Source organism: Thalassotalea marina, assembly GCF_014656435.1.
GTDB lineage: Bacteria > Pseudomonadota > Gammaproteobacteria > Enterobacterales > Alteromonadaceae > Thalassotalea_C > Thalassotalea_C marina.
Genome location: NZ_BNCK01000015.1, coordinates 1 through 48,606 on the forward strand (window position 1 = coordinate 1; position 48,606 = coordinate 48,606).

The following is a 48,606-nucleotide window of genomic DNA, read 5'->3' on the forward strand; positions in this document are numbered from 1 at the left end:
TTTACTAATGGGCGTATAAATGCTTGGCTAAAATTAGCGACGAAGGAGCACAAGCCAAGCGTTTTGCGTCCTTTTGAGTAACTTGTTATGTGCCGTAAATACTTGATAAAAACGCGATAGATTTTTTACTTTTTTCTAACTTGGCAACTTCTAAAGCATTTAAACCATTAGCCCACCCAAGTTTACATGTAATATTCGGATTCGCACCAGCGTCTAGGAGTATTTTTAAAGACTCAATATCATTGTATCTAGCCGCCAATATAAATGCAGTTTGATCCGTATCATTTGGCCCATCAATATCTGCACCGTTGTCAATTAAAGCTTTAATTACTTCAGAGCTACAAGATCCAACAGCGAATTTTAATGCCGTCATTTCATCGCTTTTACGAATGTAATTTACGTCAGCTCCTTTTTCTATTAGCTTCAAAGCGATTTTTGAACCTTTAACTTTACCGCCACAACAAGCTGTCATGAGTGGAGTAAGGCCGAGCCCACAAGGCTTATTAAGATCTGCATTTATTGACAATAGATAATCTACACATTTGGTTAAGCCCAAATATGCTGCATAACTTAAAGGGGTGTTATTGAAATTTGGTTCTGAGAAATTAATGTCTACATTGCGATTCTTAAATAAATCTTTGGCTGTTTTTAAATCATTATTTGAAATTGCATTGAAAAATTCCTGACTCTCTGACATTTACACAAACTTCCTATGTTGAACTGAACTCAATTGGCACATAACGCCCCATTCAGGGGCTTTTAACTGTTGGCTAAAATAACGAACGCAGTGAGGAAAGCCAACTGTTAAAAGTCCCACACTGCAATGGCTTGTTATATGTTTATTTCTCTATAATTTCAGGCCAAATATTAAATATTACGAAGAAAATAGCTACGAAAATACCTATTATAATCCCACTGACTTTCCATATTCTTTCGTTTAGCAAAAAGGCACGAGCTAAAACATATCTTAATTTTAAAAACTCATCAGAAATTTGAGGATTAAATACGGTATTTTTACCAAAGTATGCCTTACTAAACCTAAAAATCAGTGGGTTATTATATCTATGAGGCCCAACAACTTCCTTTTTAAAAATTGCCCAATCTTTGGGGTAAAGAAACTTTAAGCCAAAAGTCGTGAAAAAGGACATGATAATTGACAACAAAGAAGTTGTCGTAACAACTATTGCAACTAACAAAAAAACAAATGCAAACAGATCAAAAGGCTTCAAGTTTAAATCTAATCTCCAAAAACATATAACAGCGTAATTAACAGGCTCAAGTCTCTCTATCAACAGACTTAAACCTTAAAACATTTTTATCGATAGTATCTTTGAACTTTAAGACTTTCAACGACTTATTTTTATTGAGTCTCGCTTTCTACGGGGAAAGGGAGATTTAGTCTCTATTTCTAGAAGAAAACGAGATCAAATAGTTAGTAATATACACATGCAGCTTGATGTGGTGGGTTAATTGAATATTTTGGCAAAAGACGTAGGCTTGTTATCGCTTTTTTGTCAGAAAAAAACAGGTATAAAAGCTAGTTTAAAATCTGGGAAACGTATGTATTTGAAGGTATTAAATAGCAGCCAATGAGCTATACATTAGCTGCTATTTTGGCATTAGCGTGTTGCTTGTACCGCTTTAGATAAAATTTCTAAGATTTCTTCACTAGTATCAAGGTTAACACATGCATCGGTGATGCTTTGTCCATAGGTAAGAGGTTCACCGGCAACAACTTTTTGGTTACCTTCAACCAAGAAGCTTTCAACCATAATACCTGAAATACCTTTTTGACCAGCAACTAACTGGTTAGCAATAGACTGTGCTACTTCAATTTGACGATTATGGTCTTTATAACTGTTGCCATGGCTACAGTCGATCATAATGCCCATATCAATGTTGTTATCCGCAAGTTTTGTCAGTGTTTGTTTAATATCATCTTGATGATAATTTGGCTCTTTACCGCCGCGCAAAATAACATGTGCGTGTGGGTTACCATGTGTTTGATAAATACACATTTGTCCACTTTTATCTGGCGAGTAAAGTACATGTGGCACACTTGACGCTTTAATTGCATCAACAGCGATTTGAATATTGCCGTCGGTACCGTTTTTAAAACCCACAGGGCAGGAAAGTGCTGATGCTAATTCACGATGCACTTGGCTTTCTGTAGTACGTGCGCCAATGGCACCCCATGAGATAAGATCAGAAATATATTGACCCGTCACCATATCTAAAAACTCAGTTCCAGCAGGTAGGCCTAATTCGTTAATATCCATTAACAAAGTTCGAGCTAGGTTTAAACCTTTTGCCACTTTGAACGATTTGTCTAAATCAGGATCGCTGATCAAGCCTTTCCAGCCTACCGTTGTTCTAGGCTTTTCAAAGTAAACTCGCATGACAATAAACAAATCATCTTTGTATTTATCATGTAATACTTTTAGTTTACGGCCGTATTCTTTGGCGGCTTCTGTGTCATGAATTGAACAAGGACCAATCACAACCAGTAGCCTGTCATCTTCGCCATTAATAATGGCTTCAATTTGCTTGCGGCTTTCGATAATAAAGTTTGCAGTGTTATCTGCTAATGGAATTTGCTCTGCTAATTCGGCGGGCGACACTAAATTCTCGATCAGCGTCGTTCTAAATTCGTCAGTTTTGATAGTCATATCAGATATTTTTTGGCCGGCTAACACATCCAATGCATCAGCCAAGAAAATTATCGCGCTAACATACCTAAATTTGGGCCATATGTGAATATTAAAGAACGAATAAAATAGTAGAATCAGTTCTTTGATGGCATTAGTAGTAGCAAAACTGGCAACTATTGTGTCCAGCAAAGCGGAGCTGGATAGCTCCGTCAATCATGTAACTGGCTTAAATAAAGTAATAGAACTGCTTTATAAAAAGAAACTATACAGCACTGTTAATACTTGTGACGTTGAAGGCCTGTCATCGAAAGAATTTTAGCGGTAATTTCTTCTACTGAAAACTTGGTCGTATTTAGGTACTTAATTTTTTCTTTTTTATACAGTTTCTCAACTTCTCGAATTTCCATTCTACATTGTCTTGCCGACGAATATTTACTGTTGGCCATTCTGCCATCACGAATATCCATAAGGCGTTGTGGGTCAATGGTTAAACCAAATAATTTGTGTTTATGAGGTTTTAAAAAGTCAGGCAAGCGCAAGTCATCCATGTCGTCATCAATAAATGGATAGTTAGCCGCTTTAATGCCGTATTGTAGTGCTAAATATAAGCTCGTTGGTGTTTTGCCAGAACGAGAAACGCCAATAAGAATAACGTCTGCTTGCTCATAGTTAGTGATGTTAGAGCCATCATCGTTGGCTAGTGAATAGTTTACTGCATCAATTCGGTTATCGTAGCTGTTTTCATGAATAGAGTGTGTTCTATGAGCTTTAGGCGTTGCAGCTACTTTGAGTTCTTTTTCTATTGGCGCGACAAAGTGTTCAAGAAAGTTGTAAATGACGCCATCACAGCTATCGATAATCTCTCTGATCTTTGGATTAACAAACGTATGAAACACTAGAGGGGGTTCACCGGTGCGTTTTGCAGCTTTATTTATTCTTTCTCTCGCCGCAATTGCTTGTTCTTCTGTTTCGACAAACGAAATGGTGTCGTGTTCGAATTCAACAGGGAACAGGGATAATAATGCATGACCAAATACCTCAGAGGTAATCGCAGTGCCATCTGATATATAAAAAGCTGTTCTCATTAGATTTCCTTTATTCAAACTAAAAATGTAATATGCTGTGAAAGTTTACATAAATACTTTTAGTTGTGAAGTGCTATGTGTAAAATGCGTTTTGAACTATAGATATAACTATACTATTTTTTTTAGTCCATTGTGGAGAGGCTGCCGTGCAAGAAAACGTACTTTGGTATCAAGAATTGGGAATGAATGATGTTGATCGAGTTGGTGGAAAGAATGCATCACTGGGTGAAATGATTTCAAATTTGGCGAATGTTGGCGTTCAAGTACCTGGTGGCTTTGCCACAACAGCATTTGCTTTTAATGAGTTTCTAGAGCAAAGTGGCTTAAACGACAAAATCTATCAAGTACTTGATAACTTAGATGTTAGTGATGTAAATGCACTTGCAGAATGTGGTAGTAAAATTCGTCAGTGGATTATAGACACACCATTTTTACCTGCGATGCAGCAAGACATTGAACAAGCATACGCAAAACTTGCGGGTGAATTCTCAAACGATGCTTCTTTTGCGGTTCGTTCTTCGGCAACCGCTGAAGATATGCCAGACGCTTCTTTTGCTGGTCAACAAGAAACTTTCTTAAACGTACGTGGATTAGACGCTGTAATGACAGCGATTAAACACGTATTTGCTTCTTTATTTAATGACAGAGCCATTTCTTACCGTGTACACCAAGGCTACGACCACCGTGGCGTTGCTTTATCTGCTGGTATTCAACGTATGGTGCGCAGTGACATCGCCTCAAGTGGTGTTATGTTCTCTATTGATACCGAATCAGGTTTTGAAGATGTAGTTTTTATTACTTCTAGCTATGGTTTAGGTGAAATGGTGGTACAAGGAGCAGTAAATCCAGACGAGTTTTACGTGCACAAACCAACGTTAGCCAATGGCAAACCAGCGGTTGTGCGCCGCAATATTGGTAGTAAAGCAATCAAAATGATTTACGCTGATACTCAAGAGCACGGTAAACAAGTTGAAATTGTTGATGTAGAAGAAACATTATCAAATCAATTTTCACTAACCGACAGTGAAATATTAGAATTGGCTAAACAAGCCGTTATTATTGAAAAACACTATAAGCGCCCAATGGATATTGAATGGGCAAAAGATGGTTTAGATGGCAAGTTATACATAGTTCAAGCGCGCCCTGAAACAGTTCGCAGCCGTGAAAGCGCTAATGTAATGGAACAATTCCAGCTACAATCATCTGGCAAAGTGGTTTGTGAAGGTCGCTCAATTGGCCATAAAATTGGCAGTGGTGAAGCGAAAGTACTTTCATCGCTAAGTGAAATGGACAAAATCCAACCAGGTGACGTGTTAGTAACAGACATGACTGACCCTGATTGGGAGCCAATTATGAAAAAGGCATCGGCCATTGTTACTAATCGCGGTGGTCGTACTTGTCACGCGGCAATTATTGCTCGTGAAATGGGTATTCCTGCGGTTGTTGGTTGTGGTGATGCGACAACTAAAATTAAAACGGGCGATGAAGTCACTGTTTCATGTGCTGAAGGTGACACTGGTTTTATTTATGAAGGTAAATTGGAATTCTCAGTTACCACATCAGAAGTGGATAAAATGCCAGAATTGCCACTAAAAATAATGATGAACGTTGGTAACCCAGATCGTGCTTTCGCTTTTGCACGTTTGCCTCACGCCGGTATCGGTTTAGCGCGTTTAGAATTTATCATCAACAAAATGATTGGTGTTCATCCTAAAGCATTGCTTAATTTTGACGCTCAATCAGAAGATCTAAAAGATGAAATTCGCGATTACATGGCGGGTTACAGCGATCCAGTAGAATTTTATATTGCCAAACTAACCGAAGGTATTTCTACACTTGCTGCAGCATATGCGCCTGAAAAAGTTATTGTGCGTATGTCTGATTTTAAATCAAATGAGTATGCTAACTTGGTTGGCGGCGAAGAGTTTGAGCCAGAAGAAGAAAACCCAATGATAGGTTATCGCGGCGCATCTCGTTATATATCAGAAGATTTCCGTGAGTGTTTTGCGCTTGAGTGCGAAGCGATTAAACGTGTTCGCAATGAAATGGGCTTAACCAATGTAGAAGTGATGATACCGTTTGTTCGCACATTAGAAGAAGCAGAAGCGGTGATTGACATTTTAGCGGAACATGGATTAAAACGTGGTGAAAATGGTTTACGCGTTATTATGATGTGTGAATTACCATCAAATGCATTGCTGGCTGATCAATTCCTAGATCACTTCGACGGTTTTTCAATTGGCTCGAATGACTTAACACAGCTAACACTTGGTTTAGATCGTGACTCAGGTTTGATTGCGCACTTGTTCGATGAGCGTAACCCGGCGATTAAAAAGCTATTAGAAATGGCGATTCAAGCTTGTAAAGCGCGTGGTAAATACGTTGGTATTTGTGGTCAAGGGCCATCTGATCACGCTGATTTTGCCGCTTGGTTAGTTGAGCAGGGCATTGATAGCGTATCGTTAAACCCAGATACCGTATTGCCAACTTGGTTATATCTAGCAGAGCAACACGGGTAATATAAAACCCAGTGAGATGAATTTAAAAAGCCTCGCAATACCAAGCGAGGCTTTTTTTTCGACTAATTGGCTTTGACACTTTATCTATTTGAATGCGTGCCACCAGTTAGTGGTTTTAGGCATTTTACTTAGTGTTAGTACTTGACCAATGATAGGTGTAGTTAAACTAATGCCCTTTGTAGTTGCAGCAGTTGTTACGCGTTCTAATGGTTCATACCAAGCATGGAAGGCCAGATCAAAGGAGCTATTATGAATTGGCATCATTATTTTACCTTTTAAATCTAGGTGTGCTTGGACACTTTGCTCTGGCGTCATATGAATCTCTGACCAGTTTTTATCATAAGCACCGGTTTCTATCATCGTTAGATCAAATGGACCATATTTTTCACCTATCTCAGCAAACCCTTTAAAATAGCCAGAATCACCGGAAAAATAAATCGAGTTATTGGCCGTTTTTATTACCCATGAGCCCCACAGCGTTTTATTGCCATCTGAAATGGCTCGGCCAGAAAAGTGTTGTGTCGGCGTAAAGGCGATTAAACCTTGGTTAACTTCAAGCTCTTGCCACCAATCAAACTCAATCACTTTGTTTTCATGGACTCCCCAGCGTATAAGATCCGATTTTACCCCTAATGGTACTAAGAATTGCTCTGTAATTTGGGCAACGTGCTTAATAGTGTTTTTATCTAAATGGTCATAATGATTGTGTGATATCAACACTTTATCAATGTGCTTAATGTCTTTTAACTCTATGGGTAGATCATGAAAACGCTTGGGACCAAAAAAGCTAACTGGAGAAGCTCTATCAGAAAAAACAGGGTCTAATAACCAAATTTCGCCATATATTTTTAACAATACTGATGAATGTACTAGTTTAATGACATGGATTTCATCATTTGAAAGTTCGTCGAGTTGGGTGTTTGTAAGTCTTTCAATTGGCAAGTTTTGACTGGGTATCGCATCAACTTTCTTTTCAGTGAGAAAACGAAATATAACTTCGAGATTTTTACTAAAGGACATTGGAGCTATAGTTTTCTCGTTACTAAATTTCATTCCTTTAGTTTGAGTATCTGGCATTTGAGTTGTAGCGGCAGCAAGTTGATTATCCACGATCAGTCCTCCGACAAACAGTAAAGTAATTAACACAAGTAGGGTTATTAATGTAGGTTTCACACTTTTCCCACTTTTCAAAAGTAAACAGGTGTGTGTAGTTTTTCATGAATTTTATAAAAAGTAAACATTGGTGTGTACATTTTTGTTGAGGGAATTAAAATAGACACACGAGGAGAGGGTATATGAAACTGTCAGAGAGAAAGCGCATTGCCATTGTTGATGCGGCTGAGCAACTATTTTGTCAAGAAGGTGTTGAGGCAACCAGTATGGTTGAAATTGCACTAAAGGCCGAAGTGTCAAAACGCACTTTATATAATCATTTTCCAAATAAAGACGATGTTTTTTATGCCGTGCTTGCCAACAAACAGGCGCAACTAACTGATGTAGAACATTTTGTTTTTGATAAAAACGTCTCAATAGAACAACAGTTAACGTTAATTGCAACAAATGAAGTAAAACTTTTGCGTTCTGAGCCATTTTTACGCATTGCTAAAATGGCGTTGATGCAACTGTTAAAACAACCGGAACTAGCGCAACAAATGAGTGCAGCAAAAGTAGGCTGTATGACGTTTTTAGAGCAGTTTTTACAAGACGCGGTAAATAACGACATTTTAGAAATTACCGATGTAGCATTTGCCGCCAAGCAGTTTATTTATCAATTAAAAGGTTTTGTGTTTTATCCACACTTATTTAATTTTGATAAGTTAAATGAGCAGCAAGAGCAAAACCTCATACAGCAAACGGTTAAGATGTTTGTTGCTAATTACAAAAAACATTAATTTTATGTTGTGAAATCGTTGTAAGTTGGGCTGCGCTTCGTTGGTGGTTAACTTAACACACCATTAATTTGTATTAGTGATATGCAATCGGCAGAAGAAATAAGTAAGCGGTGAGCAAGTTGAATGTTTTTTGCAAGGATTAAGCAAGGTAAACGCAATTAGTTTTGCAGAGTTTAGTGTTAAATTTAAAGGGCAAGACAGGGTTGTTTTGCACTCACATTAGTAATCCAATCTTTTTGGAAGGTGGCATTTCTGCCACCTCTTTTTTACAGACTTAAGCGTTAGCAATAATTTCGCGCGCCATTTCGTCAGCTACGATACCTGTAGGTTTGTTTTCAGCGTCAGCCTTAACAAACACTGTCATTAAAGTGTCGTAAATTTTTTCAACGATCTTAGTTGCTTCATCAGCACAGTATGGCTCAGGATAAATCTCAAGCGATACATTGATAATACCACCAGCGTTTATAACGTAATCTGGTGCGTACAAAATGCCCTTATCTTTTAAGATTTGGTCATGTTTGCTCGCCGCAAGCTGGTTGTTGGCACAACCGGCAATAATTGACGCTTTTAATTGGTCAATAGTGTTATCGTTAATTGAGGCACCTAGCGCACACGGAGAAAATACATCAACGTCTTGGCTGTAAATTTCGTCTAGCTCAACAACTTTTGCACCAAATGCTTCAGCTGCTTTGTTTAAGGTTTCGTGGTTGATATCTGTTACAACTAATTGTGCACCAGCGGCGTGTAGTTTTGCACATAAGTCATAACCAACACTGCCTAAGCCTTGCACGGCAACCTTAATGCCTGTTAAGTCATCTTTACCTAGTTTGAATTTTACCGCTGCTTTGATACCTAAAAACGTACCTAATGCAGTAAATGGAGCAGGGTTACCACTTTTACCGTCAAGGCCTGCAACATAATCCGTTACTTGGTTTACAACGGCCATATCAGCTGTTGTGATGTTAACGTCTTCAGCCGTATAGTAACGTCCGCCAATATTATTAACAGCACGACCAAAGGCTTCAAAAAGCTCGTTTGATTTTAATGCTTTTGGGTTACCAACAATAACGGCTTTACCACCACCAAGCTTTAAGCCTGCCATGGCATTTTTGTAGGTCATGCCTCTTGATAAACGAAGTACATCAGTCAGTGCTTCTTCATCATTTGCATAATCCCAAAATCTACAGCCTCCAGCTGCTGGGCCAAGTGCTGTGCTGTGCACTGCAATAATGGCTTTTAATCCTGTTTTTTCGTCACTACAAAAAACAACTTGCTCGTGGTTGTCAAAATCAACTAAATCGAAAAAGGCCACTTGAAATTCTCCGTGCGTTAAAAGGTTTCAATATGAAACAGGCGTTGTAATATTTCTTGGCGCGCACGATATCATTAGTTTGCTGTTATGACCAGTCAAACCAGTGGGATAAACAAGCAAACAAGTTAAATATTTATTTAGAAATGAGTAAAGTGTGTAAAGTTTAGTTTAATGATGAAAAAAGCGCTTAGTGGGTTTTGCAATAATCGGCATCTTCAACGTTTTCTAGTCGACATCCCATACGCTGCCTTGGCATACCAGCTTCCATAAAAACTGCTCCAGCACTACAAAAGTTAAAGCGGCGATAATATTCAACTGCTTCGAGTGGGCTATAGATAAACACTTCATCTAAATTAAGATCTTTTGCGATGGACAGTAAGCCTTGCATAACAATGTGGTCAACATGGTTTTTGCGGTGCGCCATTAACACCGCAATTCTTGAAATTTCACCTGTTGCTAAAATTCTACCTGTTGCAATTGGCTCTTGGCTTACATCATCACAAACTAATAAATGAAAAGCATGCCTGTCTTTAGCATCGAACTCGATTTTTTTAGGAATTCGCCATTCACAAACGAATACTTTTTCCCTTACATTTTTCAATAAGGGAGCCGCTTGCTCCCAAGAAACGCGCCCGACGCTGTACGACATGTTACTACTCTTCGATAAACCAATAGCCCTTGTTTAAAACATTAGTTAACAATTGGGTGTTTTTCAAACAATCTGTGAAACTTTTTGCTTCTTGTGTGGTCAAAGGCAAACTATCACACAATCGCTTAGCAAGAGCGAGTGTATCTTCATCGATAACAAATTCATCACCGTTGATATAAAGCATGTGTGCAGGCGACTGACTTATCAGGGTTTTAACGCCAGACACTTGTGATAAATGCACAGTATCCACATCAAGAATGTCTAATACTTGCTCTGTTGAAAATGGCTCCATTGGAATGAGTAACTCAAGCGCATGATGACTCTGCGTTAAGTATTTGCCAATAAACTCCTGAAACAGCCCGTCGTTATTAACTTGCTCTAACATAAAATTGCGCAAAGCAGTGGTGTCTTCTGTAGTCAGCACTCTACTATCAATAGCTCGTGTTCTCGTTGGATCGCCAAAACGCTGCTCACCAACATTATTGTCTATGAGTCGGTCAGCAAAGCCAGACCATAAATCTTGATTGCTGGGTGCTTGGAAGCCAATAGAAAAATTAAGCGAGTTTTCAATTGATACACCATTATGTGGGTGATTTGGCGGAATATAGAGTAGATCACCAGGTTCAGTGATTTCATCAATCAACGGCTCAAATGGTGAAACTTGCTTAAGATCAGGGTGCGGTAAAAGAGTTTCTAAACTTGCATCAGGTTTACCTACTTGCCAGCGGCGACGACCTTCACCTTGTAAAATAAACACATCGTATTGATCTAAATGTGCGCCAACGCCACCATCAGGAGTAGAAAAGCTAACCATCACATCATCTATACGCCAGCGAGGAATAAAGTTAATTAATGATATAAGATCGTTGGTTTCTCTTGACCAGTTATTTACTGCTTGAACAAGTAGTGTCCAGTTTGCCTCACCAAATGAAGAGTAATCGTCAAAAGGTCCATGCTGTACTTGCCAATTATTATTGCCATCATGGCTGATAATACGTGACTCAATTTCTTGCTCCATCGCTAAGCCAGCCAGTTCATTAGCGTCAATTGTACCTTGAAAATTTGGTACAGCTTGTTTTATCAATAACGGTTTTTTCTGCCAATATTCGGCTAAAAATTGCTCTGGCGTAATATCGCCCCAGTTAATATCCATGTTGGAATTCCTACTGCAAATAAAAAGGAACCCTAAGGTTCCTTTATTAAATCAAGATAAACGAAAGCTTAGTCTAGCTCTGCGATAAATGAAACAGCGCGGCCAATGTAGCTAGCTGGTGTCATTTCACGTAAGTGTGCTTTCGCTTCTTCTGGTAGCTCTAGGTTGTCGATGAATGTGCGCATAGCGTCACCGTCAACACGCTTACCACGTGTTAATTCTTTTAATTTCTCGTATGGCTTTTCAATACCATAACGACGCATAACTGTTTGTACAGGCTCAGCTAATACTTCCCAGTTTGAATCTAATTCAGCAAGTAAGCTGTCTTGGTTTACTTGTAGCTTGCTTAAACCTTTTAAAGTCGCTTGATATGAAATCAATGAATGAGCAAAACCAACACCTAGGTTACGTAAAACTGTTGAATCAGTTAAATCACGCTGCCAGCGAGAAACCGGTAGTTTTTGAGCTAAGTGAGCTAAAATAGCGTTAGCAAGACCTAAGTTACCTTCTGAGTTTTCAAAATCGATCGGGTTAACTTTGTGTGGCATTGTTGAAGAGCCAATTTCGCCAGCAATAGTTTTTTGCTTGAAGTGGCCTAATGCAATATAACCCCATACATCACGGTCAAAGTCGATTAAAATCGTGTTAAAACGTGCTACCGCGTCGAATAATTCTGCAATGTAATCGTGTGGTTCGATTTGAGTGGTAAATGCATTCCAAGTGATGCCTAAAGAAGTCACGAACTCTTCAGAGAACTGGTGCCAGTTTAATTCGGGGTATGCAGATAAGTGAGCGTTGTAGTTACCAACAGCGCCGTTAATTTTACCTAATAATTCTACTGCAGCAATTTGGTCACGTTGACGCTTAAGACGCACATAAACGTTAGCAAACTCTTTACCCATAGTGCTAGGTGAAGCAGGTTGACCATGTGTACGACACATCATCGGAATGGTTGCGTATTCGTTAGCTTGCTTTTTAATTTCAGCTAAAATTTTATCCATTTCTGGCAAAATTACTAACTCACGAGCTTCTTTAAGCATTAATGCGTGAGATAAGTTGTTGATGTCTTCAGAGGTACAAGCAAAGTGAATGAACTCAGAAACTGCATTTAATGCGTCGTTTTCTGCTACTTTTTCTTTAAGGAAGTACTCAACCGCTTTAACATCGTGGTTTGTTGTCGCTTCAATGGTTTTTACACGTTGTGCATCTTCTTCGCTAAAGTTAGCAACGATGGCATCTAAAAGAGCATTTTCCGCTTCACCAAACGCCGGAACTTCAGCGATTGCATCAGTAGCTGCTAGTTTTTGTAACCAACGTACTTCTACGGTAACACGGTATTTGATTAATCCAAATTCACTGAAAATAGGGCGCAAAGCTTTTGCTTTACTGCCATAACGGCCGTCGACCGGTGAAATTGCACTTAATGCTGAAAGTTCCATAATGTTTTCCTAAATCAATTTTTAAATCTGTTTAAGTAACTGTTCTGCACATTCAACTATTTTTGAACGTGAAAATAATATATTTCTGCGTTTACCACCAACTTGTCGCCACAAAACGGCTGAACGAATACCTGCGAGCAATAATGCACGTACTTTGTGTTGATTTTGTTGTTGACGAAGAATTTCTGGGTTTCCTGCTACCTGAATAGGTGTACCTAGCGGGCTGATAATGTCGCTGTATATACTCGCTAAACTTGAAATAATGGTATCGCTATTGAGCTCAAAATGCTCAAGTTGACGATGACATTGTTCGATTCTAGCGCCCAATTCAGCTAACTTTTTATTGTTTTTTGTAAGTCGTCGTTCCAGACTTAACAGGCTTACAACGTAGCGTGTTACTTCAGGGTCTTTCGCTTCGTTGTTATTGCCTAAATGTTTTATTAACGTTTGTAGCCCAGATCTTAAATGGCTTAACTCTCCACCATAAACGGCTAGAGTGTTTTCTGGTGAAGTGACTAAAATGCTGTTTAACAAGGTCTCTAAGTCATCAGTGTCGACTTGACCTTGACGCGCTAAACGTTGGACTAACTGTGCAGCTTGACAAACAGCTGCGAGGGTAACGGTTTGTTCTCTAAAATCTTGCATAAGTGTTTAATAATTTGGCGCGTTGGGTTAACGGATAAGCGTATTGATAATGCCGCCACCTAGACAAACATCATCTTGATAAAAAACCACCGACTGGCCTGGCGTTACAGAGCTTTGTGGCTCATCAAACATCACAGTATATTCACCAGTAAACGCATCGTTTTCGATAATCGGTGTTAACGTACAAGCGACATCTGCTTGGCGGTAACGGGTTTTCACTGTGCATTTTATTTCTGATGTTGGCTCAATACGACTCACTAGGTGAAGTTGATTGCCAACTAAACCACGAGAGAACAGGCGAGGGTGGTTGTGGCCTTGGCCAACGATTAATACATTTCGTGTTAAATCTTTATCAACCACGTACCAAGGCTCGTCACCGGCATTGGCCAAACCACCGATACGTAAACCTTTGCGCTGGCCCAGTGTGTGATACATTAAGCCATCATGTTCACCAACAACTACACCTTCAGCCGATTCAATTTTACCTGGCTGTGCTGGTAAATATTGCTGCAAAAAGTCTTTAAATTTACGCTCACCAATAAAACAGATGCCAGTGCTGTCTTTTTTATTGTGGGTAATAAGGTCGGCTTGCTCGGCGATAGCGCGTACTTCTGGCTTTTCAATATGGCCAACAGGGAACAAGGTTTGACCGACTTGCTGATGACTTAAAGTATATAAGAAGTAGCTTTGATCTTTGTTGTTGTCTAAGCCGCGTAACATATGCCATTGGCCGTCGCGAAATTCGCGTTGCACGTAATGTCCTGTGGCAATGTAATCAGCGCCTAAATCTTCACAAGCAAATTCTAAAAAGGCCTTAAACTTAATTTCTTTGTTACACATGATATCTGGGTTAGGCGTTCTACCTGCTTTGTATTCTTGTAAAAAGTACTCAAATACGTTGTCCCAGTATTCTGTCGCAAAATTGATGGTATGAAGTTTAATACCAAGTTTTTCACAGACCTTTTGTGCGTCTATTAAATCTTCGGCAGCAGCACAGTACTCGTCTGTGTCATCTTCTTCCCAGTTTTTCATGAACAGGCCTTCAACTTGGTAACCCTGTTGCTTTAATAAATAGGCTGAAACGGAAGAGTCTACACCACCAGACATGCCAACAATTACTTTGATGTCGGCAGGAGAGCGTTTGTCCGGCGTATTTTCAGTCAAATAGCTGTTTGTCATAGAAGATCAATTTAAAACTTGCTTAAAAAATGGCGCGAGATTGTAGCATTTATCTGAGTGAATATCACTAGTTATCTATGCTGGATTTTATTCTCGGGTTGTTAATGTTTTATTGCTAACATTTTAATTGATTATGGCAAATTCGATTTGAGCATCTCATTTTCGATACGTTTGCCAGATAGATAATCATCGATGCATTCTAACACCATTGGGCTGCGCAACTGTGAAGTTCTTGCGACTATTTCTTCATAGGTAAACCAATGGCATGCAATGATATCGCTATCTTGTGGTGTACAAGCTGCGATTTCTGGTAATTCTATAGCAAAACAAAACCTTAAATAATAAAGGTTTAGTTCTGGTCGATGGAAATAATAAATGCCGTTACAGTATTGCGGCGTGAGGGTTAATCCTGTTTCCTCAAGTACCTCGCGTTTACAGGCACTGATTAAATTTTCTTTGGCTTCAACATGACCCGCGGGTTGATTAAAAACAATGTCGCCGTTGTCTTTTTCTTCCACCAGTAAAAACTTGTTTTGTGCTGTGATCACAGCAGCTACTGTGGTGTTGGGTTTAAACTGTTCTAGATGATCTTCATGCATGAGGTTTTATCTCTTTATATTGTCCGTTGGCAATGCCATCTAATGTGTACGCTCCTATGGCATAACGGATCAGTCTAAGGGTAGGAAAGCCGATGTGTGCTGTCATTCGCCTTACTTGTCTGTTACGACCCTCAGTAATTTTTATTTCCAGCCATGTCGTGGGAATATTGGCACGCTCTCTAATAGGCGGGTTCCTTGGCCAAACAGCAGGTGAATTCATCACCCTAACTTGGGCTGGTAACGTCATGCCGTCTTTTAGCTCTACACCACGTCTTAACGCTTCCAAACTACTTTCGTCTGGGCAGCCTTCAACTTGTGCCCAATAAGTTTTAGTCGTTTTCTTTTTAGGATTCGCGAGTTTATGCTGTAACTTTCCATCGTTGGTTAATAGCAATAATCCTTCACTGTCTCTGTCTAAACGCCCTGCAGCATAAACGTTAGGTATTGGCACAAAATCTTTTAATGTATGACGTTTGTCTTTTTGCGATTCATCATCAGTAAATTGACTTAGGACGTTAAATGGCTTGTTAAGTAGCACTATAATGCGTTCATTGGGGGCTATGCTCGGTTTTTCAGCAAAGCGTTTTCGTTGCAAAGGTTTATTTGCGCTACGTTTATGGTGATTGCCTGTTCGTGTTGTCTTGTTTTTAGGTTTTACTGCGTTCATAAAGCTATTGTAAAAGATCTTCGCCAACAAAGGTATTAGTTAAAGGTTTTAGTTGTTGTTGATCACTGGCAAGGAAATCGTTGCAATCGCTCCTTGTTCGTTTTCTTTATTGCGCAGTGTTAGGTCTCCACCATGGTTAAACAAAATTTGACGACTTACCACTAACCCAATGCCACTTCCCGTTTTTTTGGTGGTGTAAAAGGGAACAAATAAATTGTCTGGGTTTGCAATGCCTGGACCATTATCTGCAATCATTAACTGTAGGGTATTCCTGTTAATCTGCCATGATATTTCGATGTGAGCTTGAGTTTTGGTTTGGTTGGCTTCCATGGCATTTTTTATTAGGTTAACTAGTGTTTGGGATAATTGTTCCCGATCAGCAAATATCTCGAAATCTGTTTTTGTTGATATGCTTGGTGTGACATTGGGGAATAAGGCAAGTTGCTCTTGAATAAAGTTTACCAATGAAAATAAGGATTTTTTGGGTTCGGGTAATTTGGCAAGCATTTGGTATTCTTTGATAAAACCATTTAATGCTAACGCTCTTTTCGTCATGATGGTTAAGCCATCTTTTAAATCTTGCTCAATATCCTGTAATTGCTGTTGTTCCAATAATCCGTTTAATGATTCACCGATTGAAGCGATGGGTGCTAATGAGTTATTGATTTCATGACTCAGTACCCTGAGTAGTTTTTGCCAAGCGGCACGTTCTTCATTTTGCAATATCTGTTGCACGTCATTAATAAACAATAACGTATAGGTTTTGCCATAAAGTTGGTAGTTATCGGTTTGTAAATACACTTTTTTGTCGGTGTGTGATGTGGTTAATTGCACCAGTTTTTGCTGTTTTGCCGATAACACTTTGTTGTCTATGCCTAATGTACGAGCGGGAAAACCAACCATTTCACTATGTGTATGGTTAAGGAGTTTTTTAGCTTTAGGGTTGGCTAAGGTGACTATGCCATGTTCATCAAAACATAAAACGGCAATATCGATATGTTCCAATACCTTTGACAATGCCAAGTGATGTTCTTTTGAAACCAACCTTTGTTCTCTGAGTTGATCCACAGCCAAGGTAATGGCTTGGTTTAGTTCGGCCAACGCACCACTGTTGGTACTAGAATTAGGGCGCATGCTAGTATCGCCAGTTATTAAGGTTTCAACAATATTTGTTGTTGACCGTAATTGATTGGTGAGATTACGCCAAACAATCAGCTGTCCTATGGCTACAAAGGTGCACACAAAAATTACGATAATTGTTTTTAGGTAATTGGAAATATCTGCAAAGTACAACAAGATAAACAATAACAGCGTTGGACAAAGGCAGGTAATGACACTGACTTTTGTTAACTCGAGCTCAAAGGATTTTTTTTTATTATGTGTTGTATTCATCAATTGAGTTGATACTTTTCTAGTCGGCGATAATAGGCACTGCGCGATAAACCTAGCGATTGAGCGGTGAGGTTTGGATCTTTATCAAACTGATGTAAGCGCTCAATAATGATTCGCTTTTCAATTTGCTCAAGTGTTTGCTCTTGATTGTAAGTGTTTTGATTTACGTTTTGCTTGGGTAAGTTTAAATCGTTTGCCGTTATTTGCTCATTGGATGACATAAAGAGCGCTCGTTCCATGGTGTGAGAGAGTTCTCGAACATTACCAGGCCAATGATGTGTTAGTAGGGCGTTTATCGCGTCGTCGCTCAGTGTTTTATTTTCTTGTTTGTATTTTAACGACAGCTTATTTAAGAAATTAGTGGCAAGTGGAATGATGTCTTCGCTGCGCTCTCTTAACGCAGGAATATGAATTTCGATAGTATTTAATCTATAAAGCAAGTCTTGCCTAAATTGGTTATTTTTGACCATGACGGATAAATCTGAATTTGTCGCTGAAATTAATCTAACATCTGCATCCAGCGTCATTACACCGCCAACTCGTTCAAATTTACGCTCTTCTAATACGTGTAACAGTTTGGCTTGTTGATTTACGTTGATATTGGCGATTTCATCTAAAAACAAGGTGCCTTTTGCTGCAAGTTCAAAACGACCAATCCGCTCTTCTTTAGCATCGGTAAATGCGCCTTTTACGTGGCCAAACATTTCACTTTCAAACAAATTATCGCTTATGGCTCCCATGTTAACTTGCAAAAACGTTGCCGCTTGACGAGTAGAGTGCTGATGTAAATATTTTGCTAGTAACGATTTTCCTGTGCCGTTTTCACCGGTAAACAATACGTTCATATCACTTAACGCAATACGACGAATTTGAGACAGCACATCATTCATTTTTGTTGATTGAGAAATAACGGCGGTAGGGTTTTCTGCTTTTAATAGCGCATTTTCTTGTGCAAGCTTTTGATTTGCTCGTTTAGTTTGACCGTGCGCAATCTGCTGTTCGATTTTTGCGCTTAATTGTGAGTTGCGCCAAGGTTTTTCTAAGAAATCATTTGCGCCATTTTTCATCATCTCTACCGCGATATTCACATTGCTAAAACCTGTCATAGCGATAACTGGTACGTTAGCATCTAGTTGACGTAGCGCTTTGATCAAGGAAATACCTTCTTGTCCTGAGGTAGTGTCTTGCGTGTAGTTTAAATCAATTAACATGCAGGCAAAGGGTTTGCGCTCTGCCAGTGTAAGAACTTCATGTGGGGTAGAGGCGGTAACGATATCATAAGGCTGGTTTTTTAATGCCAGTTTTAGTGCTGATATTACGTCGTGATCGTCATCGGCAATAAGAATTGAGTTGTTGATTGTCATTGCTACCTTAAAAATAAAGTTTACCGTTTCAAGTGCTTAGAACACTTGAAACGGTAATGAAGTGTTAATCATAATGCAAGGCATCACTGGGTTCCAACTTTAATACTGATTTTGTTGGAACATAGGTGGCTATCAATACCATTAAAATAATCAACCCAGGGATACCCACTAAGGCAATGCCATAGCTTTCTGGGTTAATAATTAAGCTGTTCGACATATAACTAATTAACGCGACGGCAAGCACGATACCTAATGCTAATCCTATGGTTAAATGCATACTTGCTTGTTTAATAAACATGCTCATAATTTTTCTATCTGGCGCACCAATAGCTCGGCGAATTCCAATTTCTTGTGTACGCTGCAATATGTTGTTAGCTGCCATAGCGTATATGCCGCTCGCAGCAAGCACTAAAGCAACAACACCACAAAATAGGAATATTTTACTGACCGATAACAATAACTTCATTGGTTGTTCAATTAAGTTTTCATAGCTTTGCACATGGTAAACACCTACCGCAGGGTCAATATCTGCGACTGCTTGCTTAAGTGCATTAATAGCGTCAGCTTCGTTACCGGTATAATGCACAGCGATATACATTCGCATAGGACCAATATTGTCATGTGGGTGATATGAGTTATAGCTTGCACTGGATGAACGCATGGTTGAACCGTGATAAGTATCAGACACAACACCGACTATGGTATTCCAGGTATTACTTGCACCATCACGTCCTACTCGGCGAATACGTTGGCCTACAGCATCTCCATCTGGAAAAAAGTCGCGTGCTATAGACTCGTTTATCATTAAATTATAAACGCCTTCTTCAATATCACGATGATCAAAATGTCGACCTTGCAATAATTTCATGCCAAGTGCATCCCATGAGCGACCAACTACTATTTCGTTGTTACTGTAAGGGTTTTCGTTATATACGGCTGCTGCTCGGCCTTCAATTTCAAAGTAACTGGTGCCTTCGCCTGTTCCTGGTAACTGAGACATAATGGCCGCCGCGGTAAAATTAGGCATGTTTTCAACGGAAGCTTTTATGTTGGTATAAACTAATGCGCGTTTAAGCGTATCTTGATATTGATCTTCAGTATTCCGGCGAATAGGGTATTTGTCTGGCGATACTTGCAGTTGTGCGGTTAAACGATTTTCTGTCTTAACACCATAATCAGCCTTACTCGCAAAATAACCTGTTGAAAGTAAGATGGTTGCCATCACCAAAACAACACAAGATAAAACAATTTCCGATATCACCAATATTTTACCTGTTTGTGCTGCTTTTTTGCCCAATGCGCCGCGGGTACCGTCTTTGATCACAGCATTAAAGTCATTGTTCATCGCTTTAATTGCTGGCACTAAGCCTGTCACTAAAATCATAGCAACTACTGACGTGATTAAAATACCAATAGCGGTATTGTCGATGGCCAAGGTCCACCAAAATGGCTTTTGATTATTCACGGCAAAGGTTTGATCAAACATATTGTTAGTGATTTCTATACCGTAGGCGGCAAACAATAGTGCTAAACCACCACCAATGGCACAAATAAAAACACTTTCCCACAACATTTGTATAATCAGTTTTTTACGAGGTATACCTAACGCAACTCTGATGGCAACTTCTTTAATACGCTCGTTGACTCTGGCCAATAGCAAGTTACTGACATTAATACAGGCCAATAATAAGATTAAAAATACCACGACAAACAGTGCAATAAAAATGTTGTAGTATTGTTTAATACTGGCTTGTTTATAGGGCATTACTAATAAGTAATCGCCATTTCCTCTAATGCGCCAACTAAAGTCTTCTTCGAGCGTTGAGGCTATTTCTTTGTTAATACCGTCAAGCGCGATTTGAGCTTGTTTAATTGAAATGCCGTCCTTTAACTGAGCAAAAGCAAATAAACCTGTGTAAGAGGCTTGAGTCGGGTTGATTTGATTTTCGTTTAACGGTTGCCAAATCTGTGCACTATCTGGGAAAGAAAATCCTTCTGGCATCACGCCAACAATTCGGCCTGGTATAGCGTCTAATGATAGTTGGTTACCTATCACAGATGAGTCGCTATCAAAATAAGTAGCCCAAGCGTTGTAACTTAAAATAACAACTGGCTCGGCACCATCAACATAGTCACTTTGTTGAAATGCTCGACCAATAAACGGTTTTACGCTAGCGATATCGAACATATTCCAGCTGATGTAAGCTGAGTTCATTTTTTGTGCATAAAAAAGAGCGGGATGTTTACTATCACTGCCGCCAATAAAGGTGGTACCTTCAGTGTAGTAGCCATGTTTTTCAAAGATGCCTAGCTGGTTAGCCGCTAAATTTAAATGATAAGGATCGATTGGTGTTCGAAATAAATGGTTTTGGTCAAACTGACCTTCGATAGCAACGATCTCTTTGTCGTTGTTCAGATATAAGGGTTTAAATACTAAGCTGTTAAGTAAAGAAAAACTATAGATAGTTAGTCCTAAACCAATGGCAACAATTAACATTGTTAATACAGTAAACAGCGGTTTCTTCAATAACATTCTAATCGAATATTTTAGTTCTATAGATACCATAACTTGACGCTCCAGAAGTTAAACTGCAATCGCATTGGTAGATTCTGATGCGCGGTCAGCGACCACTTTTCCGTCAAAAATCTCGATAATACGATCTGCTCGACTGGCCGAGCGCGGATCATGGGTTACCATACAAATAGTGGCACCGTTTGCGTGAAGTTTATCAAGTAACTCCATAACAGCATTGGCGTTTTTAGAGTCCAAGTTACCCGTTGGTTCATCAGCTAATAAAATGTCAGGTTTACCTGCAATAGCCCTAGCGACGGCGACACGTTGTTGTTGGCCACCTGACAATTGTGCAGGAAAATGATTGGCTCTGTGCTGCATATCAACTTGTGTTAATGCATCTTTTACCATTTGTTGACGTTCAGATTTAGAGATGTCAGTGCGATACGACAGTGGAAGTTCGACGTTTTCTGCCACAGTTAAATCACTGATCAAATTAAACGCTTGGAAAATAAAACCTATTTTACCGTTGCGAATGTGAGCTCGTTGATCTTTATCTAAGCTGGTGACGTCATGTGATGACAGTTTATAAGTACCACCTGTCGGTGTATCCAATAAGCCCAAAATTGATAATAAGGTTGATTTGCCACAACCGGAAGGGCCTGAAATTGAAATATATTCACCTTTAGTTATGGTGATATTAATGTTGCTAAGTGCGTGTGTTTCAACATCGTCGGTGTAAAAAACTTTTTCTAACGATTCTAGTGTTACTAGCGTGTCATTTTGTTGCTGTTGCATTATTTATCCTTATTGTATCGCTTGTATTTGTTTTTCTTTCCACGATGACACGTCTGATATTACCACGCTGTCTCCATTGGAAAGACCTTTTTTAATTTCAATATGTGTTTGAGAGGCACGACCATAAGTCACGTTATTTAAAATGACTTGGTTGTTGTTTACCGTATAAACCGACGCTGACTCGTTTGCTTTAGCAAACATGGGGCGTTTAACAAATAATGTATTGGGTATTTGTGCAACATGAATAATGCCGTCAACACTCAATTCTGGTCTGGCTTCTTTAGGAATGTCACCGGTGAGTACTATGTCAACTTGCACAGTGCCATTAATAACTGATGGGTCAATACGAAGCACCTTACCGCTGACTTTGGTGGTTTTAGTATCTACTGTGACCGGTTGATCCAAGGCAACTTGATAGATTTGTTTTTCTGGAATTCTAACTTCAGCGATAAAGTCATCATTTCTAGCAAGCCTTGCGACATTAGTACCTGCAGTAATCTGCTGACCTAACTCAAGCGGCATTTCTTGTACGATACTGTCGATGCTGGCGCGAATGGTTAAACCGTCAACTAAGTGTTTAATACGGTCAACACCTCGTGTCATACGTTTTAACCTTGCGTCGAACGCCTTTATTTGCGCTTGTAGATTTTCCTGAGATTTGGCTAATCGCTTTTGTTCAAGCTGCCAACGCTGACTTAGTTGCTCAACTTCAATTTTTACTTCTTCATGGTCGACTTTTGATATTGCGACTATGCCTTGATCTAATAATCTTTTTTGGGCGTTAAGCGTTAACAGCGCGCGTTCATAATTAAGTTTGCTATGCACCACCAGCGTTTCTTGATCTAGTACTTGTGACTCCAATGCCACACGTTGTGCATTTAACTGTGCTGCGACTTCTTCTAACTCCCATTCACTTTCGATGAGTTGTTGCGCTAAATCAGGGTTGCTCATCGTGATAATAGGGTCACCTTTTTTTACCGATGCACCCGCCTTGATAAAAAGTTTATCAACCCGACCATTCGTTTCTGTGGCTACCCAGTAAACTTCTTTGGGCACTAATACACCAACACCCCTAACATCTATGGCAAACTCACCCTGTTGAACGGTATCCATGACGACACTGCTTGCTGCCACTTTGTGGGTTGAACTACTTGCATAAGCAATCGCCCACCCCGTTAGGGCAACTAACGCAATAATGCCTATGGCCTTAGTTGGCAATTTACGCTTATTTGCCTTGTTTCTAACGATATCCATTAATTATCCTGTGTTTAGCGTTTACTAGGAAATTGCAGAACTAGTGCCAGTTAACAAAAAGATATTTAAAACAGGTAGATACGGAGGGGTTTGTACGTAAAGTGACTTTAGAGTTTCGAAAGTGGGACGGCTTTAAGATAGTAAAAATCCCACTTTCGACATTATCAGCTTTGTATTTGTATGTGTTACGTTTGCTTGACAAATAGTAAGAAGATAATTGCTTGTTAAACAAGACTAAACGGTACTAATACCCTAGGTTTTGATAACTAAATGTTGTAGGATAGCGTGCTTTTTTATTAACAGCGGATAGTGATTTCTTGTGTTAAGTGCAGGTATACATTACTATTCGCGCGCAACAATATTTATTCCCAAGTGAATATTAATGTCAATTTGCTTGATTTTTATCCACTTGAGGGACACTCGCTGACAAAAGTAGGATAAAAAATGTCTAAAATCATTTATACCATTACTGATGAAGCGCCAGCGCTCGCGACGCATTCATTACTTCCAATTATTCAAGCATTTACTGCTTCTTCAGGTATCGATGTTGAAACACGCGATATTTCTTTAGCGGGTCGAATCATTGCTAATTTCCCAGAATATTTATCAGAAGAACAACGCATTGGTGATGCGCTTACAGAGCTTGGTGAAATTGCTAAGACACCTGAAGCAAATATCATTAAATTGCCAAACATTTCTGCATCTATTCCTCAGTTGAAAGCAGCAATTGCAGAATTACAAGCTAAAGGCTTTAACCTTCCTAATTACCCGGAAGAGCCGAAAAATGCTGAAGAAGAAAACATCAAAGCAACTTATGCAAAAGTGTTAGGTTCAGCAGTAAACCCTGTATTACGTGAAGGTAACTCAGACCGTCGTGCACCTGGTGCAGTTAAAAACTATGCTAAGAAAAACCCACACTCAATGGGCGCGTGGTCTTCTGATTCTAAATCTCACGTTTCACACATGTCAGAAGGTGACTTCTACGGCAGTGAAAAATCAATGACAGTGAACGGTGTAACTGATATGCGTATTGAATACGTAGATGCAGCTGGCAACGTTAAAGTGTTAAAAGAAAAAGTCGCTTTAGAAGATAAAGAAGTTATTGACGCTTCTTGCATGAGTAAAAAAGCGTTAGTTGCTTTCTTTGAACAAGAAACTGCAAAAGCAAAAGAAGAAGACGTATTGCTTTCTCTTCACATGAAAGCAACCATGATGAAAGTGTCTGACCCAGTTATTTTTGGTCATGCAGTTAAAGTGTACTACAAAGACGTATTTGCAAAACACGGTGCGACATTTGAAAAATTAGGTGTTGATGTAAACAACGGTCTTGGCGATGTTTATGCAAAAATCGCTAACTTACCAGCTGAACAAAAAGCTGAAATTGAAGCTGATTTACAAGCGGTATATGAAACTCAACCACCACTAGCAATGGTTGACTCAGATCGCGGCATTACTAATTTACACGTACCAAGTGACATCATCATCGATGCGTCAATGCCTGCAGCAATTCGTGCTTCTGGTCAAATGTGGGGCCCAGATGGTAAGCAAAAAGACACTAAGTATATGATCCCAGATCGTAACTATGCTGGTGTTTATGCTGCTGTTGTTGATTTCTGTAAAGAACACGGCGCGTTTGATCCAACAACTATGGGTACTGTACCAAATGTTGGTTTGATGGCGAAAAAAGCAGAAGAATACGGTTCTCACGACAAAACATTTGTTGCTGAAGGTAATGGCGTAATTCGTTCAGTTAACATTGCAACGGGTGAAGTACTGTTAGAGCAAGACGTAGAAGAAGGCGACATCTTCCGCATGTGTCAAACTAAAGACGCACCAATTCAAGATTGGATCAAGCTTGCGGTGAACCGCGCTCGTTTATCTGACACGCCGGCAATTTTCTGGTTAGATGAAAACCGTGCTCACGACGCACAGTTAATCGCCAAAATTAACGAGTACATGCCACAGCACGATACTAACGGTTTAGATATTTCGATTTTATCACCAGTTGATGCGTGTAAAAAATCACTTGAGCGCATGAAAGCGGGTCAAGATACTATTTCTGTTACTGGTAACGTTTTACGTGACTACAACACTGACTTATTCCCAATTTTAGAATTAGGTACGTCAGCTAAAATGCTTTCAATCGTTCCATTAATGAACGGTGGTGGTTTATTCGAAACTGGCGCTGGTGGTTCTGCACCTAAGCACGTTCAACAGTTTGAAAAAGAAAACCACTTACGTTGGGATTCATTAGGTGAGTTCTTAGCATTAGCAGCATCTTTAGAGCACTTGAGCAACACTACTGGCAACAGCAAGGCGCAAGTATTAGCCGATACACTTGATGCCGCAACAGGTAAGTTCCTAGATGAAAACAAATCTCCATCACGTAAGGTGGGTGAATTAGATAACCGTGGTTCACATTTCTACTTAGCGATGTACTGGGCTCAAGCGTTGGCTGAGCAATCAGAAGATGAAGAGCTGAAAGCGTCATTTACAGCAGTAGCTCAAGCGTTAACTAAACAAGAAGCTACTATTGTTGATGAACTAAACAAAGCGCAAGGCCCTGCACAAGACATTGGTGGTTACTATGCACCAGCTGATGAATTGGCATCGAAAGCTATGCGTCCAAGTGAAACACTAAACTCGATTTTATCTAGTTTAGTATAATCACTTAATAAATAGAGAGTAAAAGCCCTGCATTTTGCGGGGCTTTTTTTTAGCCGAAGCTAATGAATTTTTTAAAAAATTTAACTTACAAATCTTGGTAAATTTTTCTGAATGTGCTTTGATAGAAATAAAGTCGTTTAGAGTACATAACTTGAATATTCCCGATTTACCTAATTACCATGCATTGGCGATGCTGGTGATCACTGTGCTTGCACTTTATCTATTTCGCCGTGACGACATTCCGTTAGAAACATCTTCATTAGCGGTTTTAGCTGTTTTAAGTTTAATTTTTGCCATCTTTCCGTTTTACCAAGACGGAGTGCATTTTGAGCCAAGCTCACTGTTTTTGGGTTTTGGCCATGAGGCACTAGTCACCGTTTGCTGTTTAATGATTATAGGACAAGGTTTAGTCGCAACTGGAGCGTTAGAGCCGATAGGTCGTTACTTAGCAAAACTATGGAAACTGAGTCCGACACTTTCATTATTGTTAACGCTAATTCTGGCAGCGGCTTTAAGTGCCTTTGTTAACAACACACCTATTGTTGTTTTACTGTTACCTATATTGATCAGTGTATCACTTCGCACCAATACAGATTCGTCACCAATGTTATTGCCTATGGGGTTAGCTACCTTAGTGGGCGGCATGACAACAACTATCGGTACCTCAACTAACTTGCTGGTTGTCAGTGTTGCGCAAAACATGGGAGTTGCTCAGTTTGGTTTATTTGACTTTGCAAAACCTGCGTTAATTGCCGGTGCTGTGGCTATTTTCTACCTTTGGGTGATTGCACCAAAACTTTTACCCAAACGTGACGCGTCGTTACCTGATACTTCGCCAAGGTTGTTTGGCGCTTATTTAAATATTAATGAAGAAAGTATCGCAAACGGCAAAACTGTATCGGAAATTATGGCGTTAACCGATGGTCAAATTCGTATAGAAAGCATTCAGCGTAGCAAAGACAAACGTAACATCATGCCTTTGCCAGATACCTGCATTACCGCTGGTGATAGGCTACAAGTTCAAGACACACCGGCACAACTTAAAGAATTTGAGTCGGTACTTGGCGCCACATTATTTTCTGGCTTACATAAAGTCGATGATGAACATCCATTAAAGGCTGAAAAACAAACGTTGGCCGAATTAGTGATAATCACTGGATCAGGTGTTGTTGGCCGAACACTTAAACAGGCTAACTTTATTCAAAATTATGGTATCAGTGTTATTGCTTTGCATCGCGCAGGCAAAGCCTTAGAAATGGGGCGACGCAGTATCGGTAAAGTCCCTTTAATGATAGGTGATGTTTTACTAGTACAAGGCGAAGAAGAACAAATTCGCCAACTAAAATCAAAACAAGGTTTACTGGTCATAGACGGTGCAGAGCCTTTACCTCAAACTTCAAAAGCTCCTATTGCGTTGGGGGTTTTATTTACTGTAGTAGTATCTGCTGCCGTAGGTATTGTACCAATTGAAATCTCGTCAGTTTGTGGCGTGTTGGCGTTATTGTTGACCCGATGTTTAGATTGGCAACAAGTTTCATCTGCTTTAAGTACGCAAGTTATATTGATTGTTGCGGCTTCTTTAGCGCTTGGTGCCGCCATGATGCAAACCGGTGGTGCAGAGTATATAGCGCAAATGTTTGTTGCGGCTTCAAGCTCATTGCCTCCAGGTGGTGTTTTAGCGGCTTTAATGCTGTTACTCGCCATCTTAACAAATATCGTGTCGAACAATGCCGCAGCGGTAATTGGTACACCCATTGCCATTTCGGTAGCGAGTCAGCTTAATTTACCTGCTGAGCCCTTTATATTAGCGGTGCTATTTGGTGCTAACTTGAGTTATGCAACACCAATGGCCTATAAAACTAATTTATTAGTGATGAATGCTGGTGGATATCAGTTTTCAGATTTCATTCGTGTCGGTATTCCGCTAATTATTTTAATGTGGCTGACATTATCGTTTTTACTTAATTGGTTATATCTATAAACTAGCCAATGAATATTAAAGAAAAGCATCCTTAGTAGTGGTGGAGAAAAAATTGGACATAAATACAAAAGAGCAATTAGACGCACATATCGAATTTACGCACATACAGCAAATTGAAAAAGTTGAAAATAAGTTAAATAAAATGCGTTATTTCCCAGCAAGCTTGTTTTTTATTGTGTTAGGGTTTCTTTTTTATATTGATTTTGATGTTACCAATAACCTAAACGGCGTGGTTATATTGTTAGCCACTATGATAGGGGTGAGTGGACAGATGAGTGTTCAAAGAACAGAGTTATTAAAAGAGCTATTTGAACTTAAATATGGCCAAGCAACTCGTTAATGACACGCCTATTGGCTAGCAGGAATGATGACAGTCAATAGGCGATTAACGTGTGAGTTATTTTTCTAACGCTTGCAAATAACGTCGGTTCACTTCTTGCCAGTTGATAACATTGTAGAAGGCAGCAATGTATTCTGGACGCCTATTTTGATATTTTAAGTAATATGCGTGTTCCCAAACATCTAAAGCTAAGATTGGCGTGTGTTGGTGCATGAGAGGGCTGTCTTGGTTAAGTGAACTTTCCACCACTAAATTTCCTACAGGTGTAACGGATAGCCAAGCCCAGCCACTACCAAAACGTTTAAGAGCGGCATTGGTGAAGTCGGTTTTAAACTGGTCAAAACCTCCTAACTCTTTATTGATCGCTTGTGCGATCTCACCAGCAGGTTCTCCGCCACCTTCAGGGCTCATGATTGTCCAGAACAATGAATGATTGGCATGGCCGCCACCGTGGTCACGAACAATGGGTTTTAAATCATCGGGTAAATGAAGATATTGACCTACTAACTTTTCAATCGCTAATCCTTCGTATTCCGTTCCTTTAATCGCTGCGTTTATATTATTGACGTAGGTTTGATGATGCAGGGTATGATGAATTTTCATGGTTTGGCTATCGATATGTGGCTCTAAAGCGTCGTAGGCATAATCTAAAGCAGGTAGTAAATAACTCATGATATATCTCTGTTGTATTAAAAAACATAAGCTTACGATTATATGCAAATAAAAACAATTATCAATACGGCTATTTGTTGTGTCATCTGACTAGGTATTAAAAATTCAGTGGGACGGGGCCTTTAAATTAGTTTGCATAATGAAACAAGAAAATAATTGGCAGCTTGATTAGTAATAAAAGAATATGAAAACAAAGACTGAAAACGAAATAACCCATTTCTTGGCGGAAATTTGCCAAATGTTCCCTGAATTAACCGCTAAAATGGCTGTACACGAAGATTTTATGACCACATCGAAAATGGAAGTATTTGCCCAAGCAACAACAAATGCAATAGCAGAAGGGCAGTTAACAACAGCATCCAAATATTTAAGTTTTATCGACAATAAATTAAATACTGTAAGTGCACAAGCATATGAATATATCGATGTGTATTATGTTGAACACTTATTTTGGCGCGCAAATAAAGCCACTTGCCAACACGGCTGGCCATTACTCTCTAAACAGCTTCAACAACTTTATATGGATTTTCATGGCAAAGCGGCGTGTGATTAAATTTAATACCTTTGTTGATTAAAGTTTGTTACTTTACTCTCATCAAATAGACAGGAGTCGCAGATGAATAACCAACAGCACATTGCAAATATTAATAAAAAAATCACTTTGTTTAGTATTTTAGATTTTCCCGCTGTTTTGGCTCTAGGGATTGGTTTATTCAGTAAGTATGGTAGTCAAGGCAAAGAGTTGCACCCGTTGTTAAATGATAGCACTGTTGCAAATTCTCTTATTGTTGTTGGCGCCGCGGTTATGCTGTTTTGTGCTGTAAATGTCATACGTTTACATAGAGCTAAGTCTAGATTAACTGGGTAATTCTATTACGTGTTGTATGGTGGGAAGTTGTATGAAGTTTGAAACCTTATCTTTGTTACATGTAAACCGTTTGTTTGAATTTGAACTGAAAAACAAAGGCTGGTTTGAATCTATGATAGAGCCAAGATCAGAATGTTTTTACTCCAACACAGGCGTGCTTTCCCATGTCAATATGCTACTAACTGACATGGAAATGGGGAAGGGCTTTAATGCTGTGATCACTAAAGACGATGCCATTATTGCCCGTGCAAATTTAAAAAATATTAAACATGGCTGTGCAGAAGTGGGCTTTCGTGTCTCGTCTGAAAATACTGGGCAAGGTGTTGGTAGCTTTTGTTTAACAGTTTTAATTGATTACGCTAAAGAGTTAAATTTAAAACAGTTAAATGCTTTTGTACTTGAAAACAATATTGCCTCTAAGCGAGTACTGGAAAAGCAAGGTTTTGTTGTTATCGATAATATAAAGCAGTATTTGAGAGTAAATAACGAAGTTTATGATTGTTGGGTGTTGCAGAAAAATTTAGATAATGTGAATTAACGAGAAGACGTTGTAGTTCAATTAAAACGAAAAAAGCTCCTTAATAGGAGCTTTTTACTAAGAATTTTTGGTGGGTGCGACTGGAGTCGAACCAGCGACCTCTTGCATGTCAAGCAAGCGCTCTAACCAACTGAGCTACGCTCCCACTTTTTGTCAGCAAATTGTGCTCGACAACGGGGCGCTATGTTATCGATCTGGATTTATTGTTGCAAGCAATTTTATTAAAAAAATTAACAATAATTAACTGTTTGCTTAACTATTGTTCAAATTGATTAAATGCTTTGCGTTGCAAGACGATGTTGAATTATTTTTAATCGCCATGCCAGTAAAACAGCCGCTGCTGTTAAACCAGAAATAAAGCCAATCCAAAAACCATAAGGGCCAATAGGCTCAATAATCCAATCTGTCAATCCGAGCACTAGTCCAATAGATAAGCCAATAAGCCAGTAAGATACAAAAGTGATATATAAAATTGCTTTGGTATCTTTATAGCCACGCAATGCTCCTGCTGAAATAACTTGAATCGCATCAGAAAATTGAAATAACGCAGCTAAAAACATTAAACTCGCCGCCAATTCAATCACTGGTAATTCATGGCTATAAATCGTGGCAATTTGTGTTCGAAAAGTTAGCGTTAATATGGCAGTAACTACAGCTATAACAAGACCAAATAAAATAGAATAGGTACAGGTGTCTTTGGCTTGGGCAATGTTACCATGGCCAATTGCAGTGCCTACTTGTATTGTAACGGCCATTGCGATACTTAACGGGATCATAAATATTAACCCAGAAAAGTTAATCACAATTTGATGGCTAGCAACAACCTCAGCACCAAATGGCGCTAATATTATGGCAACAACAGCAAACAGACTAACCTCGAATAACAATGACAGCGCAATAGGAATACCTAAACTTAAAATGTTTTTCATTTCATGCCAATTTGGCGCATAGAACTTGTTAAACATAGGGGCATGCTTTAAATGTTTACTAAATAAACAATACAATCCCATACCCAAACACATAACCCAGTACACCATCGCTGTTGCAATACCGCAGCCAGCGCCACCCAGTTCAGGCATTCCAAAAGCACCATAGATAAACACATAGTTTGCTGGAATATTAATGGCAAGCCCCAAAATGCTGACTATCATCGTCGGGCGAGTGTGAGATAAACCTTCAGAATAATTTCTAAACACCAAATACAAACAAAACCCTGGTCCACCCCAAACGACAAACTCAAGGTAGTCAAACATTAATCGTTTTAGCTCAGGTTCAAGTGTTACATTGTCATAAATAGCAGGGGCAATAAGATAATAAAGCCCAATTAATGAAACTGACATCAACACACCGATCCACGCTGTTTGTTGAGTCGCTTTCCCTACTTTATCAAAGGCTTTAGCACCGGAAAATTGAGAGACAATGGCTGCTAGTGCCATAATGACACCAGAAATGGTTAAAATAACAGGTAACCAAACGCTGCTCGCTACTGCAACAGCGGCCATGTCTGTTGCACTTACTCGTCCAGCCATCACGGTATCGACAAAACCCATTAAGGTTTGTATTAACTGGGCGATTAGTATCGGATACGCCAAAATCATTAGGCGTTTGGTGTTGTCTATAAATCCTTGAAAATGCATTACGGGTGGTACTTCTTACACGAGATCGCTAGAATGCGATGACTTCTTAAAATATGGATGATATATGTTTACGGGTATTGTGCAATCACAAGCTGAAATAATTTCTGTATCAGGTGATGACAGTTTTAAAAAAATAACCATACAAGGTGATTTAGCGCTAATTGATAACCTTACTTTAGGGGCGAGTATTGCGATAAATGGCACCTGTTTGACCGTGGTTTCATTTGAACAAGATAATAAACATGGACAGGTAACCTTTGACGTTATTGATGAAACATTAAAGTTAACTAATTTAGGCGCTCTAGAACTAGGGGACAAAGTTAACGTAGAACGCTCTTTACGAATGGGTGACGAGCTTGGTGGGCATTTGGTCAGCGGACACATCCATACTTGCGGTACAGTCGTCAATCGGAATGTCAGTGCGTTGAACTGCGAGTTGCTAATTGAAGTTGGATCAGAAAGCCTCAAATATATATTCGCCAAAGGGTTTATTACCGTAAATGGAGTGAGCTTAACCGTTGGAAGAGTTGAAGACTCATGTTTTAGTTTGCATTTGATCCCTGAAACGCTTGAGCGTACAAACCTTGGACAGGCCAAAGTTGGCGATAGTGTTAACCTTGAATACGACCAACAAACAATGACGATTGTGTCGACCATTGAAAGAATGGGGCTATCGGTGAGCTAAAATACTTGCTCGTCGTCACTATCAACAGCTAACTGAATTTTTTGATGATATTCGTCTATGTGCATATTTAGATGGATATCTCGACAACATGCGGCACATTCTTCGTAATAGTCTTGATCACCGGAAGAGGCATCCAGAGTGACATAAATATGATGGCCACAATGTGGGCATTCAATGCGTTGGTCGTGTACGCTACGAGAAGGATCATGGGGCATAATGCCTCCTAGATACTGGTAAACACCGTAACAATAATTATGGCAATTTTTGCCAAAACTACCAGTTTAATGGGCTGTGTGGCGCCGTAAAATAACTGTCACAATATAAGTCACTAAAAACATTAAGGTGTTTCAAACGATAATATTCTTTGTAAACAAGCTTTGGCTTGATCAATATAGACGCCACCAAACAAATTGGCATGATTGAGAACATGATAAAAATTGTAGACATGTTTTCTTGTTTCATAGCGTTCAGGTAGTGGTAAAACTTTTTGATACCCCTGATAAAAAGCTAATGGAAATCGACCAAATAATTCTGTCATCGCGATATCAACTTCACGGTCACCGTAATAACTGGCAGGGTCAAATATCACAGGTTGTTTGTGGTAAAAGCCTACGTTACCTTGCCATAAATCGCCATGCACTAAACAAGGTGATACTTGATGATGAGTCAGCAAGTCATGGCAAACTTGGGTGATGTAATCTATATCTCCCAATATGATTGACTTTTCACTCAGTAATTGTAGTTGCCAAGCAATGCGTTGCTGTGAAAAAAACTGCCGCCAATTACTCGACCAACGATTAGGTTGAACAGTACTACCAATCACATTGTCGTGTTGCCAGCCAAACTGACCATGGCTTGTGGTTTTGTGTAACCAAGCAAGTTGTTGTCCTAGAGTGTGCCATTGTTTGTCGGTAGGCTGTTTAAGCTCTAAATACTCTAATACCAAAAAACTATGCTCAGCTGTTTTCCCAACAGCAATAACTTCGGGAACTTTGATTTGTTCAGCTAAGTGCAAAGCGTTTAGACTGTAAGCTTCAGCTTCAAAGTTATCTAGTCGACTGGCTTGATTGATTTTTACAAAGTAACGCTTTGAGCAACCTTCAACAAGGTAACTTTGATTGATATCTCCACCTGTTATCGACGAGGTTGCGTCAATAGAGAAGGGGGCATCAGTTGCTTGGGTTATTGCCTCAGCGATGACATTCCACATATCAATACCTCAACAAAAATATTATTTCTCATTAGTATAGTGGACAGGAAACTGCCGGTGTAGATTTTCAAGGGATTTCCACAAGCTCTTTTTCGCTAAATTGTTTACCATCCAATTGGGTAAATCACCATTAGGATTTGCTAAAAATTGATAGCTAACACTAATTGTATGTTCGCTTGTTTTGATTATCGACCAGCAGCCAAATTCCATTGTCATCGCGATGGTATCATCGGGCGGGGTAAACGGACTATTCTCGACTGCTATTTTCATTGTTGATGAAGAATGTAAAGTGATAGTTGATTTGGCTGACATGACTCTTGGGCTTACGACAAAAAAACCATCAAAATAGGTAGTAATAATGGATTGTTTATTGTCTATTTGAGTGATATCTACTTTACTTGCGCGATCTAGCCAGGATAAGACATTGTCTTCAAGATTGAGAAATTGGTAAAACTTTTCGATTGAGGTGTTTAATTTTATATTGGCCTTTAGGGCATTAATAGCACTTATATCTGTTTGAGCAAAGTGAACTGAATAGTTATTGTTACTGCGCCACAATTGCCAAGTGCTTATGTTGATATCATCACAACTGGCTTTGGCAATAGATGGGTAAATAGCGGAAATAACCACTGTTATTAGGGCAGAAATAGAGCTAATTTTTTTCATCAAAAGAGTATACCAAACCAATTTCGCTACCTATAAAGATTTAATCTGTTATTTAACACTTTATTCATTGCATTACAGGGCATAATCCCCTATATTCACCCGCTTACGTGAAGAGAGCAAAAAGATTTATCGATAACGCTTTTTAATCTCAATATTAGAAATATTAAAACACTTAACATTCGACACTTGGTAGGTGCCGACACTGTAAAAAGGAAAATTCATGCCTGTAATTACTCTTCCTGACGGTAGTCAACGTTCTTTCGATAATGCTATTTCTGTAATGGATGTTGCATTAGATATCGGTCCTGGCTTAGCAAAAGCAACAATCGCAGGGCGCGTTAATGGCGATCTAGTTGATGCATGTGAATTAATCACTGAAGATGCCAACTTGCAACTGATCACCAATAAAGATGAAGATGGTTTAGAAATTATTCGTCACTCGTGTGCGCATTTATTAGGGCATGCGATTAAACAATTATGGCCAAACACCAAAATGGCGATTGGGCCAGTTATCGACAACGGCTTTTACTACGATGTCGATTTAGATCATTCTATTAATGAAGAAGATTTAGCTAAATTAGAAAAGCGCATGCTTGATTTAGCAACGACAAATTACGACGTTGTTAAGAAGACAGTTTCTTGGCAAGAAGCACGTGACACATTTGAATCACGTGGCGAAACGTACAAAATGGAAATCCTAGACGAAAATATCGAAAAAGATGATCGTCCAGGCTTATACCATCATGAAGAATACATTGATATGTGTCGTGGTCCACACGTACCAAATATGCGTCACTGTCATCACCTTAAGTTAATGAAAGTGTCGGGTGCGTATTGGCGTGGCGACTCTGACAATAAAATGTTGCAGCGTATATACGGCACAGCGTGGGCTGATAAAAAGCAACTAAAAGCTTATATTCAGCGTTTAGCAGAAGCTGAAAAGCGTGATCACCGTAAAATTGGTAAGGCACTTGATTTATTTCACTGGCAAGAAGAAGCGCCAGGCATGGTGTTTTGGCATAATGACGGTTGGACTATATACACTGAGCTAGAAAAGTTTGTTCGTGAAAAGCTACATGAGTACGATTATGACGAAGTAAAAGGCCCATTAATGATGGACCGTGTGCTTTGGGAACGTTCAGGCCATTGGGACAAATACTCTGATGCAATGTTTACGACTGAATCAGAAAAGCGTGAATATGCAATTAAACCAATGAACTGTCCAGGTCACGTGCAAATCTTTAACCAAGGGTTAAAATCTTACCGTGATTTACCATTAAGAATGGCTGAATTTGGTTGTTGTCACCGTAACGAACCATCGGGTGCGTTACACGGCTTGATGCGCGTGCGTGGCTTTACTCAAGACGATGCTCATATTTTCTGTACTGAAAATCAAGTTCAAAATGAAGTCACTAAATGTATTGAAATGGTTTACGACGTTTACCAAACATTTGGTTTTGAAGACATTATCGTTAAGTTATCAACTCGTCCTGAGCAACGTATTGGTAGCGACGAAATGTGGGATAAAGCGGAAGAAGGCCTAGCTGAAGCGCTGAAAAGTAAAGATATCAGTTTTGAATACTTGCCAGGCGAGGGAGCTTTCTACGGCCCTAAAATTGAGTTTACTTTACTCGACTGTTTAGGTCGTAATTGGCAATGTGGTACAGTTCAGCTAGACTTTGCTTTGCCAGAGCGACTTGGTGCTACGTATGTTGGTGAAGATAACGAACGTTATCAACCAGTTATGATTCACCGGGCCATTTTAGGTTCACTTGAACGTTTTATTGGTATCTTAATTGAAGAATACTCTGGTAAATTCCCGACTTGGTTATCACCAATTCAGGCAACTGTGATGAATATTACTGACAAACAGTCAGAATATTGTGAAAAAGTTGTAAAAAAACTAAAAGAAAATGGATTTAGAGCAAAAGTAGACTTGAGAAATGAGAAGATAGGCTTTAAAATCCGCGAGCACACTTTGAAGCGTGTTCCATATCTTTTAGTTGTTGGTGACAAAGAAATGGAAAATGGCGAAATTGCCATCCGCACACGAAGTGGAGAAGATTTAGGAAAAATGTCTGTTGACGACTTCATTGCGAAGCTAAGCGAAGAAGTTGCTACGCGGGCATAATTGCTAGCCTAAGCAAGTGCTTAGGCTTTTGCTAAATTGTTTGTTTATATGCTTGGAGGAATAAACTATTAAAGGTAGTTTAAAAGGCGGTCAAAAAGAACCGCAACACAAACTGAATGAAGCGATTACAGCGTCTGAAGTACGATTAATCGGTTTAGAGAATGAAGCTATTGGCGTTGTTTCACTTAACGAAGCGTTAGATGAAGCAGAAAAAGCGGGCGTTGATCTTGTAGAAATCAGCCCTACTGCTAAGCCACCAGTTTGTCGCGTGATGGACTACGGTAAGTTCCTCTACGAGAAGAGCAAGCAGCAAAAAGAGCAAAAGAAAAAGCAAAAGCAGATTCAGGTTAAGGAAATTAAATTCCGTCCTGGAACCGACGAGGGTGATTATCAAGTGAAATTACGTAACTTGAAGCGCTTCGTTGAAGGTGGCGACAAAGTGAAAGTTACTTTGCGTTTCCGTGGTCGTGAGATGGCACACCAAGAACTGGGTATTGAACTTTTAACTCGCGTTAAAAACGATTTAGAAGAGCTTACAACAGTGGAGTCTTTCCCTAGAAAAGCGGAAGGTCGCCAAATGGTGATGGTACTTGCACCTAAAAAATAATCAATAGTTGGTCATGCAAGTAGTAGATTTAATCTACTCACCGCTATTGTGTAAGGGGTACTGTTAGGCCTGAAAGTAAAACAAGTTACATTGTTTTCGCCTACTTTACCAAAGTTCATGGCAATGTGGAGTAAACATCAATGCCTAAAATGAAAACGAATAAAGGCGCTGCTAAGCGCTTTAAAAAGACTGCTTCAGGCGGTTACAAATGCAAACAAGCTGGTCTTCGTCATATCTTGACTAAGCGTCGCACTAAAGTAAAACGTCATTTACGTCCTAAGAGCATGGTTGCAGCTGCTGATGTTAAATCAGTAGATCGCATGTTAGGTTGCGCGTAAGGTTAAGAGGAGATTAGATAATGGCAAGAGTAAAACGCGGTGTTGTAGCACGTCGTTCTCACAAAAAAATCCTAAAGCAAGCTAAAGGCTACTACGGTGCTCGTAGTCGCGTTTATCGCGTTGCTTTCCAAGCTGTAACTAAAGCTGGCCAATACGCATACCGTGACCGTCGTCAACGTAAGCGTCAATTCCGTCAACTTTGGATTGCTCGTATTAACGCGGCGTCTCGTCAAAATGGTTTATCTTACAGCCGTTTCATCAATGGCTTGAAAAAAGCTTCGATTGAAATCGATCGTAAGATCCTTGCTGACATCGCAGTATACGATAAAGCAGCATTTTCTGTTTTAGTTGAAAAAGCGCAAGCTTCTTTAGCATAAACTAGAATGTAATACTGGGAAGGGCGCTACGGCGTCCTTTTCCGTTTCTAACTGCGGTTATTGATGAGCCTGAGAGCCTATTTGTTTACTTATATAATCTGCAAGTAAACAAATATACTCTTGAAAGAAAAGGTTTCAAACATGACAGTTGCTAGTGGTGTTCTTGCCGTTAATAACGATTTACCCATTCGTACCCATTTACCTGTACACAGTGGCAAAGTTCGCTCTGTTTACTGGTTAACTCAAGCAGATAGTGCACGCCTTATTGAAGAAAAAGGCTATCCAGTACCGTCAGATACAGAGCTGGCGATTATGGTGATAAGTGATCGTATTTCAGCGTTTGATTGTATTTGGAAGGGTGAAGGTGACTTGCGTGGTGTACCAGGAAAAGGTGCAGCACTGAATGCCATTTCAAATCATTGGTTTAAATTGTTCAAAGAACAAGGCTTAGCTGACAGCCATATTTTGGATATTCCTCACCCATTTGTTTGGATAGTACAAAAAGCAAAACCTGTGATGATTGAAGCGATTTGCCGAAGCTATATTACCGGTTCAATGTGGCGAGCTTATGAAAAGGGTGAGCGAGATTTTTGTGGGATCCAATTACCAGAAGGCTTAACTCGTGACAGTAAGCTTGATGAGTTATTAATGACGCCATCAACTAAAGGTATTTTAAAAGGTATTGAAGGTGTGCCTGAAGCTGATGACGTCAACATTACCCGTGAAAACATCGTAAACAACTATCAAGCATTTAACTTTAAATCGATTGATGATGTCGCTTTGTATGAAAAGTTATTGAAGGAAGGGTTTGACGTTATTTCATCTGCGCTAGCTGAGTTAGACCAAATTTTTGTCGATACAAAATTTGAATTTGGCTATGTGAAAGATAAAGATGGTAACGACAAGCTGATCTATATGGATGAAGTAGGAACACCGGATTCATCTAGAATATGGGATGGTCCAGCTTATCGCGAAGGTAAAGTGGTTGAAAATTCCAAAGAAGGCTTCCGTCAATTATTGTTATCGCATTTCCCAGATCCAGATATTCTACTGAATAAAGAACGCATGGATGAAAGAACAGCGTTGGCAAATGACAACGAATTGCCTGTAGAAGTGTTGATGCAAGTATCAAAAACTTATACTGATATTGCAGAGAAAATCACAGGTCAAAAAATTGTTCTCAGTGACGATCCTAAAGCTGAAATTATCAAGGTATTAAAAGATCAATACCAATTAATTGATTAATCAGCTCCTCAATGCAAAATGTAAAAACGCTCTGTGTTCTTCATAGGGCGTTTTTAGTTTAATAACCTTAATTCCTCACGCTTAATTCCGTTACTCTCATTTATTAGTATTGTCCATTGAATTGGCATCATTTTCAGTTGCCTCCTATAGTTAGTTTCAACTGCATTTTTAAATTTGTTACTGTTCAAAAGGAAGTTGCATGTTTGGCGCTAAACAATCTAATGATGAATTTCAAAAATTAACGGCCAAGGTCGAGGCAATTAATCGTGTACAAGCGGTAATTGAATTTACTTTAGACGGAACAATCGTCGACGCCAATAATAATTTTTTGTCAGTAATGGGTTATTCATTACAAGAGGTTGTAGGAAAGCATCATAGTATGTTTACCACCAAGGAGCACGCTGCAAGTAGCGAATACAAACAATTTTGGCAAAAGCTAAATAAAGGTGAATTCGACGCTGGAGAATATAAAAGAATAGCCAAAGGGGGAAAAGAAGTTTGGATAAATGCATCTTACAACCCTATTCATGATAAAAACGGAAAAGTTGTTGGTGTGATTAAATTTGCTACTGATATAACCCAAAGTAAACGTCAGCTAGCCAATTTTGAGGGGCAAATTAAAGCTATTGGTCAATCTCAGGCAGTAATCGAATTTGAACTTGATGGCACTATCATTTCTGCAAATGCTAACTTTTTAGCGGCGATGGGCTATTCCCTTGATGAAATCAGCGGTAAACATCATCGAATATTTGCAGAGCCAGAATATGCCAATAGCCCAGAATATAAAGCTTTTTGGCAGCAATTAAATCAAGGGCAATTTGACTCAGGCGAATACAAACGTATTGGAAAACACGGCAAAGAAGTATGGATTCAAGCTACTTACAATCCGATACTGGATGCCAATGGTAAACCGTACAAAGTAGTTAAATATGCGGTTGATATTACCGAACGAAAGCGAGCTATTGAAGAAGTTAAAGATGCATTGCAATTAATGTCTGAAGGCGATTTAACCGTTAAAATTAATAATAACTTGGGCAGTGAGTTCCAAGTGTTAAAAGATTCAATCAATGAACTGACCACTAACCTCAATAATATGTTCACATCAGTATCGAGCGCGGCAAAAAATGTTTCTCACGCTGCATTAGAATTGAAAAAAGGTAATCAAGATTTAAGCAGTAGAACCGAATCGCAAGCGGCGAGCTTAGAAGAAACTGCTTCTGCAATGGAGCAACTAACCCGAACCGTTCAAGAAAATGCTAATAATGCTGGTGAGGCAATGGCTAAGTCTCAATCCGTTATGGGGAAGGCGAGTGAAGGTGAAGGTGCTGCAAATGACGCCATTCAAGCAATGCAAGGCATAGAACAATCGAGTAAAAAAATATCCGATATTATTAGTGTGATAGATGAAATCGCCTTTCAAACCAATCTACTTGCGTTAAACGCCGCTGTAGAAGCGGCAAGAGCAGGTGAGCAAGGTCGAGGCTTTGCTGTTGTTGCATCAGAAGTTAGAAACCTTGCTCAACGAAGTGCCTCCGCTGCAAGAGAAATCAAAGGGTTGATCAAAGACAGTGTTGCTGCTGTCAATCAAGGCAGCCAACTTGTCGACAACACAGGACAAACGTTAAATGCATTAATTGGCGCAGTTGAAGAAGTAGTTTTTATGGTGGCACAAATTGACACCGCGAGCAAAGAGCAAGCTGTTGGAATTAATGAAGTCAGTGGTGCGGTTAGCCAAATGGATGAAATGACGCAACAAAATGCTGCCTTGGTAGAAGAAGCAACGGCTGCAAGTTTGTCCTTAGAAAACAATGCTAGTTTATTATTAGAGCAGTTAACTTTGTTTAAAATTGAACAATCGAATAATGTTAAAGGTAGCTCAACTTTAATCGACAAAGTCTCAAATGAACCTCGATCTTCAATAATGGAAGCTTCTGATTGGCAATAGGTTTAAACAAAATATCATACCGACATTTCATTTTTTATTGTTGAAATAATGTAAATAAGAGCTGATTTTTATCAGCTCGATCGTCATATTGTTCGAATAAGCTAAATTTACGGAACAAATTAAGCAAATCCCATGGTTTTTACTTAATATTGCACAATATTTTGTGTAGAATCTTAGCCCTTTTCTAAAATCAACAAATAGTCTACCTAAAAGCATATTTTTCAATTGCTTTAGTGCTGTTTCAGAGGAAATCATGAACTTAGACGACATAATTTTGCAGGCAGAGCAAGCGATAGCTGCCGCGGCTGATCTACAAGAACTTGATCATGTTCGCGTTAGCTTTCTTGGTAAAAAAGGGCAGTTTACCGAGCTTATGAAAGGCTTAAGCCAATTGCCAAAAGAAGAAAAGCCAAAAGCAGGCCAGGTAATTAACATTGCAAAACAGCAAGTACAAAAATTGTTGAACGAGCGTGGTGAACTGCTTCGCGCCGAAGCGATCAATAAAAAATTAGCCGCTGAAACAATAGATGTGACTTTACCTGGGCGTGGTAATGAACTTGGTGGCCTTCACCCTGTCACACGCACAATTGAACGCATAGAAAGCTTTTTTGGTGATTTAGGTTTTGCTGTTAAACAAGGCCCTGAAGTTGAAGATGATTTTCATAACTTTGATGCATTAAACATTCCTGAACACCATCCAGCTCGTCAGGATCATGATACGTTTTACTTTAACCCTAAGTTAGTGTTACGTACTCAAACTTCTGGTGTGCAAATTCGTACCATGGAAAAAGAGCAACCACCGTTGCGTATTATTTCTCCGGGAAAAGTTTATCGTAATGACTACGATCAAACACATACACCAATGTTCCATCAGGTTGAAGGCCTTATGGTAGACAAAGATGTATCGTTTACCCATTTAAAAGGTATTTTGCACGATTTCTTACACCACTTCTTTGAAGAGGATCTGGAAATTCGCTTCCGTCCTTCTTATTTCCCATTTACAGAGCCTTCTGCTGAAGTAGATGTAAAAGGCAAAAATGGTAAATGGTTAGAAGTATTAGGTTGTGGCATGGTACATCCTAATGTTTTAAAAGCAGTAGGTATTGATCCAGAAGTGTATTCTGGTTTTGCCTTTGGTATGGGGGTAGAGCGTTTAACAATGTTACGTTATGGCGTGAATGACTTACGTGCCTTCTTCGAAAATGATCTGCGATTCTTGAAACAATTTAAGTAGGACTACTCATCATGAAATTTAGTGAATCTTGGTTACGCGAGTGGGTAAACCCTGCTATTTCATCAGACGATCTTGCTCATCAAATCACGATGGCTGGTTTAGAGGTTGACGGTGTTGATCCTGTTGCAGGAGAGTTTTCAGGCATTGTTGTCGGTGAAGTTGTTGAATGTGGACAACACCCAGATGCAGACAAATTGCGTGTAACAAAAATTAATGTGGGTTCAGCCAGCGAAGACGGTGAATTATTAGATATCGTTTGTGGTGCTTCTAACTGCCGTTTAGGGCTTAAAGTTGCCGTAGCAATGGTAGGTGCTGTTTTACCAGGTAATTTTAAAATTAAAAAAGCAAAACTTCGTGGACAACCTTCATTTGGAATGTTGTGTAGCGAATCTGAAATGGGTTTAGCAGAAGAAAGCGATGGCATCATCGAATTACCACAAGACGCACCTATTGGTACTGATATTCGCGAATACCTAAACTTAAACGATGCAACTATTGATGTTGATTTAACGGCAAACCGTGGTGATTGTTTAGGTATTAAAGGTCTAGCGCGAGAAGTTGGCGTATTAAACAGCCTTGAAGTGACTGAGCCTGCGATTGAAGCGGTTGTACCAACCATTGACGATACACGTGAAATTACTTTGTCAGCCCCTCAGGCATGTCCTCGTTATTTAGGACGTGTGATCAAAAATGTTAATGTAGATGCGCAATCACCATTGTGGCTAGTAGAAAAGCTGCGTCGTTGTGGTGTGCGTTCAATTGACCCTATTGTTGATGTAACAAACTATGTGTTACTTGAGCAAGGGCATCCAATGCATGCGTTTGATCTTAATGCCATCGATGGCGCTATTGATGTTCGTTTTGCCCAAGCTGATGAAAAATTAACAACACTTGATGAAAATGAAGTGTCTCTCAAAGAAAACACATTGCTAATTGCTGATAACAGTAAAGCGCTAGCAATTGCTGGTATTTTTGGCGGCTTACATTCAGGTGTTACTAAAGCAACTAAAGACATCTTCTTAGAAAGTGCCTTTTTTGCACCTTTGGCTATTTTAGGTAAGGCGCGCCAATACGGTCTTCATACTGATGCTTCACATCGTTATGAGCGTGGTGTCGACCCAGAACTTCAGCGTCAAGCAATGGAAAGAGCAACACAATTGTTGTTAGAAATTGTTGGTGGCGAAGCAGGTCCAATTGTTGAAGCGGTATCTGAAGAACATTTGCCAAAAGCCAAACAAGTGACACTTAGAAGAAGTAAGTTAGATTCTCGTATTGGTTATCATATCAATGATGAAAAAGTGACTGAAATTCTAACTCGCTTAGGTTTTACCGTTTCATTTGAAAATGATGTTTGGCAGGTTAAAGTGCCAACGTATCGTTTTGACATCGCTATTGAAGAAGATTTAACGGAAGAAGTTGCGCGAATTTTTGGTTACAACAACATTCCAAATGTAGCGCCTGTTGCCTCTTTAGCAATGTGTGAACGTAAAGAAGCACAATTACCTATTAAGCGTTTACGCCAAACGTTAGTAACTCGTGGTTATCAAGAAGCGATCACTTATAGCTTCGTAGATCCAAAAGTACAACAGTTACTTCACCCAGAACAAGAAGTGATGACGTTACCGCACCCAATTTCATCTGAAATGTCGGTGATGCGCCTTAGTTTATTGACTGGTTTACTTCAATCTGTGGTTTACAACCAAAACAGACAACAAACACGCGTGAAGCTATTTGAAACTGGCTTACGTTTTGTTCCTGATGAAACAGCTGAAAATGGTGTTCGCCAAGAGCCAATGATTGCTGGTGTATTTGCTGGTAACCGTAACCAAGAACATTGGGATATGGAAAAAGCAGCAAGCGACTTTTTTGATATCAAGGCTGATGTTGAGGCACTAATTGCAAGAACAGCAAACCCTGCTGCTTATACTTTTGCAAAAGGTAAACATGTGGCACTTCATCCTGGTCAAACAGCTGAAATTTTCAAAGATGGAAATTCAATTGGTTATGTTGGAGCCTTACATCCTGAATTAGAAAGGAAATTAGGCCTCAATGGACGTACATTAGTGTTTGAACTTTTATTGGATGAAATTTCGACACTCAATATCCCTGTAGCTGGCGAAATATCTCGCTTTCCGGCAAATAGAAGGGACATTGCAGTTATCGTTGATGTAGCAGTTGAAGTAAAAAATGTGTTACAACTCATTGAAAATGTTGGCGGAAATTATTTAGTTGATCTAAACTTGTTCGATGTATACCGAGGTACTGGCATCGATGACGGTTGTAAGAGTCTAGCTATCGCCTTGATACTGCAAGATCATGAAAAAACTCTTGAAGAAAAAGATATCAATGATGTTGTCAGTCGTGTAGTTGAAACATTAAAAAATGAACTTAATGCATCACTGAGGGATTAAGCCAATGGCGCTAACCAAAGCAGAAGTCGCAGAACACTTATTTGAAAAAGTTGGGCTAAGCAAGCGCGACGCAAAAGATATAGTTGAAGTGTTTTTTGAAGAAATTCGTGAAACCTTAGAAGCTGGAGAGCAAGTAAAGCTTTCTGGTTTCGGCAACTTTGATTTGCGCGAAAAAAGCGAGCGCCCAGGGAGAAATCCTAAAACAGGGGAAGACATTCCAATCTCGGCACGTCGAGTGGTGACCTTTAGACCAGGTCAAAAGCTTAAAAGTCGTGTTGAAGACGGCAACGGTTAGCCGAAATTGATTAAAGGGTTACTTAGGTAACCCTTTTTCAATTATTCTGAGTATTGGACAATCATGTCTACTCTTAAAACACGCCCACATGATGGTGACGTGCAATCATTTCTTGCATCCATTGAAAACGACGTTCGTCGGGAAGATGCTTTTACACTTCTATCATTATTTTCTAAAGTAACACAAGAGCCTGCGGTAATGTGGGGTGATAGTATAGTTGGCTTTGGCGAATACCGTTATACCAATTCTAAAGGGGAGTTTAGTTGGTTACTGACAGGCTTCTCTCCGCGCAAACAAAACCTAACTTTGTATATTATGCAAGGCTTTGATAATTATCAGCAGCAACTAGCAAAACTGGGCAAAGTTAAAACAGCGAAGTCGTGTTTGTATATTTCTCGTCTAGACAAAATAGATTTAGTTGCTCTTGAAGATATGTTGATGACTACGGTTGCCGATATGAGAGCAAAATACAGTTAATAGTTCATTGTTAGTAATCTATTGCAAAAAAATTAATTGAAAAATAAATGTAAGATCTTGCCTACCTTTGTTACCAATAGGTAAAAAGACAAATTTGTACAACATGCCAGAAAGTTTTTACCAATTAAAATTAAAACCACACTTAGGAATGCTATTTAAGCTTTGCCGAGTATATTGCGTTAATGAAAGTGACTTAGATGACTTGATGCAAGAGGTTTGTTTACAAGTTTTTTTGAGCAGCAAAACATTTAAAGGCCATGCTAAGTGGAGCACGTGGATGTATCGTGTCGCCTTAAATGTATGTTTAACCTTTAAACGTCAACAAAAAAGCCATGAGTTGTACACAGATTCGATTAATAACTCTAGCAATGTAGAGCAAAGCGCAGAGTCTCTTGAATTGTTGTACATGGGGATCAGAAAACTTAAACCCTTAGACAGAGCGCTGTTACTGATGCATTTAGAGGGATTTACCTATGAAGAGATTGCGAAAGTGTTAGGAGGCAATGAAAACAGCCTAGCAGTACGTATCAATAGATTAAAGGGTAAAGTGGCACAGGAGATCAATAAACATGACCATTAATATCAATGAACTATGGCAACAACAAACCATAAATAATGCAGACTTAGAAAAATATCTGCACCGAAAGGAATCAGAGTCTAACGATTTGTTAATGCAATTAGCCAATAAATATCAAGCAAATATCAAATGGATAGGCATTGGAGCCTTATTATCGATGATTGTTTTACCTTTACTCGAACTTTATTACATGGGAGCGGCACTGACACTTACCTTTGTATCGGTATATATCATCAGTAATAAGCGTTTAAATGCGCTACATTTGATTGATAAAAATCAATCTTGTTTGGCCTATCTTACGGATTATCGACAGTACCTTAGCCAGTCTCAACAGTTTTACGGCAAACTTTATCAATTTATTTATCCTTTATTGTTTGTAAGTGCTTTAGGGCAGTTTTTTACCGGTGAGGTTGGTGAGTATTTTCTGTTGTCGTTTACAGATGATAACGATGCAATGGTGTTTGGTGTGCCTGTGTTAGTCGCATGTTATTCTTTGTTAGCAACAGGGTTAATCGCGATATCTGCAAAAGCACTTTATAACAAAGAGGTTGAACATATATATGGGCAAGACTTTAGTAAGTTAGATGGATTGATATCAGAATTAGAAGCGTTAACTTAGTGATAGACTGTATGCTCCATTTAATTGTTGTAGCTCGTATTTAATCCTACGGTTTTACTGATTAGGGTTAGGTTTAATCTGATAGACAGCGATAAGTGAGTAGCTGACGTACACACTGAACTTTTTGCTTACCAATGGCATATGTTCAGTAACACAAAACAATGTAGCAACTTCAGGCCTATAGCCTACACATTAATGAGTAGGAATTAATAGCTGAGAATCGCTTCATTAGAGTAGCTTACTCAATGGGCTTACCACACCGTTGGCTCCCTGCTGCAAGACATGAGTATATATTTGTGTTGTTTTAACATCTGAGTGACCAAGCTGACTTTGCACGGTTCGAATATCGGCACCCGATTGCAGTAAATGAGTTGCAAAAGAATGTCTTAGTGTGTGAGGCGTAATTATTTTAGTTAGTTGTGCTTTTAACGCAGCCTTTTTAATTGCTTTGCGCACCCCTGTGGGATAAAAGTGATGCCGTCTAATTTCGCCTGTTTCAGGATCTACACTTAACTTATAAGAGGGAAACAAATATTGCCAAGCCAGAGATTTATTAGCTGAAGGATATTTGCGAGCAAGGGCGTTCGGCATCCAAACTCCCGAGTATTGCTCGTTTTTTATATCAAGCTGCAAATAATCATTTGCCTGCATAATCTGACTTCTCAATAATGGAATCAACTCCGTGGCTAAAGTCACTATGCGGTGTTTATTACCTTTGCCATTCCATATACGAATACTCTTATAATCGAAATCAATATCTTGAACACGTAATTGGACAGCCTCCATTACACGTAAACCGCTACCGTACATTAAGCCAGCGATTAAATAATAGCGTTTATCTAAAAATGACATTAACAATTTAACTTCATCGGGTGTCATAACAATGGGAAGTTTTTGCTGTTTTTTACTACGTACAAATACTAGGTTAGGCGATAACTCTTGTTTTATTATGTGTTTATATAAAAATGCCAGCGCATTTAAAGCCGTTGCTTGGGTTTTAGGAGATACATTTTTCTTCAAAACCAAATAGTCTAAATATTTTTCGACCTCGTTATCTCCCATAGATGAGGGGTGTCGCTTATCGTGATAATTAATAAACCCAGCAATCCATTTCAAATAAGTGTCAACCGACCGTAAAGAATATTGTTTAATTAACATGTAATCTATGATTGAGTTTAAAAATGGCGAGCGTGTTCTCATAATCATTCCATTGAAAATTTATAACTGTACATACATACAGTCTGGCTGATTTGCCCCCATAGTCAAGAAAACGAGTAAATGGGGCGTTTTCTACTTTTTGTCAAAAGGTGATTTGTCTAAATATAATTATTTAGCAATGGGTTAAATTGTATGTTAAAACTGGTTCAATCAGATAAACGACCCAACCAATGGTAGAAAAACGACCCGTTGGGTCGATATTAAATTGTTATATGTTTAGGAAGAACCGAGTCATATGAAGAATTTTTTATTACTAATTTTTGTTATTGTATCTTTTTTTTCAGCACCTCTCGCTTTAGCAAACGAGGCCTGCCAAAAAATCTTTTCATCTGCTGTTATTGTTCATAAGAGTAAAGTTAAAGGTGTATCCAAAGAAAAACTAATCAGTTCATTGCCTTCGAGAAAAGAGGCGAAAAATAACGGAAGGATTAACACGCTTTATCATATTATTGACGAAGTATATGACTATCCAACATTAGATGGATTAGTTTACTCAACTTATAGAGCGGAATTGTGCTACCTAGTCTTTAGCGGGCAAAAAACAAACAATGAAGAATTTGGTGCGGTTCATAAAAAATTAGAATCTTGCGGTACAAAAAGCGATAAGAGAGAAAAAACGGAGTGTAGTATGAGGGTAGCAAGTTCAGTTTAGTTAAGTAAACATATAACAAGCCAATCAAGCGACGGGACTGCTAAAGCTTGGCTCGGTTCCGCTTCGCTACACAGTTTAGCCAAGCATTTATCAGCCCCTTATTGGG

General features: G+C 39.2%; 45 protein-coding genes, 1 tRNA gene and 2 pseudogenes. 23 read left to right on the plus strand and 25 right to left on the minus strand.

Annotated features, from left to right (window positions below; translation table 11 throughout):
• Positions 1–85 precede the first annotated feature (85 nt).
• The 4 genes from IE199_RS20925 to ppsR form a co-directional block, all read right to left on the minus strand.
• Positions 86–697, minus strand: coding sequence for an ankyrin repeat domain-containing protein (locus tag IE199_RS20925; protein ID WP_189774717.1), 612 nt, complete (start codon positions 695–697; stop codon positions 86–88).
• Between the two features lie 142 nt (positions 698–839).
• Positions 840–1,292, minus strand: coding sequence for a hypothetical protein (locus IE199_RS20930; RefSeq protein WP_189774719.1), 453 nt, complete (start codon positions 1,290–1,292; stop codon positions 840–842).
• Positions 1,293–1,619: 327 nt separating this feature from the next.
• Positions 1,620–2,669 (minus strand): 3-deoxy-7-phosphoheptulonate synthase, encoded by a 1,050-nt coding sequence (locus IE199_RS20935; RefSeq protein WP_189774801.1) that lies wholly within the window; start codon positions 2,667–2,669, stop codon positions 1,620–1,622.
• 257 nt (positions 2,670–2,926) lie between these two features.
• The gene (gene ppsR / locus IE199_RS20940) at positions 2,927–3,736 is read right to left on the minus strand and encodes a posphoenolpyruvate synthetase regulatory kinase/phosphorylase PpsR (protein WP_189774721.1); all 810 of its coding nucleotides are present in this window, start codon (positions 3,734–3,736) and stop codon (positions 2,927–2,929) included.
• A 146-nt stretch (positions 3,737–3,882) separates the two neighbouring features.
• On the opposite strand from ppsR, the gene ppsA reads away from it, so the two are divergent.
• A complete protein-coding gene (gene ppsA, locus IE199_RS20945) occupies positions 3,883–6,255 on the plus strand; it encodes a phosphoenolpyruvate synthase (RefSeq protein ID WP_189774723.1) in 2,373 nt (790 codons plus the stop codon).
• A gap of 84 nt (positions 6,256–6,339) precedes the next feature.
• Here the strand turns inward: ppsA and IE199_RS20950 are convergent, their stop codons facing one another.
• Positions 6,340–7,428: an MBL fold metallo-hydrolase gene (locus IE199_RS20950; protein WP_373304831.1), complete on the minus strand. Its 1,089-nt coding sequence runs from the start codon at positions 7,426–7,428 to the stop codon at positions 6,340–6,342.
• Positions 7,429–7,550: 122 nt separating this feature from the next.
• On the opposite strand from IE199_RS20950, the gene IE199_RS20955 reads away from it, so the two are divergent.
• Positions 7,551–8,147 (plus strand): TetR/AcrR family transcriptional regulator, encoded by a 597-nt coding sequence (locus IE199_RS20955; protein ID WP_189774726.1) that lies wholly within the window; start codon positions 7,551–7,553, stop codon positions 8,145–8,147.
• A gap of 274 nt (positions 8,148–8,421) precedes the next feature.
• Here the strand turns inward: IE199_RS20955 and IE199_RS20960 are convergent, their stop codons facing one another.
• From IE199_RS20960 to IE199_RS21020, 13 genes are all read right to left on the minus strand, one after another.
• Positions 8,422–9,459 carry a Glu/Leu/Phe/Val family dehydrogenase gene (locus tag IE199_RS20960; protein ID WP_189774728.1) on the minus strand — a complete coding sequence of 346 codons (1,038 nt, stop codon included), beginning with the start codon at positions 9,457–9,459 and terminating at the stop codon, positions 8,422–8,424.
• Positions 9,460–9,646: 187 nt separating this feature from the next.
• Positions 9,647–10,108 (minus strand): GNAT family N-acetyltransferase, encoded by a 462-nt coding sequence (locus IE199_RS20965; RefSeq protein ID WP_189774730.1) that lies wholly within the window; start codon positions 10,106–10,108, stop codon positions 9,647–9,649.
• 4 nt (positions 10,109–10,112) lie between these two features.
• Positions 10,113–11,261, minus strand: a complete 1,149-nt coding sequence (locus IE199_RS20970; RefSeq protein WP_189774732.1) for a cupin domain-containing protein — start codon at positions 11,259–11,261, stop codon at positions 10,113–10,115.
• A gap of 68 nt (positions 11,262–11,329) precedes the next feature.
• Entirely contained in the window at positions 11,330–12,700 is a 1,371-nt protein-coding gene (gene purB, locus IE199_RS20975) for an adenylosuccinate lyase (protein WP_189774735.1), read from the minus strand.
• 21 nt (positions 12,701–12,721) lie between these two features.
• On the minus strand, positions 12,722–13,345 hold the full coding sequence (hflD, locus tag IE199_RS20980; RefSeq protein ID WP_189774737.1) for a high frequency lysogenization protein HflD: 624 nt from the start codon (positions 13,343–13,345) through the stop codon (positions 12,722–12,724).
• A gap of 27 nt (positions 13,346–13,372) precedes the next feature.
• Positions 13,373–14,524 carry a tRNA 2-thiouridine(34) synthase MnmA gene (gene mnmA / locus IE199_RS20985; protein ID WP_189774739.1) on the minus strand — a complete coding sequence of 384 codons (1,152 nt, stop codon included), beginning with the start codon at positions 14,522–14,524 and terminating at the stop codon, positions 13,373–13,375.
• Positions 14,525–14,655: 131 nt separating this feature from the next.
• The gene (locus tag IE199_RS20990; RefSeq protein ID WP_189774741.1) at positions 14,656–15,123 is read right to left on the minus strand and encodes an NUDIX hydrolase; all 468 of its coding nucleotides are present in this window, start codon (positions 15,121–15,123) and stop codon (positions 14,656–14,658) included.
• Entirely contained in the window at positions 15,116–15,790 is a 675-nt protein-coding gene (locus IE199_RS20995; RefSeq protein ID WP_189774742.1) for a pseudouridine synthase, read from the minus strand. The genes IE199_RS20990 and IE199_RS20995 overlap by 8 nt, the downstream gene beginning before the upstream one ends.
• Before the next feature lie 48 nt (positions 15,791–15,838).
• Positions 15,839–16,924, minus strand: a complete 1,086-nt coding sequence (locus IE199_RS21000) for a sensor histidine kinase (protein WP_229854894.1) — start codon at positions 16,922–16,924, stop codon at positions 15,839–15,841.
• 257 nt (positions 16,925–17,181) lie between these two features.
• Positions 17,182–18,546 carry a sigma-54-dependent transcriptional regulator gene (locus tag IE199_RS21005; protein ID WP_308436247.1) on the minus strand — a complete coding sequence of 455 codons (1,365 nt, stop codon included), beginning with the start codon at positions 18,544–18,546 and terminating at the stop codon, positions 17,182–17,184.
• Between the two features lie 64 nt (positions 18,547–18,610).
• On the minus strand, positions 18,611–21,112 hold the full coding sequence (locus tag IE199_RS21010; RefSeq protein ID WP_189774746.1) for an FtsX-like permease family protein: 2,502 nt from the start codon (positions 21,110–21,112) through the stop codon (positions 18,611–18,613).
• A gap of 18 nt (positions 21,113–21,130) precedes the next feature.
• The gene (locus IE199_RS21015; RefSeq protein WP_189774748.1) at positions 21,131–21,856 is read right to left on the minus strand and encodes an ABC transporter ATP-binding protein; all 726 of its coding nucleotides are present in this window, start codon (positions 21,854–21,856) and stop codon (positions 21,131–21,133) included.
• Between the two features lie 9 nt (positions 21,857–21,865).
• The gene (locus IE199_RS21020) at positions 21,866–23,110 is read right to left on the minus strand and encodes an efflux RND transporter periplasmic adaptor subunit (protein WP_189774750.1); all 1,245 of its coding nucleotides are present in this window, start codon (positions 23,108–23,110) and stop codon (positions 21,866–21,868) included.
• A gap of 444 nt (positions 23,111–23,554) precedes the next feature.
• Here IE199_RS21020 and IE199_RS21025 point away from each other — a divergent pair, with 444 nt between their 5' ends.
• The 3 genes from IE199_RS21025 (at position 23,555) to IE199_RS21035 (ending at position 28,098) form a co-directional block, all read left to right on the plus strand.
• Positions 23,555–25,777, plus strand: coding sequence for an NADP-dependent isocitrate dehydrogenase (locus IE199_RS21025; protein WP_189774752.1), 2,223 nt, complete (start codon positions 23,555–23,557; stop codon positions 25,775–25,777).
• 151 nt (positions 25,778–25,928) lie between these two features.
• Positions 25,929–27,758, plus strand: a complete 1,830-nt coding sequence (locus tag IE199_RS21030; protein ID WP_189774754.1) for an SLC13 family permease — start codon at positions 25,929–25,931, stop codon at positions 27,756–27,758.
• A gap of 52 nt (positions 27,759–27,810) precedes the next feature.
• The gene (locus tag IE199_RS21035) at positions 27,811–28,098 is read left to right on the plus strand and encodes a hypothetical protein (RefSeq protein ID WP_189774756.1); all 288 of its coding nucleotides are present in this window, start codon (positions 27,811–27,813) and stop codon (positions 28,096–28,098) included.
• A gap of 57 nt (positions 28,099–28,155) precedes the next feature.
• Here the strand turns inward: IE199_RS21035 and IE199_RS21040 are convergent, their stop codons facing one another.
• Positions 28,156–28,770 (minus strand): superoxide dismutase, encoded by a 615-nt coding sequence (locus IE199_RS21040; protein ID WP_229854895.1) that lies wholly within the window; start codon positions 28,768–28,770, stop codon positions 28,156–28,158.
• Between the two features lie 184 nt (positions 28,771–28,954).
• Between IE199_RS21040 and IE199_RS21045 the strand changes: the two genes are divergently transcribed.
• From IE199_RS21045 to IE199_RS21055, 3 genes are all read left to right on the plus strand, one after another.
• Entirely contained in the window at positions 28,955–29,323 is a 369-nt protein-coding gene (locus IE199_RS21045; RefSeq protein WP_189774758.1) for a DUF7674 family protein, read from the plus strand.
• A 63-nt stretch (positions 29,324–29,386) separates the two neighbouring features.
• Positions 29,387–29,638, plus strand: a complete 252-nt coding sequence (locus IE199_RS21050) for a hypothetical protein (RefSeq protein WP_189774760.1) — start codon at positions 29,387–29,389, stop codon at positions 29,636–29,638.
• 31 nt (positions 29,639–29,669) lie between these two features.
• Complete coding sequence (locus IE199_RS21055) at positions 29,670–30,176, plus strand: GNAT family N-acetyltransferase (RefSeq protein ID WP_189774762.1); 507 nt, start codon at positions 29,670–29,672, stop codon at positions 30,174–30,176.
• A gap of 68 nt (positions 30,177–30,244) precedes the next feature.
• On the opposite strand, the gene IE199_RS21060 is transcribed toward IE199_RS21055, so the two are convergent.
• Positions 30,245–30,321 (minus strand) — tRNA-Val (locus IE199_RS21060).
• A 127-nt stretch (positions 30,322–30,448) separates the two neighbouring features.
• Complete coding sequence (locus IE199_RS21065) at positions 30,449–31,813, minus strand: MATE family efflux transporter (RefSeq protein WP_189774764.1); 1,365 nt, start codon at positions 31,811–31,813, stop codon at positions 30,449–30,451.
• Positions 31,814–31,877: 64 nt separating this feature from the next.
• On the opposite strand from IE199_RS21065, the gene IE199_RS21070 reads away from it, so the two are divergent.
• Positions 31,878–32,498 carry a riboflavin synthase subunit alpha gene (locus IE199_RS21070; RefSeq protein ID WP_189774767.1) on the plus strand — a complete coding sequence of 207 codons (621 nt, stop codon included), beginning with the start codon at positions 31,878–31,880 and terminating at the stop codon, positions 32,496–32,498.
• Here the strand turns inward: IE199_RS21070 and IE199_RS21075 are convergent.
• The 3 genes from IE199_RS21075 to IE199_RS21085 form a co-directional block, all read right to left on the minus strand.
• Entirely contained in the window at positions 32,495–32,713 is a 219-nt protein-coding gene (locus IE199_RS21075) for a CPXCG motif-containing cysteine-rich protein (protein WP_189774769.1), read from the minus strand. The genes IE199_RS21070 and IE199_RS21075 overlap by 4 nt on opposite strands.
• 122 nt (positions 32,714–32,835) lie before the next feature.
• Positions 32,836–33,708: a fructosamine kinase family protein gene (locus IE199_RS21080; protein WP_189774771.1), complete on the minus strand. Its 873-nt coding sequence runs from the start codon at positions 33,706–33,708 to the stop codon at positions 32,836–32,838.
• A 21-nt stretch (positions 33,709–33,729) separates the two neighbouring features.
• Positions 33,730–34,374 carry an SRPBCC family protein gene (locus IE199_RS21085; RefSeq protein ID WP_189774773.1) on the minus strand — a complete coding sequence of 215 codons (645 nt, stop codon included), beginning with the start codon at positions 34,372–34,374 and terminating at the stop codon, positions 33,730–33,732.
• 220 nt (positions 34,375–34,594) lie between these two features.
• Between IE199_RS21085 and thrS the strand changes: the two genes are divergently transcribed.
• The 13 genes and pseudogenes from thrS (at position 34,595) to IE199_RS21145 (ending at position 46,630) form a co-directional block, all read left to right on the plus strand.
• Complete coding sequence (gene thrS, locus IE199_RS21090; RefSeq protein WP_189774775.1) at positions 34,595–36,505, plus strand: threonine--tRNA ligase; 1,911 nt, start codon at positions 34,595–34,597, stop codon at positions 36,503–36,505.
• Positions 36,506–36,572: 67 nt separating this feature from the next.
• Positions 36,573–37,112, plus strand: a complete 540-nt coding sequence (gene infC, locus IE199_RS21095; RefSeq protein ID WP_189774809.1) for a translation initiation factor IF-3 — start codon at positions 36,573–36,575, stop codon at positions 37,110–37,112.
• Positions 37,113–37,252: 140 nt separating this feature from the next.
• On the plus strand, positions 37,253–37,450 hold the full coding sequence (gene rpmI, locus IE199_RS21100) for a 50S ribosomal protein L35 (RefSeq protein ID WP_189774777.1): 198 nt from the start codon (positions 37,253–37,255) through the stop codon (positions 37,448–37,450).
• A gap of 20 nt (positions 37,451–37,470) precedes the next feature.
• A complete protein-coding gene (gene rplT, locus IE199_RS21105) occupies positions 37,471–37,827 on the plus strand; it encodes a 50S ribosomal protein L20 (protein ID WP_189774779.1) in 357 nt (118 codons plus the stop codon).
• A gap of 141 nt (positions 37,828–37,968) precedes the next feature.
• A complete protein-coding gene (locus IE199_RS21110) occupies positions 37,969–39,072 on the plus strand; it encodes a phosphoribosylaminoimidazolesuccinocarboxamide synthase (RefSeq protein WP_189774781.1) in 1,104 nt (367 codons plus the stop codon).
• A gap of 199 nt (positions 39,073–39,271) precedes the next feature.
• Positions 39,272–40,099: pseudogene (locus tag IE199_RS22185) on the plus strand (PAS domain-containing protein); the annotation flags it as partial.
• Between the two features lie 270 nt (positions 40,100–40,369).
• Positions 40,370–41,017: pseudogene (locus tag IE199_RS22190) on the plus strand (methyl-accepting chemotaxis protein); the annotation flags it as partial.
• Positions 41,018–41,270: 253 nt separating this feature from the next.
• Complete coding sequence (gene pheS, locus IE199_RS21120; RefSeq protein WP_189774785.1) at positions 41,271–42,251, plus strand: phenylalanine--tRNA ligase subunit alpha; 981 nt, start codon at positions 41,271–41,273, stop codon at positions 42,249–42,251.
• A gap of 11 nt (positions 42,252–42,262) precedes the next feature.
• Positions 42,263–44,662, plus strand: a complete 2,400-nt coding sequence (pheT, locus tag IE199_RS21125) for a phenylalanine--tRNA ligase subunit beta (RefSeq protein WP_189774787.1) — start codon at positions 42,263–42,265, stop codon at positions 44,660–44,662.
• A gap of 4 nt (positions 44,663–44,666) precedes the next feature.
• Positions 44,667–44,957: an integration host factor subunit alpha gene (gene ihfA / locus IE199_RS21130; RefSeq protein ID WP_189774789.1), complete on the plus strand. Its 291-nt coding sequence runs from the start codon at positions 44,667–44,669 to the stop codon at positions 44,955–44,957.
• Between the two features lie 63 nt (positions 44,958–45,020).
• The gene (locus IE199_RS21135; RefSeq protein ID WP_189774791.1) at positions 45,021–45,434 is read left to right on the plus strand and encodes a DUF1801 domain-containing protein; all 414 of its coding nucleotides are present in this window, start codon (positions 45,021–45,023) and stop codon (positions 45,432–45,434) included.
• Between the two features lie 103 nt (positions 45,435–45,537).
• A complete protein-coding gene (locus tag IE199_RS21140; RefSeq protein WP_189774793.1) occupies positions 45,538–46,014 on the plus strand; it encodes an RNA polymerase sigma factor in 477 nt (158 codons plus the stop codon).
• Positions 46,004–46,630 (plus strand): hypothetical protein, encoded by a 627-nt coding sequence (locus IE199_RS21145; protein ID WP_189774796.1) that lies wholly within the window; start codon positions 46,004–46,006, stop codon positions 46,628–46,630. The genes IE199_RS21140 and IE199_RS21145 overlap by 11 nt, the downstream gene beginning before the upstream one ends.
• Before the next feature lie 228 nt (positions 46,631–46,858).
• On the opposite strand, the gene IE199_RS21150 is transcribed toward IE199_RS21145, so the two are convergent.
• Positions 46,859–47,830, minus strand: a complete 972-nt coding sequence (locus IE199_RS21150) for an integron integrase (protein WP_189774797.1) — start codon at positions 47,828–47,830, stop codon at positions 46,859–46,861.
• A gap of 253 nt (positions 47,831–48,083) precedes the next feature.
• On the opposite strand from IE199_RS21150, the gene IE199_RS21155 reads away from it, so the two are divergent.
• On the plus strand, positions 48,084–48,500 hold the full coding sequence (locus IE199_RS21155; RefSeq protein ID WP_189774799.1) for a hypothetical protein: 417 nt from the start codon (positions 48,084–48,086) through the stop codon (positions 48,498–48,500).
• Positions 48,501–48,606: the final 106 nt, after the last annotated feature.

Coding starts and splice junctions, on each gene's coding strand:
- IE199_RS20925 (WP_189774717.1), bottom strand. CDS start 697: ATGTCAGAGAGTCAGGAATTTTTCAATGCAATTTCAAATAATGATTTA.
- IE199_RS20935 (WP_189774801.1), bottom strand. CDS start 2,669: ATGACTATCAAAACTGACGAATTTAGAACGACGCTGATCGAGAATTTA.
- ppsR (WP_189774721.1), bottom strand. CDS start 3,736: ATGAGAACAGCTTTTTATATATCAGATGGCACTGCGATTACCTCTGAG.
- IE199_RS20955 (WP_189774726.1), top strand. CDS start 7,551: ATGAAACTGTCAGAGAGAAAGCGCATTGCCATTGTTGATGCGGCTGAG.
- IE199_RS20965 (WP_189774730.1), bottom strand. CDS start 10,108: ATGTCGTACAGCGTCGGGCGCGTTTCTTGGGAGCAAGCGGCTCCCTTA.
- IE199_RS20970 (WP_189774732.1), bottom strand. CDS start 11,261: ATGGATATTAACTGGGGCGATATTACGCCAGAGCAATTTTTAGCCGAA.
- purB (WP_189774735.1), bottom strand. CDS start 12,700: ATGGAACTTTCAGCATTAAGTGCAATTTCACCGGTCGACGGCCGTTAT.
- hflD (WP_189774737.1), bottom strand. CDS start 13,345: ATGCAAGATTTTAGAGAACAAACCGTTACCCTCGCAGCTGTTTGTCAA.
- mnmA (WP_189774739.1), bottom strand. CDS start 14,524: ATGACAAACAGCTATTTGACTGAAAATACGCCGGACAAACGCTCTCCT.
- IE199_RS20990 (WP_189774741.1), bottom strand. CDS start 15,123: ATGCATGAAGATCATCTAGAACAGTTTAAACCCAACACCACAGTAGCT.
- IE199_RS20995 (WP_189774742.1), bottom strand. CDS start 15,790: ATGAACGCAGTAAAACCTAAAAACAAGACAACACGAACAGGCAATCAC.
- IE199_RS21000 (WP_229854894.1), bottom strand. CDS start 16,924: ATGCGCCCTAATTCTAGTACCAACAGTGGTGCGTTGGCCGAACTAAAC.
- IE199_RS21005 (WP_308436247.1), bottom strand. CDS start 18,546: ATGACAATCAACAACTCAATTCTTATTGCCGATGACGATCACGACGTA.
- IE199_RS21010 (WP_189774746.1), bottom strand. CDS start 21,112: ATGGTATCTATAGAACTAAAATATTCGATTAGAATGTTATTGAAGAAA.
- IE199_RS21015 (WP_189774748.1), bottom strand. CDS start 21,856: ATGCAACAGCAACAAAATGACACGCTAGTAACACTAGAATCGTTAGAA.
- IE199_RS21020 (WP_189774750.1), bottom strand. CDS start 23,110: ATGGATATCGTTAGAAACAAGGCAAATAAGCGTAAATTGCCAACTAAG.
- IE199_RS21025 (WP_189774752.1), top strand. CDS start 23,555: ATGTCTAAAATCATTTATACCATTACTGATGAAGCGCCAGCGCTCGCG.
- IE199_RS21040 (WP_229854895.1), bottom strand. CDS start 28,770: ATGAGTTATTTACTACCTGCTTTAGATTATGCCTACGACGCTTTAGAG.
- IE199_RS21045 (WP_189774758.1), top strand. CDS start 28,955: ATGAAAACAAAGACTGAAAACGAAATAACCCATTTCTTGGCGGAAATT.
- IE199_RS21050 (WP_189774760.1), top strand. CDS start 29,387: ATGAATAACCAACAGCACATTGCAAATATTAATAAAAAAATCACTTTG.
- IE199_RS21055 (WP_189774762.1), top strand. CDS start 29,670: ATGAAGTTTGAAACCTTATCTTTGTTACATGTAAACCGTTTGTTTGAA.
- IE199_RS21065 (WP_189774764.1), bottom strand. CDS start 31,813: ATGCATTTTCAAGGATTTATAGACAACACCAAACGCCTAATGATTTTG.
- IE199_RS21070 (WP_189774767.1), top strand. CDS start 31,878: ATGTTTACGGGTATTGTGCAATCACAAGCTGAAATAATTTCTGTATCA.
- IE199_RS21075 (WP_189774769.1), bottom strand. CDS start 32,713: ATGCCCCATGATCCTTCTCGTAGCGTACACGACCAACGCATTGAATGC.
- IE199_RS21080 (WP_189774771.1), bottom strand. CDS start 33,708: ATGTGGAATGTCATCGCTGAGGCAATAACCCAAGCAACTGATGCCCCC.
- IE199_RS21085 (WP_189774773.1), bottom strand. CDS start 34,374: ATGAAAAAAATTAGCTCTATTTCTGCCCTAATAACAGTGGTTATTTCC.
- thrS (WP_189774775.1), top strand. CDS start 34,595: ATGCCTGTAATTACTCTTCCTGACGGTAGTCAACGTTCTTTCGATAAT.
- rpmI (WP_189774777.1), top strand. CDS start 37,253: ATGCCTAAAATGAAAACGAATAAAGGCGCTGCTAAGCGCTTTAAAAAG.
- rplT (WP_189774779.1), top strand. CDS start 37,471: ATGGCAAGAGTAAAACGCGGTGTTGTAGCACGTCGTTCTCACAAAAAA.
- IE199_RS21110 (WP_189774781.1), top strand. CDS start 37,969: ATGACAGTTGCTAGTGGTGTTCTTGCCGTTAATAACGATTTACCCATT.
- pheS (WP_189774785.1), top strand. CDS start 41,271: ATGAACTTAGACGACATAATTTTGCAGGCAGAGCAAGCGATAGCTGCC.
- pheT (WP_189774787.1), top strand. CDS start 42,263: ATGAAATTTAGTGAATCTTGGTTACGCGAGTGGGTAAACCCTGCTATT.
- ihfA (WP_189774789.1), top strand. CDS start 44,667: ATGGCGCTAACCAAAGCAGAAGTCGCAGAACACTTATTTGAAAAAGTT.
- IE199_RS21135 (WP_189774791.1), top strand. CDS start 45,021: ATGTCTACTCTTAAAACACGCCCACATGATGGTGACGTGCAATCATTT.
- IE199_RS21140 (WP_189774793.1), top strand. CDS start 45,538: ATGCCAGAAAGTTTTTACCAATTAAAATTAAAACCACACTTAGGAATG.
- IE199_RS21145 (WP_189774796.1), top strand. CDS start 46,004: ATGACCATTAATATCAATGAACTATGGCAACAACAAACCATAAATAAT.
- IE199_RS21150 (WP_189774797.1), bottom strand. CDS start 47,830: ATGAGAACACGCTCGCCATTTTTAAACTCAATCATAGATTACATGTTA.
- IE199_RS21155 (WP_189774799.1), top strand. CDS start 48,084: ATGAAGAATTTTTTATTACTAATTTTTGTTATTGTATCTTTTTTTTCA.